This is a genomic window from Nocardia sp. NPDC006982 (assembly GCF_042869435.1).
Taxonomy (GTDB): domain Bacteria; phylum Actinomycetota; class Actinomycetes; order Mycobacteriales; family Mycobacteriaceae; genus Nocardia.
The window spans coordinates 1,433,255-1,490,062 of sequence record NZ_JBIAFV010000001.1; the positions used below are offsets into that span (position 1 = coordinate 1,433,255).

Annotated in this window: 53 protein-coding genes, 1 tRNA gene and 3 pseudogenes (2 of these 57 only partly in view); 27 read left to right on the forward strand and 30 right to left on the reverse strand. The window is 65.0% G+C overall.

Annotation, left to right across the window (positions count from 1 at the left end; genetic code table 11):
* Nucleotides 1-12: the 5' end (the start) of a VOC family protein gene (locus tag ACFYOW_RS06440; RefSeq protein ID WP_387285061.1), read on the reverse strand. The gene continues 450 nt to the left of window position 1, outside the view; the window shows 12 of its 462 coding nt (coding positions 1-12); it begins with the start codon at nt 10-12; its stop codon lies off the left edge, out of view.
* A 154-nt stretch (nt 13-166) separates the two neighbouring features.
* Between ACFYOW_RS06440 and ACFYOW_RS06445 the strand changes: the two genes are divergently transcribed.
* Entirely contained in the window at nt 167-682 is a 516-nt protein-coding gene (locus tag ACFYOW_RS06445) for a CGNR zinc finger domain-containing protein (RefSeq protein ID WP_387285063.1), read from the forward strand.
* 2 nt (nt 683-684) lie between these two features.
* On the opposite strand, the gene ACFYOW_RS06450 is transcribed toward ACFYOW_RS06445, so the two are convergent.
* From ACFYOW_RS06450 to ACFYOW_RS06460, 3 genes are all read right to left on the reverse strand, one after another.
* On the reverse strand, nt 685-1,881 hold the full coding sequence (locus ACFYOW_RS06450) for a phosphotransferase (RefSeq protein WP_387285065.1): 1,197 nt from the start codon (nt 1,879-1,881) through the stop codon (nt 685-687).
* Nucleotides 1,878-2,072, reverse strand: a complete 195-nt coding sequence (locus ACFYOW_RS06455) for a DUF3046 domain-containing protein (RefSeq protein WP_063038523.1) — start codon at nt 2,070-2,072, stop codon at nt 1,878-1,880. The genes ACFYOW_RS06450 and ACFYOW_RS06455 overlap by 4 nt, the downstream gene beginning before the upstream one ends.
* A gap of 64 nt (nt 2,073-2,136) precedes the next feature.
* Nucleotides 2,137-3,297 carry a glycosyltransferase gene (locus ACFYOW_RS06460; protein WP_387285067.1) on the reverse strand — a complete coding sequence of 387 codons (1,161 nt, stop codon included), beginning with the start codon at nt 3,295-3,297 and terminating at the stop codon, nt 2,137-2,139.
* 176 nt (nt 3,298-3,473) lie between these two features.
* Here ACFYOW_RS06460 and ACFYOW_RS06465 point away from each other — a divergent pair, with 176 nt between their 5' ends.
* Both ACFYOW_RS06465 and ACFYOW_RS06470 read left to right on the forward strand, forming a co-directional pair.
* Nucleotides 3,474-4,013: an HD domain-containing protein gene (locus tag ACFYOW_RS06465; protein ID WP_387285069.1), complete on the forward strand. Its 540-nt coding sequence runs from the start codon at nt 3,474-3,476 to the stop codon at nt 4,011-4,013.
* Nucleotides 4,014-4,068: 55 nt separating this feature from the next.
* A tRNA-Leu gene (locus tag ACFYOW_RS06470) sits at nt 4,069-4,153 on the forward strand.
* Nucleotides 4,154-4,389: 236 nt separating this feature from the next.
* Here the strand turns inward: ACFYOW_RS06470 and ACFYOW_RS06475 are convergent.
* Nucleotides 4,390-4,766 (reverse strand): annotated as a pseudogene (locus ACFYOW_RS06475) (acyl-CoA dehydrogenase family protein); the annotation flags it as partial.
* A 35-nt stretch (nt 4,767-4,801) separates the two neighbouring features.
* On the opposite strand from ACFYOW_RS06475, the pseudogene ACFYOW_RS06480 reads away from it, so the two are divergent.
* A pseudogene (locus ACFYOW_RS06480) lies at nt 4,802-5,526 on the forward strand (acyl-CoA dehydrogenase family protein).
* A 135-nt stretch (nt 5,527-5,661) separates the two neighbouring features.
* Here ACFYOW_RS06480 and ACFYOW_RS06485 read toward each other — a convergent pair.
* Nucleotides 5,662-6,147: a peptidylprolyl isomerase gene (locus ACFYOW_RS06485; protein ID WP_387285071.1), complete on the reverse strand. Its 486-nt coding sequence runs from the start codon at nt 6,145-6,147 to the stop codon at nt 5,662-5,664.
* 1,029 nt (nt 6,148-7,176) lie between these two features.
* Nucleotides 7,177-8,040: an SDR family oxidoreductase gene (locus ACFYOW_RS06490; protein ID WP_387285073.1), complete on the reverse strand. Its 864-nt coding sequence runs from the start codon at nt 8,038-8,040 to the stop codon at nt 7,177-7,179.
* Nucleotides 8,041-8,127: 87 nt separating this feature from the next.
* On the opposite strand from ACFYOW_RS06490, the gene ACFYOW_RS06495 reads away from it, so the two are divergent.
* Together ACFYOW_RS06495 and ACFYOW_RS06500 are read left to right on the forward strand one after the other, a co-directional pair.
* A complete protein-coding gene (locus tag ACFYOW_RS06495; protein WP_387285075.1) occupies nt 8,128-8,868 on the forward strand; it encodes a TetR/AcrR family transcriptional regulator in 741 nt (246 codons plus the stop codon).
* Between the two features lie 310 nt (nt 8,869-9,178).
* Nucleotides 9,179-9,358, forward strand: a complete 180-nt coding sequence (locus ACFYOW_RS06500) for a hypothetical protein (protein ID WP_387285077.1) — start codon at nt 9,179-9,181, stop codon at nt 9,356-9,358.
* A gap of 117 nt (nt 9,359-9,475) precedes the next feature.
* On the opposite strand, the gene ACFYOW_RS06505 is transcribed toward ACFYOW_RS06500, so the two are convergent.
* Nucleotides 9,476-10,348, reverse strand: coding sequence for an alpha/beta fold hydrolase (locus ACFYOW_RS06505; protein WP_387285079.1), 873 nt, complete (start codon nt 10,346-10,348; stop codon nt 9,476-9,478).
* 97 nt (nt 10,349-10,445) lie between these two features.
* Between ACFYOW_RS06505 and ACFYOW_RS06510 the strand changes: the two genes are divergently transcribed.
* Nucleotides 10,446-10,862, forward strand: a complete 417-nt coding sequence (locus ACFYOW_RS06510; protein WP_387285081.1) for a winged helix-turn-helix transcriptional regulator — start codon at nt 10,446-10,448, stop codon at nt 10,860-10,862.
* A 386-nt stretch (nt 10,863-11,248) separates the two neighbouring features.
* On the forward strand, nt 11,249-11,530 hold the full coding sequence (locus ACFYOW_RS06515; RefSeq protein ID WP_387285083.1) for a DUF4870 domain-containing protein: 282 nt from the start codon (nt 11,249-11,251) through the stop codon (nt 11,528-11,530).
* Nucleotides 11,531-11,896: 366 nt separating this feature from the next.
* Here ACFYOW_RS06515 and ACFYOW_RS06520 read toward each other — a convergent pair whose 3' ends face one another.
* Nucleotides 11,897-12,502: a TetR/AcrR family transcriptional regulator gene (locus ACFYOW_RS06520; RefSeq protein ID WP_387285085.1), complete on the reverse strand. Its 606-nt coding sequence runs from the start codon at nt 12,500-12,502 to the stop codon at nt 11,897-11,899.
* Between the two features lie 92 nt (nt 12,503-12,594).
* Here ACFYOW_RS06520 and ACFYOW_RS06525 point away from each other — a divergent pair, with 92 nt between their 5' ends.
* Entirely contained in the window at nt 12,595-13,443 is an 849-nt protein-coding gene (locus ACFYOW_RS06525; protein ID WP_387285087.1) for an alpha/beta fold hydrolase, read from the forward strand.
* A 32-nt stretch (nt 13,444-13,475) separates the two neighbouring features.
* Nucleotides 13,476-14,354, forward strand: a complete 879-nt coding sequence (locus tag ACFYOW_RS06530) for an alpha/beta fold hydrolase (protein WP_387285089.1) — start codon at nt 13,476-13,478, stop codon at nt 14,352-14,354.
* A 4-nt stretch (nt 14,355-14,358) separates the two neighbouring features.
* Here the strand turns inward: ACFYOW_RS06530 and ACFYOW_RS06535 are convergent, their stop codons facing one another.
* Together ACFYOW_RS06535 and ACFYOW_RS06540 are read right to left on the reverse strand one after the other, a co-directional pair.
* On the reverse strand, nt 14,359-15,408 hold the full coding sequence (locus ACFYOW_RS06535; protein ID WP_387285091.1) for an LLM class flavin-dependent oxidoreductase: 1,050 nt from the start codon (nt 15,406-15,408) through the stop codon (nt 14,359-14,361).
* A complete protein-coding gene (locus ACFYOW_RS06540) occupies nt 15,408-15,914 on the reverse strand; it encodes an SRPBCC family protein (RefSeq protein ID WP_387285093.1) in 507 nt (168 codons plus the stop codon). The genes ACFYOW_RS06535 and ACFYOW_RS06540 overlap by 1 nt, the downstream gene beginning before the upstream one ends.
* Before the next feature lie 179 nt (nt 15,915-16,093).
* Here ACFYOW_RS06540 and ACFYOW_RS06545 point away from each other — a divergent pair, with 179 nt between their 5' ends.
* Nucleotides 16,094-17,179, forward strand: a complete 1,086-nt coding sequence (locus ACFYOW_RS06545; RefSeq protein WP_387285095.1) for an aldo/keto reductase — start codon at nt 16,094-16,096, stop codon at nt 17,177-17,179.
* A gap of 66 nt (nt 17,180-17,245) precedes the next feature.
* Here ACFYOW_RS06545 and ACFYOW_RS06550 read toward each other — a convergent pair whose 3' ends face one another.
* The 3 genes from ACFYOW_RS06550 to ACFYOW_RS06560 all read right to left on the reverse strand — a co-directional run bounded on the left by ACFYOW_RS06550 (nt 17,246) and on the right by ACFYOW_RS06560 (nt 20,054).
* A complete protein-coding gene (locus ACFYOW_RS06550; RefSeq protein ID WP_387285097.1) occupies nt 17,246-17,905 on the reverse strand; it encodes a winged helix-turn-helix transcriptional regulator in 660 nt (219 codons plus the stop codon).
* A 42-nt stretch (nt 17,906-17,947) separates the two neighbouring features.
* Nucleotides 17,948-18,895, reverse strand: a complete 948-nt coding sequence (locus ACFYOW_RS06555) for an alpha/beta fold hydrolase (RefSeq protein WP_387285099.1) — start codon at nt 18,893-18,895, stop codon at nt 17,948-17,950.
* Between the two features lie 67 nt (nt 18,896-18,962).
* A complete protein-coding gene (locus ACFYOW_RS06560; protein ID WP_387285101.1) occupies nt 18,963-20,054 on the reverse strand; it encodes an alkene reductase in 1,092 nt (363 codons plus the stop codon).
* 182 nt (nt 20,055-20,236) lie between these two features.
* On the opposite strand from ACFYOW_RS06560, the gene ACFYOW_RS06565 reads away from it, so the two are divergent.
* Nucleotides 20,237-20,944 carry an SDR family oxidoreductase gene (locus tag ACFYOW_RS06565; RefSeq protein WP_387285103.1) on the forward strand — a complete coding sequence of 236 codons (708 nt, stop codon included), beginning with the start codon at nt 20,237-20,239 and terminating at the stop codon, nt 20,942-20,944.
* Between the two features lie 281 nt (nt 20,945-21,225).
* Here ACFYOW_RS06565 and ACFYOW_RS06570 read toward each other — a convergent pair whose 3' ends face one another.
* Entirely contained in the window at nt 21,226-22,407 is a 1,182-nt protein-coding gene (locus ACFYOW_RS06570) for a PucR family transcriptional regulator (RefSeq protein WP_387285105.1), read from the reverse strand.
* Between the two features lie 110 nt (nt 22,408-22,517).
* On the opposite strand from ACFYOW_RS06570, the gene ACFYOW_RS06575 reads away from it, so the two are divergent.
* Complete coding sequence (locus ACFYOW_RS06575; protein WP_387285107.1) at nt 22,518-24,245, forward strand: aldehyde dehydrogenase family protein; 1,728 nt, start codon at nt 22,518-22,520, stop codon at nt 24,243-24,245.
* 16 nt (nt 24,246-24,261) lie between these two features.
* Nucleotides 24,262-25,836, forward strand: coding sequence for a GMC family oxidoreductase (locus ACFYOW_RS06580; protein WP_387285109.1), 1,575 nt, complete (start codon nt 24,262-24,264; stop codon nt 25,834-25,836).
* Nucleotides 25,837-25,932: 96 nt separating this feature from the next.
* Here the strand turns inward: ACFYOW_RS06580 and ACFYOW_RS06585 are convergent, their stop codons facing one another.
* Nucleotides 25,933-27,180, reverse strand: coding sequence for a PucR family transcriptional regulator (locus ACFYOW_RS06585; RefSeq protein ID WP_387285111.1), 1,248 nt, complete (start codon nt 27,178-27,180; stop codon nt 25,933-25,935).
* Nucleotides 27,181-27,320: 140 nt separating this feature from the next.
* On the opposite strand from ACFYOW_RS06585, the gene ACFYOW_RS06590 reads away from it, so the two are divergent.
* The 5 genes and pseudogenes from ACFYOW_RS06590 to ACFYOW_RS06610 all read left to right on the forward strand — a co-directional run bounded on the left by ACFYOW_RS06590 (nt 27,321) and on the right by ACFYOW_RS06610 (nt 32,600).
* A complete protein-coding gene (locus tag ACFYOW_RS06590; protein ID WP_387285113.1) occupies nt 27,321-28,850 on the forward strand; it encodes a flavin-containing monooxygenase in 1,530 nt (509 codons plus the stop codon).
* Between the two features lie 2 nt (nt 28,851-28,852).
* Nucleotides 28,853-29,794 carry an alpha/beta hydrolase gene (locus ACFYOW_RS06595; RefSeq protein ID WP_387285115.1) on the forward strand — a complete coding sequence of 314 codons (942 nt, stop codon included), beginning with the start codon at nt 28,853-28,855 and terminating at the stop codon, nt 29,792-29,794.
* Between the two features lie 291 nt (nt 29,795-30,085).
* Nucleotides 30,086-30,922 carry an SDR family NAD(P)-dependent oxidoreductase gene (locus tag ACFYOW_RS06600; protein ID WP_387285116.1) on the forward strand — a complete coding sequence of 279 codons (837 nt, stop codon included), beginning with the start codon at nt 30,086-30,088 and terminating at the stop codon, nt 30,920-30,922.
* 80 nt (nt 30,923-31,002) lie between these two features.
* Nucleotides 31,003-31,652: pseudogene (locus ACFYOW_RS06605) on the forward strand (wax ester/triacylglycerol synthase domain-containing protein); the annotation flags it as partial.
* A 135-nt stretch (nt 31,653-31,787) separates the two neighbouring features.
* On the forward strand, nt 31,788-32,600 hold the full coding sequence (locus ACFYOW_RS06610; RefSeq protein WP_387286048.1) for a WS/DGAT domain-containing protein: 813 nt from the start codon (nt 31,788-31,790) through the stop codon (nt 32,598-32,600).
* Here ACFYOW_RS06610 and ACFYOW_RS06615 read toward each other — a convergent pair.
* The 11 genes from ACFYOW_RS06615 to ACFYOW_RS06665 form a co-directional block, all read right to left on the reverse strand.
* Nucleotides 32,532-32,987: a winged helix-turn-helix transcriptional regulator gene (locus ACFYOW_RS06615; RefSeq protein ID WP_387285118.1), complete on the reverse strand. Its 456-nt coding sequence runs from the start codon at nt 32,985-32,987 to the stop codon at nt 32,532-32,534. The genes ACFYOW_RS06610 and ACFYOW_RS06615 overlap by 69 nt on opposite strands.
* A gap of 17 nt (nt 32,988-33,004) precedes the next feature.
* A complete protein-coding gene (locus ACFYOW_RS06620) occupies nt 33,005-34,051 on the reverse strand; it encodes an adenylate/guanylate cyclase domain-containing protein (protein WP_387285120.1) in 1,047 nt (348 codons plus the stop codon).
* Between the two features lie 122 nt (nt 34,052-34,173).
* Entirely contained in the window at nt 34,174-37,626 is a 3,453-nt protein-coding gene (locus ACFYOW_RS06625; protein ID WP_387285122.1) for a protein kinase, read from the reverse strand.
* A 210-nt stretch (nt 37,627-37,836) separates the two neighbouring features.
* On the reverse strand, nt 37,837-38,838 hold the full coding sequence (locus ACFYOW_RS06630; RefSeq protein WP_387285124.1) for an NADP-dependent oxidoreductase: 1,002 nt from the start codon (nt 38,836-38,838) through the stop codon (nt 37,837-37,839).
* Between the two features lie 414 nt (nt 38,839-39,252).
* On the reverse strand, nt 39,253-39,681 hold the full coding sequence (locus ACFYOW_RS06635; RefSeq protein WP_387285126.1) for a tautomerase family protein: 429 nt from the start codon (nt 39,679-39,681) through the stop codon (nt 39,253-39,255).
* 51 nt (nt 39,682-39,732) lie between these two features.
* Nucleotides 39,733-41,244, reverse strand: coding sequence for a long-chain fatty acid--CoA ligase (locus tag ACFYOW_RS06640; RefSeq protein WP_387285128.1), 1,512 nt, complete (start codon nt 41,242-41,244; stop codon nt 39,733-39,735).
* A 286-nt stretch (nt 41,245-41,530) separates the two neighbouring features.
* Entirely contained in the window at nt 41,531-42,208 is a 678-nt protein-coding gene (locus tag ACFYOW_RS06645) for a DUF169 domain-containing protein (RefSeq protein WP_387285130.1), read from the reverse strand.
* 25 nt (nt 42,209-42,233) lie between these two features.
* A complete protein-coding gene (locus ACFYOW_RS06650; RefSeq protein WP_387285132.1) occupies nt 42,234-43,814 on the reverse strand; it encodes a hypothetical protein in 1,581 nt (526 codons plus the stop codon).
* A 1-nt stretch (nt 43,815) separates the two neighbouring features.
* Nucleotides 43,816-44,382, reverse strand: coding sequence for a hypothetical protein (locus tag ACFYOW_RS06655; protein ID WP_387285134.1), 567 nt, complete (start codon nt 44,380-44,382; stop codon nt 43,816-43,818).
* A 3-nt stretch (nt 44,383-44,385) separates the two neighbouring features.
* A complete protein-coding gene (locus ACFYOW_RS06660) occupies nt 44,386-45,324 on the reverse strand; it encodes an alpha/beta hydrolase (RefSeq protein ID WP_387285136.1) in 939 nt (312 codons plus the stop codon).
* A 5-nt stretch (nt 45,325-45,329) separates the two neighbouring features.
* Nucleotides 45,330-46,304 (reverse strand): enoyl-CoA hydratase/isomerase family protein, encoded by a 975-nt coding sequence (locus tag ACFYOW_RS06665; protein ID WP_387285137.1) that lies wholly within the window; start codon nt 46,302-46,304, stop codon nt 45,330-45,332.
* Nucleotides 46,305-46,538: 234 nt separating this feature from the next.
* Between ACFYOW_RS06665 and ACFYOW_RS06670 the strand changes: the two genes are divergently transcribed.
* The 4 genes from ACFYOW_RS06670 to ACFYOW_RS06685 all read left to right on the forward strand — a co-directional run bounded on the left by ACFYOW_RS06670 (nt 46,539) and on the right by ACFYOW_RS06685 (nt 49,886).
* Nucleotides 46,539-47,237, forward strand: coding sequence for a TetR/AcrR family transcriptional regulator (locus tag ACFYOW_RS06670; RefSeq protein ID WP_387285139.1), 699 nt, complete (start codon nt 46,539-46,541; stop codon nt 47,235-47,237).
* Between the two features lie 97 nt (nt 47,238-47,334).
* Complete coding sequence (locus tag ACFYOW_RS06675) at nt 47,335-48,237, forward strand: SDR family oxidoreductase (protein ID WP_387285141.1); 903 nt, start codon at nt 47,335-47,337, stop codon at nt 48,235-48,237.
* 75 nt (nt 48,238-48,312) lie between these two features.
* On the forward strand, nt 48,313-49,248 hold the full coding sequence (locus ACFYOW_RS06680) for an NADP-dependent oxidoreductase (RefSeq protein ID WP_387285143.1): 936 nt from the start codon (nt 48,313-48,315) through the stop codon (nt 49,246-49,248).
* Nucleotides 49,249-49,262: 14 nt separating this feature from the next.
* Nucleotides 49,263-49,886, forward strand: a complete 624-nt coding sequence (locus ACFYOW_RS06685) for a hypothetical protein (RefSeq protein WP_387285145.1) — start codon at nt 49,263-49,265, stop codon at nt 49,884-49,886.
* On the opposite strand, the gene ACFYOW_RS06690 is transcribed toward ACFYOW_RS06685, so the two are convergent.
* A complete protein-coding gene (locus ACFYOW_RS06690; protein ID WP_387285146.1) occupies nt 49,873-50,562 on the reverse strand; it encodes a TetR/AcrR family transcriptional regulator in 690 nt (229 codons plus the stop codon). The two genes, ACFYOW_RS06685 and ACFYOW_RS06690, sit on opposite strands and share 14 nt — an antisense overlap.
* 161 nt (nt 50,563-50,723) lie before the next feature.
* Here ACFYOW_RS06690 and ACFYOW_RS06695 point away from each other — a divergent pair, with 161 nt between their 5' ends.
* The 3 genes from ACFYOW_RS06695 to ACFYOW_RS06705 are packed head-to-tail and all read left to right on the forward strand — an operon-like array spanning nt 50,724 to nt 54,180.
* Nucleotides 50,724-51,689: an enoyl-CoA hydratase/isomerase family protein gene (locus tag ACFYOW_RS06695; RefSeq protein WP_387285148.1), complete on the forward strand. Its 966-nt coding sequence runs from the start codon at nt 50,724-50,726 to the stop codon at nt 51,687-51,689.
* A complete protein-coding gene (locus ACFYOW_RS06700; protein ID WP_387285150.1) occupies nt 51,686-52,645 on the forward strand; it encodes an alpha/beta hydrolase in 960 nt (319 codons plus the stop codon). Before ACFYOW_RS06695 ends, ACFYOW_RS06700 begins: the two co-directional genes overlap by 4 nt.
* Nucleotides 52,646-52,656: 11 nt before the next feature.
* Nucleotides 52,657-54,180 carry a class I adenylate-forming enzyme family protein gene (locus ACFYOW_RS06705; RefSeq protein WP_387285152.1) on the forward strand — a complete coding sequence of 508 codons (1,524 nt, stop codon included), beginning with the start codon at nt 52,657-52,659 and terminating at the stop codon, nt 54,178-54,180.
* Nucleotides 54,181-54,238: 58 nt separating this feature from the next.
* Here the strand turns inward: ACFYOW_RS06705 and ACFYOW_RS06710 are convergent, their stop codons facing one another.
* Nucleotides 54,239-54,823 carry a TetR/AcrR family transcriptional regulator gene (locus ACFYOW_RS06710; RefSeq protein WP_387285154.1) on the reverse strand — a complete coding sequence of 195 codons (585 nt, stop codon included), beginning with the start codon at nt 54,821-54,823 and terminating at the stop codon, nt 54,239-54,241.
* Between the two features lie 285 nt (nt 54,824-55,108).
* On the opposite strand from ACFYOW_RS06710, the gene ACFYOW_RS06715 reads away from it, so the two are divergent.
* Nucleotides 55,109-56,353 carry an NADH:flavin oxidoreductase/NADH oxidase family protein gene (locus ACFYOW_RS06715; RefSeq protein ID WP_387285156.1) on the forward strand — a complete coding sequence of 415 codons (1,245 nt, stop codon included), beginning with the start codon at nt 55,109-55,111 and terminating at the stop codon, nt 56,351-56,353.
* Nucleotides 56,354-56,748: 395 nt separating this feature from the next.
* Here the strand turns inward: ACFYOW_RS06715 and ACFYOW_RS06720 are convergent, their stop codons facing one another.
* Nucleotides 56,749-56,808: the 3' end of a TetR/AcrR family transcriptional regulator gene (locus ACFYOW_RS06720; RefSeq protein ID WP_387285158.1), read on the reverse strand. It continues 558 nt past the right edge of the window; the window shows 60 of its 618 coding nt (coding positions 559-618); the start codon falls outside the window, past its right edge; the stop codon is at nt 56,749-56,751.

A 56,808-nucleotide genomic window follows, 5' to 3' on the forward strand; every position in this document is an offset into this window, starting at 1 on the left:
GGCTGTGGTCATCGTGATCCTCCTCGGAATTTATAACTGCTCTAACTAGCTTTACTAGTTAGAACATAACTGGCAGCAGGAAGAACGTCAACCTCTAAAATAGGTTTAACCGGTTAGAACGGCGGTGGTTGCCTTGGCAACGAAAGGAAGATCGCTACCCTCAGGTATGCCTGATCCACGCCCCCACCTCGGTGAACCGCTGGCACTCGACCTGCTGAACACCCGGTGGATCCAGGACGGACCGCAGGATCTGCTCACCGATGTCGCGGGTCTGGGCATATGGCTGACCTCGGCCGGACTCGACGATCGCGCGAATGCCGACGAGCGGACCCTGCAGGCGGTACTCGCCGCACGCACCGCCATCTACGACACCGTGAAACACACCTCACACACCGCACTCAACGAGGTCCTCGACCACGGCCGGATCCGACGCATGCTGACCGACACCGGCCCCGCCGAAATCGTCGACGTACCCGAAACCACCTGGCTACCCGGCTGGCTCGCCGCCGACAACCTGCTACGGCTGCTCGCCGAAGCGCCGGACCGGATCCGCCAGTGCGCCCATCCGGACTGCGTCTTGTTCTTCTACGACACCTCGAAGAACGGCACCCGCCGTTGGCATTCGATGGCGAGCTGCGGCAACCGCACCAAGGCCGCACGCCACTACGCCAAGAAGGCCTGAGCTCAGAAGAGTTCGTCGAGCAGTCGGTAGTAGTCCAGTCGCTGCCGGTCCGGCTCGGCGAGCCCGTAGGCGGCGTAGAACGCGCTCAGTTCGTCGGCACCGAAGTCCTCGCGCAGGTCACGCTCGACCAAGGCCAAATCGCGGTACCGATCCGCGACGCCCAAACCGCCGACGTCGATCAGCAGACCGCCGCCCAGCACATTGGACGGGGTGAAATCACCGTGCGCGACAACGAGATCCTCGTCCGGCGGACGTTCGGCGAGCAGCCGTCGGTAGATCTGTTCCGGCGTCAGCCCTCGATTGTCGTCGTCGAAGTCGTCGACATCGACCAAACCCTCGAGCACACGGCGCCGCGCCTGGGCCAGCATGACATCCAACCTGCCGTCGAACGGGCACTCGGCAACGGGAATATCGTGCAGCTGCCGCAGCAGCGCGCCCATGACCGCGCCCACCGAAGCCGGCGGTTCAGCGGCCAGACTCGGCAGACCCGCGTCGGCGAGAACCAGCACATCCTCTTCGAAAACAGCAATGTCGGGTAGCTGAATCCCTTTGCCCCGCAACCAATTCAGCCGCTCATACTCGGCCTCGGCCTTCGGTCCCCGCTTCACCCAGTACGCACCGTCGACGTGCGCGACACCGCCGCTCATTCCCTCGTGTTCCTCCGACCACGCGGGGTCCGCGCCCAGCACCGCGGCGACCTTCGGCGGCAAGGTCGCAGGCAGATCATCGAGCAGGTCGAGGGTGGTGCGAGTGGCCTCTATCAGCTCGGCATCCCCCTCGACGACGCGCAGTTTCAACGCCTCGGTAAGCCTCGCCCTGGCCTCGGGCAGTCTGCCCTGTTCGGCAAGGGCCTTGCCCAGGTGCTGCAGCGCGAAGGAGAGCACCTCGGGGTCGTCGGCTCGGTCCACGGCACGGCGATACAGCGTTTCAGCGGTGACGGTGTCACCCCAATAGCTGTACACATCACCGAGGTTGATCCAGACCGACATCCGGTGATAGTCACTATCGGCGAGTTCGAGGGCGCGATCGAGGTGATCGAGGGCCTCGGCGTAGCGGCCGAGCAGCATCAGTTCGATGCCGATCTTGCGGAATTCGGCGAAGTCGACCGGCCGCGCGGTCGCGACGCGAGCGGCCAGTTGCGCATGATCGATGGGGATCATGCGCAGCCGCTCGTCGAAGCGGAATCCGTGATCGCTCACCAGCGTGTTCTCGGTACGTCGAAGTCGGCGCAGAGCGCGCGCCACACGTCACGCGGGTCGATGCCCGCCTCGATGGCGGCGGCGCCCGTCCGCCCGCCCAACGCCGGGATGGTGTGGTCCCTGAGCAGCGCATCGCCGCGGGACACACCGAACTCGGTGTGCAACAGCTCCTGGAACTCGGTCAACCGCACCGTATTCAAGATACTCGCGCCGCTGGGGGCCTTCACTCGGGCCGTTCGATTGGCGAACAGGCCGCTAGCGCGTCCGCACGCTGAGGACGTCGTGACAGATGCGGATCGGGTCCGCAACTTCGGCGATACCGGCGGCCGCTCGTTGCGCCGCGGCCGTGTAGTCGGGCGTGTCGAGCAGATCGAGGACTGCGGTACGCACCGCATCGGCGGTCAGGGGGCGGACCAGGATCGAACTGCCTTGGCGGGCAGCGCGATTGGCGAGTTCCCACTGGTCGCCACCGCCGGGCACCGTCACGATCGGCACACCCGCGAGCAGGGATTTCGCGAGCAGACCGTGGCCGCCGCCGCCCACCACGACCGACGCGTGGGTGAGCAGTTCGTCCTGACGGCCGAGTCCGGCGGTGGCCCATGGCGGCAGGTCGGTGGGCGGGGTGTCGAGCATGGAAATGGCCACCCGGACGCCCGCTCCGTCCAATGCGGCGAGCACGGTTTCGACCATGCCCGCGACACCTGTATGCGCGGTCGACGGTGCGACCACGACCAGTGGTTCATCGCCGAGCGGTGGCTCGAGGAGTTCCGGAGTCGGCTCCCAGAGCAGCGGGCCGACGACATGGGTGTGCTCGGGCCAGTCGGGACGCGGCATCTCGAGGGCGGGCAGGGTGGCGATCAGGCGGGCCGCCGGGCCCGGATCGGCGCCGGGCAATCCGACGCTTTCGCGGGCCTGCTCGCGCTGACGCAGACCGTTGCGAACGGCGCGCGCGGTCATGGTGCGCAACACGCCGTCACGCAGTCGGCCGCGCACCCCCTCTCCCGGCGCGAGGCCGCTTCCGATGGGCGGCAACGCTTTCGACGGTAGGTACAGCGGATGCGGCGACAACTCGACCCACGGCACCCCGAGTCGCTCGGCGGCCATCCCGCCGCCCGCGGTCAGCACATCCGACACCACGAGCTCCGGCAGCATCGCGCTCAGATCGGGCAGGATTTCGGTCGAAATATGCGCCGCACGCTCATGTATGCGCTGACCGGCATCATTGTCGTCGTCGACGGTTCGCGGCGCGAGCCCCTTGAGTCTGCGCACTGCGATGCCCGCCTGCTTGGCGGCATCGAACCAACGCGGTCCGGTGAACAGCACCGGATCGTCACCGGCGGCCAGGAAGCGTTCGCACAGCGCCAGCGCCGGAAACGCATGGCCGGGATCCGGCCCGGCAACAACGGCAACACGCATGCGGCCAGCCTGCCACATCGCTCGCGGAACTCGGTGCGGCGCGGACCTGGTTCGGGCGAGTACCCGATGCGGCCCCGCGTTCATCGAAATGCCATTCGGAAGAAACCCGTCGAGCGCCGATCGCCGACATACTGGTCTAGACCATTACGCCTAGTGATCGACAGATTGGGGTCGAGGTGCCCGTCACAACCATCGTCGAATTGCTGAACCTGCTGGCCGGATGCGCCGACGTGTGGGATATGCCCGACCGCAGCGGCGACCCCGTCGACATCCTGGACCACGATCTGCAATGCGCAGAGCTGCTGCGCCGATCCCATCCGGACGACGAGGAACTCCAACTCGCCGGACTCCTGCACGATATCGGCCACAAACTCGTCCCCGGCGACGATGCGGGCCACGGCAAACACGGCGCGGACGCGATCCGCGCACTACTCGGCGACCGGGTCGCCCGACTGGTCGAACTCCACGTCGTCGCCAAGCGCTACTTGGCCGCCACCGACACCGCCCACACACTGTCCCCCACCAGCCGACGCACCCTGGTCGCCCAAGGCGGACCGATGACCGAGACCGAAATCGCCGAATTCCGAACCGATCCCGACTTCACCGCCGCCATCGCCCTCCGCCGCGCCGACGACGCGGGCAAGGTGGTCGGCCTTCGAGTCGCCTCCGTCGAGTCCTGGCGTCCAGTGATCGAACGCGTCGCCCGCACCCGCTGACCCAACCGATTTCAACACTTCCCCACCCATCCGTTACCCTTGCTCAGCAACACCGGTCCGGGTGGCGGAATGGCAGACGCGCTAGCTTGAGGTGCTAGTGCCCTTTATCGGGCGTGGGGGTTCAAGTCCCCCTCCGGACACAGACAGTTCGTCACGTCACCCGTTCTACCTGCGGTTATGCAGGATGGGCGAGTGACGGCGTCGAGCCGAATCAATGCAGAACCACAGGTGGTAGCCCTGTGGGGGTTCAATTCGGGTTCAGCTGAGAGAATCCTGAGAAACCGGCACATCAGTCCGGCGAATCATGGACAGTCATATCACGGAAGTCTTTCCAACTCTGCGGATATCGGTCGAGGTCCTTCACGCGATCTGGGATACGGCCCGGATCGGTTTTCGCCACGATGATCAGCAGATCGCAGGGAGTTCCGTTGGAGATGAACGTCTTCGAGCTGTTGATCACGTAGTGGTCGACGTCGCGGATCGCTGTGGCGCGCACGCCCTGCAGGTCCGATCCGGTACCCGGTTCGTTCATGGCGATGGCCATCACCAGTTCGCCGGTGATGGCCTTCGGCAGCCAGCGCTGCTTCTGCTCCTCGGTGGCGTAGGCGGCCAGGTAGTACGCGCAGATGGTGGAGTGGATGCCGAAACCGGTCGCGAACGACGTGTCGCGGGCCAGTGGGGCTTCCTCAGCGACGATGCCTCATGGCCGAAATCACCTCCGCTGCCGCCGTATTCCTCGCCGATCCCGAGGCCCTGAAAGCGTCGCCATCCGCACCGCCGATGGATTCGTGGTCAACGGCCGCAAGCGTTGGATCACCAATTCGATTGTGGCCGACTGGGTCTGCCTGCTCTGCCGCGACGGCGGCACCGACGACGCCACCATGCTGCTGGTCGAGATGCGCGGACCCGGCGTCACCGTCGGCGACCCCGGCCTGAAGATTGGCCACCGCGGGCAGATCACCGCCGACATCGTGTTCGAGAACGTCGCGGTGCCCGCCGGCCACGCACTCGGTGAGCCCGGCCGCGGCCTGGCCACCGCGCTCGCCTCGCTCGCGGCAGGCCGGGTCGGCATCGCCGCCGCCCGGTGTGGGTGTCGCACAGGCGGCCCTGGGCCTGGCCGTGCAACGCCTGCACTCCCGCGTCCTGTTCGGCAAGAACTCGGCGAAATGCAGTACTGGCAGTACAAACTCGCCGAACGCGCCACCGAACTCGAAACCGCCCGCGCCATGTACCAAAAGGCCGCCGTCCGCCTCGACCGCGGCGACCGCTCCGGCGAACTCGAAGCCTCCATGGCCAAGTCCTACGCCACCCGCCTGGCCAACAACCTAGCCCGCGACGCCCTGCAAACCACGGCGGCTACGGCTTCGCCCGCCAGATCTCCGCCACCGACGAAACCCACCGTCTCGAAGAAATCTACCGGGACGCCAAAACCCTCGAAATCTTCCAAGGCGCCAATGAAGTCCTGCAATGGGTCATCGCCCGCCACCTCATCGGCCGCGACATCACCGGGTGATCGCATACCGAACAATTCGGCTTTCCAACCGAATTCGTGCCGCTACCATCTCAAAGACCCGCTGGAGGCCCGATTCCTCTCGGGCATACCAACTTTCACCGATGCGGCGTAATGTGATCGGCGGCACGACGGACGTCAGTGCTCGTGGTCGTCCGGACCGTGCGGGTGACCGTGCGCGAGCTCTTCGTCGCTCGCATGACGGACGTCGACGATCTTGACGGTGAAGTGCAGCCGCTGCCCGGCCAGCGGATGGTTGGCGTCGATGGTCACCTCGTCACCGTCCACCCGGCGGACGGTGACAATCTGCGATTCGCCGTCCGGCGACTCGGTGTGGAACTCCATCCCGGCCTCGAGTTCGTCGGCTCCTTCGAACATGTCCCGATCCACCGTGTTCACCAGCTCGGCCAGGTACTCGCCATACCCGTCCTCAGGCTCGACCACGACAACCACCTCGTCGCCGGTGTCCTTGCCCACAAGCGCCCTTTCCAACCCCGGCACAATATTGTCCGCCCCGTGCAGGTAGACCAGAGGCGCGTCGCCGACGGACGTATCCAGCACCTCGCCGTCGTCGGCGGTCAAGGTGTATTCGATGGAGACGACCTTGTCAGCGGCGATCGACATGGCGGTAAACCTTTCGCAGAGGGATGCGGACCGCGCAAATGTATCCCGACAGAGATCGCATACCGGTTTCACCATGCTCTCGAGACGACCGACGTCCGCGCGGAAGTCCTCGGGCGCGACTGTGCTCGACGACTGGGGCTTCGGGTCCGCGCGGTTGCTGCTGTAGAACACCGACCGGGGCCAAAGCCAACCCGGACCCGCCCGGCCCTCCATCACCCGGGCTGCGCCTACCTCGCGCAATTCGGCGAGCACGGCCGGGCGGTCAACGAACCATGGTGCGAACTGAGCGCACCCCATCTGTCCGGCCCATCTCGGGTGTCGATCAGCCCCTGACTTCTTGTAGATCGCTGCCGAGCATCGGCTGTGCATCCACCCCTGCCGGCCTTCGAAGCGAAAGGCGCGGCCTGCCATGACGAGGGTAGGGCCTGGCAGACCCGATCCTGCGATTCATCACCGGCCGCGCCGCACACGGCTTGGCCGCACAGCTCGCCGAATGATGCGCCCGACCGAGATCGTCGCGACCGGCCGGCGGAGGAGCCAGCCACATCCGGTCGCGGTTTCCTGCTGCCTTTCGGCCGCCGGCGTTCGCTTCTCGGGCCACGACGGTACTCACTGGTCGAGTGCGTCCTCGACCGGCGTCTGCCGTCGTGCAACGGCCGGTCTCTGCCCCCTGCCAACTGCTATCCATCGACAAGGTCCGCTTTACGAGACATCAACGAAGGTTCACGCGATTCACCTGTCCGGCCCTGCCCTTGGCCCCGGATGGCACGAGAGCCCTTCGGCGTTTCCCTGAGCTGCGCACCCTGCGGTTACCAGCAACGCACATCAGAGCGGGGCCGGGCCACGAGCACGAGCCCGAAACTCACACAGCCGAAACCAAATTCGGCCCTCCTATCCGCGAGTTCACTCGCATCGTGTGACCTCGTGTCGCAACGGCATTAGCGGATATTCGTCCCGGAGTTCAGTGCTGACGGTGGAGCGGGCAGCGGCTCCGCTCGAAGGACGCAGGCCCTCAGTAGCGCAGAGCTATCAGCTCGCCGACAACGCCTCGCGCAGAACCGTGTCGAAACCGGTCGGCTCGCGGCCGATCAACTTCGCCAATGTCGGGTCGACCGTGGCGAATTCACCGGCCCGGCTAGCAGCGAAGATATCCACCATCATGTCCGCCTGCGCGGCCGGGACGCCATAGCCCGCCATCTGGTGCCGGAATTCCTCGTCGGATACGGTGACGCGCTTGATGGTTCGGCCCGTGAGCTCGGCCGCAAGGGCGGCAACCTCGTCGAAATCGATGGCCCGCGCTGCGGTCAATGGCGGTGTGGGACCGTCGAATCGGCCTTCCTCGGTAAGGATCGCCGCGGCCGCGTCGGCGAGGTCGACGTGCGCGGTCCAGCTAACCGCCCCATCCGCGGGCAACACGAGCTCTCCGGTCTCGGCGGCCCGCCCGAAGAACCGCACTGCACTGGCAGCGTAGAACCCGTTGCGGAGCGAGGTGAACGGAACACCGCAGGCCCGCAGCGCTTCCTCGTCGACGGCGTGGTCGCGACAGGGCTCGAACCGCGAGTCCGGGCTGGCACCCATATGGCTGGTGTAGAGGATGCGGCGTGCGCCCGCCGAGACGGCGCCGTCGATGGCAGCCCGGTGCTGTCGGATGGCCTCCGCACCGAGCTTGTCGACCGACACGAGGAGCACCTGGCTAGCACCTTCGAAAGCGTGGGACAGGCTGTCCGGGTCGGTGAAGCTGCCCTGTCGCACCCGTACTCCACGGTCGGCCAGGTCCCGCGCCTTTCGCGGGTCGCGAACGCTCACACCCACCTGGTCGGCGGGCACTCGCATCAGCAGGCTCCCGACAATCCGACGGCCCAGCAGCCCGGTGGCTCCGGTCACGATGATCATGCTGTTCTCCATCCCAATTCCATTGGAAACGTCAATGCGTTAACAGTGATACTTTCATTGGAAACAGTCAAGCGTTATCGTTGATTCATGACATCGCCCACGCCACACAGGAACGACACCGTCGAACCCGACGGCACGGCGTCGACTCGCGAACAGCACCGGCAACGCGTCATCGAAGCCGCCGCCGACCTACTCGAGCGCGCGGGTCGCGATGCGGTGACCACTCGCGCAGTCGCCGACGCAGCAGGGTTGCAACCACCGGCGATCTACCGGCTGTTCGGCGACAAGGACGGGCTGCTGGAAGCGGTGGCGGAGTACGGTTTCGCGAAATTCGTCGCCGGCAAACACGTCGACCCAGACCCGGCCGACCTCATCGAAGACCTCCGGGCCGGGTGGGACCTCGCGGTCGAGTTCGGCCTGTCCAACCCCGCGCTCTACACCCTCATGTACAGCGAACCCGCCGGCACCAAGTCAGCCGCATTCCAGGCCGGACTGGAAATCCTGCGCGGACGGGTCCGTCGCCTCGCCGCAAGCGGCTGGTTACGTGTCGACGAACAACTCGCGGCCGGGATCATTCACGCCACCGGCCGGGGCGCGGTCCTGACCTGGCTGTCCCTGCCGGAAGCCAACCGCGACCCGGCCCTGCTCACCGCCCTCCGAGAGGCCATGGTCACCGCCGTCACCAACGAACACCCGGCCATCCAAGACACCGGCCCGGCCGGCGCGGCCCGCGCCCTCCGCGCCACCCTCCCCGACGAAACGACACTCACCACCGCCGAACAACACCTCCTCCGAGAGTGGCTCGACCGTCTCGCAGGTGACCACTGACCCCTCGACGCACCAGCAGGCCGCCCCGGAAGGCTGGTGACAACCAGCGCCTGCATGTGACAAATAGAACCTGTCGGCACAAACCGTAGTCCGTGTCCGCGACCCAGTCCGATGGTGCGAACCTCAGCGTTACCAGCCTCGACGGTGCGAACCTCACCAACATCTACTACGACAACACCACACGATGGCCGGACGGGTTCACTCCACCGAAAAGCCGCCAAACCCCCTAGCCAAACCACCTGGCTCGGTGGGGTCGGCCTGGGTTGGCGAGGATGACGAGAAGGCTCACTACACTCGCACTATGGGGTGCTTGGCAACATGGGCGGAAGAGCTGGCGCGTACACAACTCGCGTCATCGCTACCGCGCCGATGGGCGCACGTTCAAGGTGTGGCCAGGCAGGCCCGGCTGGCCGCCGAGGTGGTCGCCGACGCCGACGAGTTGGTTGCCGCCTGCTTCTCCGACGATCGGTGCGGCAGGCCACGGAACTGAGGCGCGGCAGCCTCACTCATTGGAGGAGAGCGGCACGAGGTCACGAAGCGACGCCGATGCTGCCATCCAGAACGTCTTTCTATGCCGATTACCGTGTCCGCTGATGCGGTTGCGTGGTCAGGCGGGTCGTTCGGCGGCGAGGAAAGGCATCATGAGGTCGAGCAGGTCGTGCGGCCTGTCCAGCGGGATGATGTGACCGCAATCCGGAATGACCTGTCCCGCGAGGTCATCGGTGATGGGTCGAAGCTGCCGCTCCAGCGCGTCGCCGACGGGGTGGGCGCCGATTGCCAGGGTGGGTGTGGTGAGCCGGTTGGCCGCCACGGCGAGATCGAGCTGGTGGGCGCTGGTCGGCAGTGCGCGGTAATAGGAGAAGGCGCACCGTAGGGCGTCATCTCCGGTGTAGGCATCGACAAACGCGTCGTGGATATCTGCCCGCACACCCCGGCCGCGGGTTCCAGTGGTGAGAAACCATTCGATATACCGCGCCTCGTGGCCGAGCAGGACCGTTTCGGCGAGACCGGGGACGGCGTGGAATCCGAACCACCACGGCGGACCTGCGGCGAGGAAGTCCTCGGCGCCGGGGAGCCTGCCCAGCAGTGCCTCCATGACCACCAGCCGTCGTATCCGGTCGGGGTGGCGCAGGGCAAGCAGAACCGCGACCGGGGTGCCGGCATCGATCGCGACCACGGCCGCGGTGGGTTCGCCGAGGGCATCGAGGATCCCGGCGATATCGGCGGCCAGCGCGCCAGCGTCGTAGCCGTCCGACGCACGGGTGGTGGCGCCGAACCCGCGTAGGTCCGGGGCGATGATCCGGTAGTGCTCGGACAGCGGGCCGATGATCTCGCTCCACAGTCGCCAGGTGTGCGGAAAACCGTGCAGCAGAACGATCGCGGGGCCGGAGCCGGCAACGGCGACGTTGGCACGGATTCCGTTGGTCTCGATCTGGCGCAGCTCGATAGGGGCGGTGTGGAGCGGTGGCGTGTGGGCCATGGGACCTCCGTATGGTTACCATTAGTTACCAGGAAACGGTAGGTAACGTCAGTTGCGCTGCCAAGAAGGCACTTTGACTACAGGTGGTGAGGTCCAGGTGACTACTCGATCAGCGCACGCGAAGACGCCGGTTCGCGGTGATCTGTTCGATTGCCAATGCCCGACACGTCAGTTGCTGGACCGCATCGGCACAAAGTGGACGTCGATGGCGGTCAAGGTCCTCGCGCAGGCCGCTCCTGGCGAGGTGCGGTTTGCCGAACTGCGGCGGCGGATGCCCGGTGTATCCCAGAAGATGCTGTCGGTGACCCTGCACAATCTGGTCCGGGACGGTCTGGTCATCCGTCGAGTGGAGCCGACAGTGCCACCGCGCGTGCACTACCGGCTCACCGAACTGGGCTCATCCCTGGAGATCCCCCTGGCGGCGTTGCGCACCTGGGCCGAGGATCACATGGCCGAGATCGACTACGCCAACACCGTCAACGACGCACAAGCCGACCCAACCGCTACCAAGTAGCTTCCCAACACCCGCTCATAGCCGCATACCGCGCTGATCGAACCGGCCGGAGCGGGGCAGGCGACCTGCAGGTGGCTGTATCGATTCGAGGCCGACCGAACACACCGCTGCATGACGATGACCCGTGCAGCGCCCCTCGCGCGGAGACCGACTCGGCTACTCTGCGGCTTTTTCGGTGCTCGATTGTGTAATGAGCCATCACCCAGGCGTTTCGAGGCCGTCGGCGGTCGTCTCGTCGAGACAACCACGTCCAGGATCCCGGTCGCCGGCTGGCCCGGACCTGTGGGTTCGTGCTGAAACCTGGGATCGGTAGGTGACGCGCGCGGCGTCTACTTACCTCATGACATCTTCTCAACCTCCCACGAACCAACCGCAGCCCGCCGGGCTTGGACAAAAAGACCAGCGCGATCCTGTCGTACGCGCTGGGGTGGCTCACCGGAATCATCTTCCTATTCGTGGGAAAGAACGATCCCGATGTGAAATTCCATGCCTCGCAATCGATCGTCTTCTTCGGGGCGGTCTCGGTGGTCAATATTGTTCTGAGCATCGTCGGCTCGCTGCTTGGAGTCCTGGGGATCATCTTCAGCCTCGCCGGACTCGCAGTCGCGGTCTTCGCGGTCGTCGTCTGGATCATGGCCATGGTCCAGACAAACAACACCCCCCCGTAGGACAGAAGGACAGCCGTCAAGCGGTGATCGGCCACGGATACGCATTCTGCATGGACAGGAATCAGATTTCGAGATCCTGCTCGAGGTAGCCATACGACGTTCCCAGAAATCGCGCATATGCGAGAGCCCAAGGTGTCGGTCGAGGTCCTCCTTCGATCGCCACACCTCGTAGAAGAAGCCTCCGGACAGCGCACCCTCGTCAGCGTGGTCGAAGATCCTTCCAACATGGCGCCGCTCGGCCGCTATCAGAGGGTTCAGGCGTCCGATCGAGTTCGAGGCCGAACGGAAAGTGATCCACTACCGCTGCCTGCGCTCGGGACGTGGTGGTCCCACGCTACGGGTGGTCGTAGGCGACTAACACCGAGGTCAGGCAACGTCGCGCGTCGCTTGGTTTATCAGCGCCTCGGCTGTTGTCCGAGCATGCGCCCAGGGCGCCGGATCATTGAGCGAAGTGGACAATGCCGCTGCGCCCTCGTAGAGGAGGGCGAGCTGGCTGCCCAGCAGCTGCGGGTCGGCGGCGTCGGCTTGTCGGGCCAGTTCGGTGAGTCCGTCGATGTAGTTCCGCTTGTGTGCGTGGACGATGTCTTGTACGCCGGGCATGGCCTCGGCCGCTTCGACAGCCGCGTTGTGGAACGGGCAGCCGCGCATCGGCGCATCGGCGGCATCCGGACTGTCGAACAAAGCGAGCAGCCGCGCTCGCGGGTTCGAATCGGAGTCCGACGGTGGCGGGTCCGTGAGGTTGCCCGCGGCTTGTCGTAGCATGCGCAAATACTCCTCCACCAACGCGGTCTTGCTCGGAAAGTGTTGGTAGAGAGTCCTTTTCGACACCGAGGCTTTGGCCGAAATCAGTTCGACACCGGTGGCGTTGATGCCCTCGTTGTAGAACAGCTCCGCAGCCGCGTTCAGGATGCGTTGACGCGCGCCACGCCCTCCCCGACGCGTCGTTTCCTGGGTACCGGTGAGCGAAGTCATGAGCCAAGTATACCGATCTGTTTACAAGCTGAGCATGGTCGAGTACCGTCAACGCCGAAAGTACACCAATCGGTTTACAACAGGAGGAAGTCATGACGCGTGCGAGCGGCACCTTGTACAAAGATGCGCCGACGAAATCCGTGCAGGTCGGCACAACACGGTTCGCCTACCGCGAGCTGGGTCTCGAAACCGGCGTACCGGTGATCTTCTTGAATCATCTGGCCGCCAACCTGGACAACTGGGATCCCCGAGTGGTCGACGGCATTGCGGCGAAGCACCGCGTGATCACCTTCGACAACCGCGGCGTCGGCGCGTCCGAAGGCACGACGCCGGATTCGATCGAAGCGATGGCAGGAGATGCCGTGGCCTTCATACGCGCATTGGGCTTCGATCAGGTGGACCTTTTGGGGCTGTCGATGGGAGGCTTCGTCGCGCAGGTGATCGCTCGCGAGGAGCCGGGACTGGTTCGGAAGGTGATCCTCGCGGGAACCGGTCCGGCGGGAGGTGAAGGCATCGTCAACGTGACCTCGTTGACCTACCGTGACACCTTCAAGGCGGTCGCCACTTTCAAAGATCCCAAGGAGTATCTGTTCTTCACCAGAACCGCGCACGGCAAGTCGGAGGCTCGGGCGTTCGTGAAGCGTTTGCAGGAACGCACCGTCGACCGCGACAAGTCAATCGCACTGCGCGCCTTTCGCACTCAGCTCAAAGCCATCCATGCCTGGGGCGCACAGGAGCCCTCCGACCTGAGTCGCATCCAACACCCTGTTCTGGTGGCCAATGGTGACGATGATCGAATGGTGCCCACCAGCAACTCTTTCGACTTGGCACAGCGTCTGCCGAATGCGACGCTGCGGATCTACGCGGACGCGGGGCACGGCGGCATCTTCCAATATCACGACAGGTTCGTCGGGGAGGCACTCGAATTCCTGGCATCCTGAGAACCGGCCGCGCCGACCAGGAGATCGACTGTATGTTCAGCGAATTCACCACCCACGACATCGATGTCGGGGGCGTCCGTATCCATGCTCGCGTGGGCGGCGAGGGGCCACCGGTGCTGCTGCTACACGGCTATCCCCAGACCCATGTGATCTGGCGTGAGGTGGCAGCGGCGTTGGCCGAGTCGCATACCGTTGTCGTATCCGATCTACGCGGGTACGGCGACTCGGCTAAGCCTGCCTCTGAAACCGATCATTCGTCCTACAGCAAACGTGCGATGGCCGCGGACCAGGTCGGATTGATGGCAGCCTTGGGGCACAACCGTTTCGCGATCGTGGGTCACGACCGCGGCGCCCGAGTCGCCCATCGACTCTGCCTCGACCATCCCGAGCGGGTCGAACGAGCCGCGGTCCTCGACATCGTCCCGACCCGCCATGTTTTCGCGAACGTGGACCGCGCCTTGGCAACCGTCTACGACCACTGGTTCTTCCTCGCCGAGGAACCCGATCTGCCCGAGGTTCTCATCGGCGGTGCGCCCGAGTACTTTCTGCGCCGGAAACTCGAGCAATGGTCCGGTCCTGGTGCGGTATTCGAGGAGGAGGCGGTGGCGGAGTACGTGCGCTGCTTCAGTGACCCCGAGGCGATCCGGGCGAGCTGTGAGGATTACCGCGCCGCGGCCTCCATCGATCTCGAACACGACGAGGCCGACGCCGCGGCAGGCCGCCGGATCACCTGTGCGCTGCTGGTTCTGTGGGGTGCGCGCGGCTTCGTCGGAACCCGCTACGACGTGGTCGAGGTATGGCGGCAGTATGCCGATGATGTTCGTGGACACGGTTTGGACTGCGGGCATTTCGTCCCGGAGGAAGCCTCCGAGCAGACCATCATCGCGTTGCGCGAGTTCCTGTCGAACTAACCTGCTAGGAAATATCCCGCACGATCTCGATCGCTCTGGCCAAGGTGGACAGTCTGGCGTCCAACGTGTCCCCGGCCGGATAGAGCCGGACGGTATCGACACCGGCATCGCGCCAATCGTGCAACCGACTGCGCACCATGGATTCGGTGCCGATGAGCGTGGTGGCGAGCACCATCTCATCGGTTACGCGTTCAGCCGCGCCGTCACGGTCTCCGGACTGCCAACGTTCGCGCACCTCGGCGGCGATCTCGGCCCAGCCCTGCCGACCGTAGGCCTGATTGTAGAAGTTGGTCGACGCCGATCCCATGCCCCCGAGGCTGAACGCCAACTCCTTCTTTCGCCCGGCCACCATCTGGCGCAGCGCATCCTCGTCGGGTGCGAACGCCACCTCCGCACCTTGGCAGATATCCAGATCGGCCCGGGACCGCCTACCGCGAGCCAACCCCTCGTCCAGGTAGCGGAAGTAGGCGTCGGCCGCGCCCTCCGGCACGAAACTGGTGCCAAGCCAGCCATCGGCGATCTCGCCGGTCAGCCGGAGCATGGCAGGCGACAGTGTGGCGAGATAGATGGGGATCGGATGGTCGGCCCGCATCGAGAGGCGCATCGGCACCGCCTCACCGCCGGGCAAGGGGATCCGGAACTCGGTGCCGGAGTACGAGATCTTGCCGCCCTCGAGTACCCGGCGCACAATCTCCACTGTCTCCCGCATCCGGGCGAGGGGCCGGGCGAACGGCACTCCGTGCAAGCCCTCGATTACCTGCGGACCGGACACACCCAGACCGAGCAAGAACCGACCGCCGGAGAGGTTGGACAAGGCGATAGCCGTCTGCGCCACCGCAACCGGCGTGCGGGTACCGATCTGCATGATCCCGGATCCGAGCAGCATCCGCTCCGTGCGCGCCGCGTAGTACCCCAGGGCCGATGGCCCATCCGACCCCCACGCCTCCGCGACCCAGCAGATGTCGAGTCCGAGTTTTTCCGCCTCCACCATGAAGTCGACCTGTTCCGACCACCGGCCCCCGCCGGATGCCTCGATTGTCGTCGCAGTACGCATCACGCTTCCGCCAGCTTCTTGATGTGCTCCAGCGTGCTGGTGATATTGCGTTCGAACTCCCGCATCCGCACGAACACGATCTTCTGTTCCTTCTCCGGCATCTGATCGATCGCCAGCGATAGACCCGAACGCGCCGGGCCCATCTGCATCCACTGCGACAGCTCCGTTCCCCCGTCCCCGGGTTCGAGTCGGAACCGCCAGACGGCAGTAGGGTTTTCCGGATCCTCGACCGCCCACGCGAATACCCGCGGCGGGTCGCATTCGATGATGTGCGAGGTGGTCGCCCACTCCCCCAGTGCATCGTGCTTGCTGCGGCCGATGAATCGCGCACCGACGACCGGGCCGGTCGGTTCGTCGATCCACTCGACCGACTGGAGCTCATCGCTCATGTCGGGCATCGACTCCACCGCGGACACCACCGCCCAAACACGCTCCGGCGGGGCGTCGATCCAGATGCGTACCTCCACCGTCGGTGTGTCGGCGTAGCGTGCGCCAGTCCACTCCATCGCGGGACCTCCTTCTCGGCAAAATGTGCCAACCGTGCGAGGCCGGTGGCTCGCGGTATCCGACACCGACTTTCACGACCCATCCTCCGCCGCTGCCGGCCGCCATCAATAGTATTATGATCATAATTTAGCGACGGCGGGCCGTACCGACGACAGCCGAGCCGGTTACAGATTCGTCCGTGCAGCAGGCCAGAGAGGTCATCCAGAGCATGCGCTACACCACTTTCGGTCGGCGGACCGGTTTGCGAGTCTCCGAATTCGCCTTGGGTACAGCGAATTTCGGCACCAACTGGGGTGCCGGTGCCGAGTTCGAAGATTCCAGGGCGATGTTCGATACATTCGCAGAAGCCGGGGGAACGTTCATCGACACCGCTGACATCTATCAGTTCGGGCAGTCGGAAACCTACCTAGCCGATCTGATATCCACTGATCGCGAGCACTTCGTGCTGGCGAGCAAGTTCACCCAGGGCGACACGGCGCAACCACACGTATCGAAGACCGGCAACAGCCGGAAGGTGATGGTGCAAGCACTCGAAAAATCGCTACGCCGCCTCGGCACGGATTACCTGGATCTCTACTGGGTGCACTGGCCGGACTTCGTGACACCCATCGAGGAAATCGTCGAAACGGTCGACGACCTGGTACGAGCGGGAAAAATTCTGCACGCGGGCTTCTCCAACTTCCCGGCATGGCGCACCGCTCATGCCGCGACACTGGCAGACGAGCGCGGAATCGGCGCACGGATCGTGGGAGTACAAACCGAGTACAGCCTGGTCGAGCGGACCGCCGACCGCGAGATCATGCCGATGGCAGAGGCATTCGGACTCGGTGTCGCACTCTACTCACCGCTCGGTGGCGGTCTACTCACCGGAAAATATCGGACCAGCGACGAGGGGCGGCTGACGACGCTGGGTGCGGTTATCCAGCGGGAGGACACAACTCGGAAATCCGCCGTCGTCGATGCCGTTCTCGCCGTAGCCGGTGAGATCGGCGTGAGCCCGGCCCAGGTGGCAATGTCATGGCAGCGAGAACACGCCCGACGCCGCGCGACCGCGGTGGTGCCGATCATCGGGCCGCGCACGAGTGCGCAGCTCGACGACTACCTGGCTTCACTCGATGTGACCCTCGAGGATGAGCAGTACACAAGGTTGACCACGGCGAGTGACCCTTCCCTGGGCGCGCCGCACGATGGCGCCGCTCGCTCGGCCGACGCGGTCCGCGGCCGTGTGGGAGGCGACTTTATTGTGAATACTCCAGTGGCATAACCGAACTCGGGCGCGCGTCGCTCGTTGTGGGTGCGGGAGGAGTCCCGCACCCACACGAGTGACGAACTAACCGGTGCTCGTCAGGCCGAAGGCGCGGAGGAAGGACTGCAATTCGCCGTCGTCGCCCTCCACCGTGAGCGCGCCGGATTCGACGGCGTCGGCTACATCGAGCTCATTGGTCACCAGAGCGGCGAGCGTCGAGATGTCGCTATTCAGTGAGATTTTGGGCAATGTCGGGGCCGGGCCCGGCCGCAAACGGACTCCGTCCGCCGACGGGCCGATCCATGCGGACTCGTCGCCGATGTTGATCTGCACGACTCCCCCGAACCGATCGACGGCATCGGGTTCGGCACGGGCCACCAGTCCCTGTACCAACCATTCCGCACGCGTCGTATCCGCGGCGTCGAATGGTGCACCATGTCTGAATCCCCAGACCGCGAGTTGCCCGAGCGCCGGGCGCAACTCTTCGCCGATGCCGGTGAGGGCGTATGCCGCGACCGGAGCCGGTGGTGGAAGTACCGTGCGCTCGATCAAGCCTGCTTCTTCGAGACCCTTGAGACGACTGGCGAGCAGATTGGTGCCGATGCCCGGGAGCCCCTCGGCCAGGTCTTTGTATCTCCGCGGACCCATACCGAGGTCGCGCAGGATGAGAAGAGTCCATCGGTCGCCGAGGATGTCGAGCGCACGGGCGAGACCGCAGTTCTGGCCGTACGTTCGAGAATTCATAAGTATATTATAGTAGATACTTCACTTTTATATTGTCTTCGGTCACGTGACATTCCGCGCACCAATCAATCCCGGGCGAAGCCGCCTGTCGATCCCGACTGACTGGCGGGAGCGACAGGCATACGCGAGAACAAAGCTCAGTCGGCGAGGAAGGACTTCACCTCGGCCGTGAATTCCGCGAGATGCTGGAACAGGAACGCGTGGCCGGCGTCGCTGTACAGCACCAACTTGGCCGACGGGAGGTGCTCCACAGCGGAGTACGACGCGAAGGCGTGAATCATGACGTCGTGCGAACCGTTGGCATAGAGCACAGGCTGCCGAATCGTTTCGAGCCCCGCGACAACCTGCTCCCACGGCGTCGCCAGCGCCGCGGTGACTGCCTGGAGCTGCCCCCATAGCGGCGGCTTCGCTGACCACCGGAGCGTCCGTCGGCATCGCGGCCGAGACCTTGTCGAAGTGTTCGAGCCCCAGCTTTCGAGCCTCTTCGGTTTCGGGATAGAACAGATACAGCATGTCCTCGAGATCGGCGTCCGGCTTGGCCATGATTCCCAGGACCCGTTCGGTGATGGTCGGCATATTCGGGGCGAGGCCCGATCCGCTGCCCGCGACGATCAACTTGCGAACGAGATCGGGCCGCATGAGCGTGACCGCCTGCGCGACGACACCACCGAAGGACCAGCCGAGCAGGTCGACCTCGGTCAACCCCAGCGCTTCGATGAAGTCGATCGCGCCCGCGGCGAACCCCTCGACGGAGGTGAGGGCTTCGCCGCCGGTGTATCCGATACCGATGTTGTCGAACAGGATGACGTCCCGCTCGGCGGCGAGGAGGTCGAGGAACTCCGGATCCCACCAGTCGACGGTGGCACGGAAGCGGTGCAACAGCACCAGCGGAACTCCGCCGCGCGGGCCGATCCGGCGGTAGGTGAAACGCGCCGACGCTCCATCGACATGCAGATCCTCGGCGGCATTGACAGGTGTATAGGTACTCATATCGTTCTCCTCAGGTGGTGCGGATTAATCGATTGCCCACTAGCTATGCGATGAAAATCCTTGTGGCTCAGGCAATCTCAGCGAGAGCGGGATAGTCGGTGTACCCGCGCGGCCCGCCACCGTACAGCGTGGTGAAGTCCACCTCGTTCAGCTCCGCGCCGGTGCGCCAGCGCTCTACGAGATCGGGATTGGCGAGGAAGGCACGCCCGACGACGACGGCGTCGGCCAGGTCCTTGTCCAGCAGGTCCTCGACTGTTTCGAGCGACGTTGGTACCGGTGTAGCACCGAGGTTCAAGAGCACCGAACCGCCGAACCGAGCGCGGAGGTCACCGACGAGCGGTTCGAGGGACTCGAACGGGCTGGCCAGAATGCTGAGATACGCCAGACCCAATGGCGCGATCGCATCCACGACCGCCCGATACGTCTCGTCGAGGTCGGCACCGGGCACCTCGCCGATGCCGTTCAACTGATGACCGGGCGAGAGCCGCAGGCCGACCCGATCCGCACCGATCGCCTCGGCGACCGCCGTGACCACGTCGATGACGAACCGAGCCCGATTCTCCGGCGTGCCGCCGAATTCGTCGTCGCGGAGGTTGACCGTCGGATCGAGGAACTGGTGCAGCAGATAGCCGTTCGCACCGTGGATCTCGACCCCGTCGAGACCGGCGCGGATCGCGTTGCGGGCAGCCTCGACGAATTCGGAGATGATACTGGGGATTTCACCAGCCGCGATGGCTCGAGGCACATCGTGATCGACCATGCCGGTCAGCGTGAACATCTGACCGGGGGCCTGGACGGCGCTCGGCGCGATCGTATCCACACCACCCTTGTTGCTGGCATGGGCGACCCGCCCGACGTGCATCAACTGAGCCACGATCGTGCCACCGGCGCCGTGCACACCCTCGGCGACGAGTCGCCACCCGGCAACTTGTTCGTCGGTGTAGAGCCCGGGCACAGTCGGGTAGCCCTGGCCGACCGCACTGGGCGCAGTCCCCTCCGTGACGATCAGCCCCGCCCCGGCGCGCTGGGTGTAGTACTCGGCATTCATCGCCGTGGGCACGTTGCCTTCTCCCGCGCGGCTACGAGTCAGCGGCGCCATGACGAAAGACTGCGGTAGATCCCAAGGTCCGATTCGTACCGGCTTGAAAGCAACAGACATGCGTGATCCTCCTGGTGGGGATAGGTATCGAAAGGTGGATGGGGCGGAGCCAATCGGCGTCACTTTAAAAAAAGATAGTATTTACTACTCGATTCTGCAACCAAGCCTGTAGTGAAGCTCCCGCCGGCCCGTGTAGCCTCATCTATGTATACCGATCGGTTTACATTCTCTAGGAGGACGTCATGACTTCACTCGTCGATCAGACGGTGCTCGTCACCGGAGCCAATCGCGGCATGGGCCGCGAATACGTCGAGCAACTACTCGGCCGCGGGGTGAAGAAGATCTATGCCGCCGCCCGCGACCCACAGCAGATCCACGCAACAGACGCGCGCATCGTTCCGCTGCACCTCGATGTCACCAGCGCCGTCTCGGTCGCCGAAGCGGCCGAGACCGCAACCGATGTCAGCGTTCTGATCAACAATGCGGGCATCGCCCGCGGAGCCTCGGTACTCGGCCGATCCACGGACGGGCTTCGCGCGGAGCTGGAGACGAACCTGTTCGGCCCGCTCGCACTGGCTTCCGCATTCGCCGACCGGATCGTTGAGCGCTCCGGCGCCATCGTCAACGTCTCGTCGGTTCTCGCATGGCTTCCCATAGGCGGGAGCTATGGCGTATCGAAGGCGGCGATGTGGAGCGCGACGGACTCCATGCGCACCGAACTCGCCCCACGCGGCGTCCAGGTGGTGGGCGTCTACATGGGCCTCGTCGACACCGATATGGGGAAGAACTCGGATTCGCCGAAGTCCGATCCCGCGGATGTGGTTCGACAGGTGCTCGACGGCATCGAGTCCGGCGCCGCAGAAGTACTCGCGGACGAGCTCAGTCGACAGGCGCGCGCATGGCTGAGCGAGCCCGTGCAGAAACGCCTCGCACGACTGATGAGCAGCTGAGGAATGCCGACATGACGTTTACCATCCTTGGTATACCGGTGGGTCGCGCTGTATCGCCGCGGACCGCGCCTGATCGGAGCCCTCACACTGAACCGACCGAGATCATGAAATACCGCGGGCTCATCCTGAAACAGTCGAGCTGGGATGACGCTCTCGCGTTCGCCACCGCTCGTCGGAACACCGCGCGCCGAAGACCCTTCACCGACTCGCAGCGATAACCGCTGCTCACCCCTACCGCGACCGGCTTGCGAATACGTTGCCTTACAACGCTGTTGAGCAAACTACAGCGGGCGCAGCAGTCGGGTCGCCTGCAGCGCGATGTAGAGCTCGGCCGCCTGGGCCGGGTGATCGCAGTCGCGGCCGGTGAGGTCGCGAATCTTGCGCAGCCGGTAGAGCACGGTGTTGCGGTGATAGTGCATCTGCTGCGCGGCGGCCACAGTCGAGCCCTTGCACTCGAACCACACTTCGAGGGTGTGCAGCAAGGCCGTTCGCTCCGCCTCGGGCAGTTGCATGAGCGGGCCGAGGATTTGTGCGGCGGCACTGCGCGCCGCATCGGGTAGCCGCACCACCAGTAGTGCGACCGGCTCCGATTCGTAGCGGGTCACCGCAACCGCGCCGCGCGGTGTGCACTTGAGTGCCAGCCGGGCTTCGTCGCGCGCGGCGGCAATGCCTTGCGGACCGCTGAAGATTCGACTGACGCCCGCACGAGCTTCGACCGCCGCACCGAGTAAGTCGATGGCACTGTCGATTTCGGCGGGCGTGGGTGCGCAGATCAGACCGGTCCGGGTATCGGCGTAGAAATCCCAGATCGAAACGATGCCACGGTCCTTCAGCTTGGCGATCGCGGCTGCCATCGTGTTCTGATCCGAATCGGCCTCGGCGGCAAGCACTACGAACACCCCGGTCTCGGGTAGGCCAAGAGTACGCGCCGCGTCCAGAACCACAGCGGGATTCTCCGCGTGGTCGTCGAACAACGTCCGGATCACCCGGGCCCGCGACTCGATATCGGCCAAGGCAACCAGAGTTTCGGTCTCGCGGTATGCCTCGGCCGCGGCATCGGAGTACCGGTCGACGATGGCCCACAATTCGCCAGGAATCTTCAGCAGCTCGCCGTGGGCGACACCACCGGCACGGACCATCAACTCTTCCCAGATCAACCGACCACCGAGCCGGTACGCGTGCAGCATCGCCGCTATCGGCAAACCCTGTTCGGCCTTCAATCTGCCCGCCGCACGCGCGGATTCCAGCCGGACCGGATCGCGGCCCGCAAGGTAGCCGAGCATTGCGCTCAAGTTGTCCAGGCAGGCTCCGCGCAATTGCTCACGGGTCAGCAGTTGGGAGTCCAGGTATGCACGCTCGGATGCGACGATCCGGTCGGCGAGTTCGTCGGCCATCGAGTCCACCGAGTCCAGCAATTGCCTCGCGAGTTCGGTGGCCGCGAGCGAGTGCAACGGTCTGGCCACCACGGCAGCGTACCACCAGCGGTGTGGGCCACACCACACCGTGATTGTGCCGTCGCACAAAGTCGATCACCTACTCCCGCGACCGCCGCCCATGGCGTGCGACGACACTGATGCGGACAATTCCGACTATGACCATCAACGACTCGCCGACCGACCTGCAGGGCGCCGTCGACGCCGCACTGTCCGATCTTGCCGAGGGCGAAAAGGCCTGGGCCGCAATCTCCTTGGCCACGCGAGCCGAGCTGCTCGGGCGCGTCCGTGAGCGCACCGCGCAATATGCCCGAGAGTGGGTCGATGCGGCGGTCAGCTATAAGCGGCTGGATCCAGACACGGCGCTGGTCGGCGAGGAATGGATATCCGGCCCCTATGCGATGGCAGCCGGAGCTGGAGCACTAGAGCAGAGCCTGCGCGCACTCGCCGCCGGGCGCAGCCCACTCGAGAAGGCGCATTTCGGCACCGCCGGTGGACGCACCACGGTCCGCGTGCTGCCCACGTCGGTCTTCGACACTTTGCTGCTGAGCGGATTCAGCGCCGAGGTGTGGCTGCAGCCGGGAATCGGCCGGGCCGAAGCCATCCGAGCCGCGGGGCTGGCACAGCTCGACCCGATTCACACCAACGGCATCGGCGTGGTGCTCGGCGCGGGCAACATCACCTCGATCGCCCCGTTGGACGTGCTGTACGAGCTGTTCGCGCACAACCGCGTCGTCGCTTTGAAGCTGAATCCGATCACGGACCCGATGCTGGAGCCGCTGACCGATGTGCTGGAGCCGTTCATTGCGATCGGGGCCGTCCGGATCCTCACCGGCGCAGCCGATGTCGGCGAATATCTGGTGCAGCATCCAGACGTCGCACACGTACATATGACCGGCAGCGCCGCGACCCACGACGCGATCGTCTGGGGACACGGCGAGGACGCCGCGACACGCAAGGCCGCCGGTCGGCCTCGACTCGACAAGCCGATCACCAGCGAACTCGGCGGTGTCTCCCCGACCATCGTGCTGCCGGGCCGGTGGAGCAAGGCCGATCTGCGGTTCCAGGCCGACCACATTGTCACCCAGCGCCTGCACAACGGCGGATACAACTGTGTCGCGGCACAGGCCGTCGTGATTTCCGCCGACTGGGATCAGAAGGACGACTTCCTTCGCGAGCTGCGCGCGGCCTACGACGCCGCACCGAGTCGGGCCGCGTACTACCCGGGCAGCGACGATCGGGTCGCGGCAGCCGCATCGGCCTATCCGAGCGCCGAGCACTTCGGTGGCCGAGTCCTGATGCCGGGCCTGCGCGGCGACCGAAGCGAGACACTGCTGCAGACCGAATACTTCGCGCCGGTTCTCGGAGTTGTCGAATTGTCCGGCCTCGGACCCGATTTCGCGCGTGCGGCGGCGGCAGTGGCGAACGACGAGTTCGTCGGCACGCTCGGGGTGAATGTCATCGCGCACCCGGCGACCATCCGCGCGATGGGCGCGACATTCGACGACCTGATCGAGCAGCTGCACTACGGCACGATCGCGATCAATGCGTGGACCGGCGCCGGGTTCCTCACCGCCGCGGCCACCTGGGGTGCATATCCGGGCCACACGATCGACGACGTGCAGAGCGGAATCGGTGTGGTGCACAACGCATTCCTGATCGACCGGCCCGAACGCACGGTCGTGCGCGGACCGTTCCGCCCAGCGCCACGCTCGGTGCTGCATGGGGAATGGTCGCTCACCCCGAAGCCGCCGTGGTTTGTCAACAATACGACCGCGGCGACGACCGGACGGCGACTCGCCGCCTTCGCCGGAGCACCCGGATGGGGAAAACTGCCCGCAATCTTCGCATCCGCGTTGCGCGGCTGACCGAGCAGGAGCACACGTGGATACCCACGCCGATTACGTCGTCATCGGTACCGGATCGGCGGGCGCGGTCGTCGCCAACCGACTCAGTGCCGACCCCGCGACCAGCGTCATCGTGCTGGAGGCCGGGCCGCAGGACAAAGACAAATTCATCCATATCCCCGCCGCATTCTCGAAGCTGTTCCGCAGCGCCGTGGATTGGGATTACCGCACCGAACCGCAGCCCAATCTGGGCGGACGTGAAATCTATTGGCCCAGAGGCAAAACGCTGGGCGGCTCCTCGTCGCTCAACGCGATGATGTGGGTGCGCGGATTCGCCGCGGACTACGACGATTGGGCCGAGCGAGCTGGAAGCGACTGGTCCTTCGCTGAGGTCGTGCGGTACTTCCGCAAGATCGAAGCACTCGAGGGGGCACGCGAACCCGACGAGGGTGTCGACGGCCCGCTGCATGTGTCGCGGCAGCGCAGCCCGCGCGCGTTCACTGCGGCCTGGCTGGCGGCCGCGGCGGAGTCCGGGCACACCGTGGAGCGCCCGAATCTGCCCGAGCCGAAGGGTTTCTCCGAGACCGTCGTGACGCAGAAGGGCGGCGCACGCTGGAGCACGGCCGACGCCTACCTTCGGCCCGCGCTCGGCAGGAAGAACCTGACGTTGCGTACCGAGGCGGTCGCGACACGCATCATCTTCGATGGAACTCGCGCTGTGGCAGTCGAATTCGAGTCCAGCGGCAAGCGCGAGGTCGTGTATGCCCGCCGGGAAGTGGTGCTGTGCGGCGGCGCGATCAACAGTCCACAACTACTGATGCTCTCCGGTATCGGCGATCGCGAACATCTCGCCGAGCACGGCATCGCCACCGTGTACCACGCACCGGAGGTCGGGCAGAACCTGATGGACCATCTGGTCGCGATGCTCGGCTTCGACGTCGACAACGACAGCTTGTTCGCCGCGGAAAAGCCGCTGGAGCTCATCAATTACCTTGCCAGACACCGCGGGATGCTGACCTCCAATGTGGGTGAGGCCTACGGATTCGTGCGTAGCCGTCCGGATCTGGATCTGCCCGACCTCGAGCTGATCTTCGGACCCGCACCGTTCTTCGACGAGGGCATCGGAGAACCGTACGGCCACGCGGTGGTAATGGGATCGATCCTGCTCAAACCGCAGAGCAGAGGCCGCATCTCGTTGCGCTCGGCCGACCCACTGGCGAAGCCGGTCATCGATCCCCGCTACCTGTCCGACAGCGGCGGCGTCGATCGCGCGGCCATCCTGGCAGGCCTTCGCATGTGCGCGGAGATCGCCGAAGCACCCGCGTTGAAAAAACTGCTCGGCAAGGTCGCTCGTCCCGTGGGCGCACCGGATACCGGTGCTGACACGCTCGAAAAGGCGCTCACCTCCTGTTCACACACCCTGTATCACCCGGTGGGCACCTGCCGGATGGGCAGCGACGAAACCAGCGTCGTGACACCGGCTTTGCTGGTTCGAGGTGTCGAAGGGCTGCGGATCGCGGACGCATCGGTGATGCCCAGCATCATTCGCGGACACACTCACGCCCCGAGCGTGCTGATCGGTGAGAAGGCAGCCGACCTGATCCGCGGCTGAAAGGAGGGCCCCTGGGCGGCCTCGTGACGGGCGTCGGTTGTCAGCCGACGCCCTTCGAGTGCGGGCACGTTGCCGCCGGGGCCCATCCCCGCGACCTCACGTCCGAGAATCGTCGGCGTTGGTCGGCTGATGACCGAGCCAATGTGCGATCTCCAGGGCTACCCCGATCTCGAGACCGTTGCTGTCGAGGGAGACCGGCAGGATCTCCTGCGCACGTTGAATGCGGTTGAGAACGGTATTGCGATGCGCAAAGAGTGTTCGTGCGGCCCGCGACGCGCTGAATTGCTCACGGATGTAGATCCGCAATGTCTCCCGGAGTTCGGCATCCGCTGTCGTCACCTTCCCCAACGTCCGGGCGACGAACTCGTTGGCCCGCTGCTCGTTGTAGGTTGCGAGCGTCACGAGTTGGACGTCGGCGAAGCTGGCGAAACGCAAGTCCGGCAATCGTTGCATCAGTCGTTGCGTCTCGACCGCATCCAGGTGGCTGCGTCGAAAACCCTCCACCCCGGTGTCGGCCGGTCCCATGGCGATGCGCACGCCCTCGATATGCGACGTCGCCGCCGCGAGGGTTTGTGCATCGACGGCCGTCGCATTGGCCAACCAGGTCCACATCGAGGTGGAGCTGGCGATGACATCCAACGTCTGCTGTGCCTGGGTGGCCGCCCCCAGCGCCTCCGCCGCGCGCTGCAAGCCGCGCCGATCAGGCGCCCCGGGGTCCGTCCACAACACAGCCGCGGTGTGGCGGCGGTCGAATCGGTAGCCGAGGCGGTCGCTGGCGCGATCGTTGGCCATCGGAGCCCCTTCGAGAACGAGGCTCACCAATTCGAAACGCTGCGCGTGACTGTCCCGGGTGAGTTCGGCGCGTTCGGATTCGAGTTGAGCGGCCAGCGCGGCGAGCGTGACATCGACGAAGTCGGCCAGCGAACGGGCGGCCACGTCGAGAGCTTCCTGAAGTACGACGGGATCGGATGAGACGGCGAATGCCAGCCGCATCCAATGCCTCCAGAGCGCATTGTGTCCCGCGTGATATGCCGTGACCAGAATCTGTTCGACCCCTCGACGGAATGTGTCGCGGGCTATGCCGACCACTTCCGCACTCAGGTTTGCCGTGACCGGTTCCCTCGGAGCACTGCGCACGGAGGCGGCCCAGTGCAGCAGGTTGGCGCGGGAACTGGCCGTGACCTCGGCAACCAGCGACGGTTCGGTGCGAAAGGGTTCGATCGCCGCCGCGAAGACGGCATCGTGCACGTCGGTCATGACATCGGCGGGTTCAGCGAGCAGCATTCCGCAGACGTTTTGGACAACGCCGTCAGCACCCGGCAACGGGGTTGCAACTCGATTCACCGGTCGAATGTAACCCCGACACGATAGGCAGAACGCCCATTTGGCCGTCACTTCTTGGGCAAATCACTCTTGAGAGGTAGGTCACTCCATCCCGACACTTGTAACGCACGACACAGCGACAACGGCGAGAGGACCAGGCCATGGCGACGAAACGCAAGGTCGACCACAAAGCTCGGGATGAGATGTTCGGGTACGTCGACGTCCTGATCGTGGGTGCGGGGATCTCGGGAATCGGCGCGGGCAGCCATCTGAAGAGCAAGCTGCCGGACAAGACGTTCCTTATCGTGGATGCCCGCGAGAACATCGGCGGCACCTGGGACCTGTTCCGCTACCCCGGGATTCGCGCCGACACGGACGCGCAGACATTTTCCTACGAGTTCAAGCCGTGGAAGCTCGACAACGCGATCGCTGACGGCGCGGAGATCCTGAGCTACCTCCATGAGACGGTCGACGACTACAACTTGTCGTCCCATCTGCGACTCGGCTGGAAAGTCGCCTCGGCCAACTGGTCCTCCCAGCGGGGACTGTGGGCAGTCCAGCTGTCCAACGTCGGCACCGGCCACAGCGCGACCGTGGAATGCCGGTGGCTGTTCGGGGCCACCGGATACTACGACTACGACCAGGGATACCGGCCGCACTTCGATGACGAAGAGCGCTTCACCGGCGAGATCGTCCATCCCCAACATTGGCCGCAGGATCTGGACTACCGCGGTCGAAAGGTGGTGGTCATCGGCAGCGGCGCCACCGCGATCACGCTGGTCCCGGCGATGGCGGAGACCGCCGCGCACGTCACGCTGTTGCAGCGATCACCCACCTACATCCTCCCGATCCCGAGCCGTGACCCGGTCACCGACGGACTGCGCAGGCTCCTGCCCGAGCGCACGGCATACCGGATGAGCAGGACCATCAACAGAACTCGGCTCGCTGTCATCTATGCAGTGAGCCGTCGCTATCCGCGCTTTACCCGTCGACTCGTCCGCTGGGTCAACAAAAACGCGTTGCCGAAGGGCTATCCGGTCGATCAGCACTTCAAGCCCAGCTACGACCCGTGGCACGAGCGCATGTGCTTCGCCCGCGACGGCGACTTGTTCACCGCGATCAGCACCGGCAAGGCTTCCGTGGTCACCGACCGGATCGCCCGGTTCACCGAGCGCGGAATCGAACTCGCCACCGGGAACAGCCTCGACGCTGACATCGTCGTGACCGCGACCGGCCTACGGATGATGCCGCTGCGGGCGATGACTTTCAGCCTCGACGGCGTGCCGATCGACGTCGCCGACACGGTGGTCTACAAGGGCATGATGCTCTCGGGAGTACCGAACTTCGCCTTCGCCTTCGGTTACACCAATGCGGCGTGGACCTTGAAAGTCGACCTCGTCTGCGAGCATCTGTGCCGTCTCATCGCGCACCTGGACAGCACCGGCGAGCACATCGCGGTGCCGGTCGCCAACGACCCCACCCTTCAACTCACCCCGATGGTGGACTTCCACGCCGGTTATGTCCAACGAGCGGCTGAATCTCTTCCCCGGCAAGGTTCGCACGGCCCTTGGTCGATGGAGATGAGCTACGGAGCGGACCGAGACCGGCTCGTCCGGGGACCCGTGGCGGATCCCGCGTTGCGGTTCTCCCGCGTCGCTGCCGAATCCGATATCGCGTTGCGGGTCGGCTGAGGATGAGAAGGCAAGAGATCACCTTCCCCAGCGCTGGAACGACCTGTGCCGCATGGCATCTGCGGGCAGCTGACGACACCTTGCACGGCAAGAACGGACGGCCGTGCGTCGTGATGGCGCACGGCTTCAGCGGCACCCGCGACACCGGTTTGCTCGGATTCGCGGAGGGCTTCGCCGCCGCTGGCCTCGATGTGGTGCTCTTCGACTATCGCGGCTTCGGTGCCTCGGCTGGAAATCCGCGCCAGCTCGTGTCCTATCGCCGCCAACGCGCCGACTACCGTGCAGCGGTCCGCGCCGCGCGCAGTATCGAGGGTGTGGATCCCGGTCGGATCATCCTGTGGGGAACGTCGTACTCGGGTGGACATGTCTTGAAGATCGCCGCCGACGACCCTGACGTCGCAGCGATCGTGGCGATGACACCAGCTGTCGACGGTCCTGCCACAGTGGCGCACCTCGCCCGAAACGGAGGGCTGGCACCGATATTTCGGCTCGCCGCCGCGGGAGTTCGCGATGGGTTGGCCGCCGCCACCCGACGGCCGCCCTGGCTGTTGCCTGCCATCGGTCCATCTGGCTCGGGTGCGGTGTTGGCCAAAGACGGCGCACAAGAGGCGATGGCCGGTGTTGCCGGGCCGGGTTGGCGCAACGAGGTCTGTGCGCGGGTGGCACTCGAGCTCGCACTGAATCGGCCAGGCGGGTCCGCGCGTCGACTCCAGGCCCCGCTGCTCGTACAGGTGGGCGATGCGGACACGGTGGTCCCGGTCCGGGCGGCGCTGAAGGTAGCGGCCCGCGCAGGCGGCGGCGCCGAGGTTCGCCGCTACCCGGTGGACCACTTCGACGTGTACGACGGGCCCTGGCAGGTGCGCTTACTCGCCGATCAGGTCGCCTTCCTCACGCGCGAGCTGCGGCGCTTTCACGATCCGGTGATGGCCGTCGATCCTTCCTGACCACGTCGCCGATCCCCGCCACCTGCGCTGCGGGCGATCGACTGTGTGGGTGGATGCCGACACCACATTTCGTGCTGTCGGCACGAATACGGCTGAATTCTTCGGGCGGTCGAGACGTTTACCGTCCGGCACCCGAGCCCTAGAGTTGCGGTCCGCACAGGTGGGGTCTTGTCCGATGAGGGACTGAATCACAACGCGCGGCAACGCTGTTCTGTCGCGTCCCGCCTGTGGTCGGTTTCCCCGCCGGCTTCGACGATGAAGTCGTCACCAGTCGATGACAGGAATAGCCCTATGCTCCTGAACAGAACCCGTGACCTCACAGATCAGGTGGTCGTCATTACCGGCTCGACGGGAGGCTTCGGAACCGCCCTCGCGCACGAATTGGTCACTCGCGGAGCAAGAATCGCACTCATCGCGCGCCGACCAGAAGCGGCGCAGGCTCAGGCCGCTGGTCTTTCCGGCCTGGATTCGGCGCGCGGCTGGTGCGCCGATGTCACTGATCTCGGTCGGCTCGACGACGTAATGGGCGGCATCGCAGATCATTTCGGCCGCATCGATGTCGTCGTCGCCAATGCCGGGCTCGATCTGGCCGGTTCGGTGGCATCGCAGAGCGAAGCGGATTTCGCACACATCATCGATGTAAACCTGGTCGGGACGTGGCGCACGTTCAAAGCCGCGCTCCCCTATCTGAACGCCGACAGCTACCTGCTGGCCGTCGCGTCTATGGCGGCCTTCGTCCACTTCCCACTGCAGGCCGCCTACTGCGCCAGCAAGGCCGGGCTGCTCGCGATGGTCAACAGCCTGCGGCTCGAAGTCCGCCATGAGGGCGTCAAAGTCGGCTCCATCCACCCGACCTTCTTCGACACCCCACTGATGGACAAGATGCTCGCCGACCCGGTCGGGCAGGCGATCTGGGGCGGCAATGGCCCGGGCATGTGGCAGTTCGTTCCCATCGAGCGAGTGGTGGCCGACACCATCGCGGGTATCGAAAGACGTGCCGAACTGGTGGCCTCCCCCGGTCGGATGCACGCCGTTGCACTGACATCGGCGCTGTGGCGCAAACCGATCGAATGGATCGGCTTCCGCGAACGGGAGATCGCCCGGGCCGTACAGCTGGCGGCGAAATGAGCAACCCCAACCGGAAGCAGCCCCGGTTCCTGCCCTTGGCGGACGCGTTCTGGCTGTGGATCGAATCACCGGAAACGGCAATGCAAGTCGCCGCGCTATCCATCTTTCACACCGAAGAGGAAGCCGACAAATTCGTCCGACGGATCGTCGACGATTTCCGCAGCAAGCCCGCGACGGCCAGCCCCTTCAACGCCGTGATCCGCTCCGGACCGCTGCGACTGCTCAAGCGCCGTGAAATCGTCGATGATGTCGATATCGACTACCACTTCCGGCATTCCGCGCTCCCGGCGCCGGGCGGGCGGCGCGAACTCGCGATTCTCATCTCACGGCTGCACACCATCCCACTGGACCGCCGACGCCCGATGTGGGAGGCACATGTCATCGAAGGACTGGAGGGCAACCGCATCGCGGTGCACTTCAAGACCCACCACTCGCTGATGGACGGTGTCGCCGGGGTGGGCCTGATGGCCGCCACCTATTCACCCGATAAGGATGCGCCGTTGGCGCCGCCGGTATGGGCCAACACACCCCCGAATGGGTGCCGCAAACGCCGATACTGCACAACGACGGCGGTTTGGTCCGGCGCTTCTGGCGTTCCCGCAAGGCGGCGCGGAAGTTCTTCCGGGCGGGCCTATCCCCTGACAATCCGCTGGTCGGCCCGTTCCAGGCACCACGCAGCCCGCTCAATGTACGGACCAGCCCGCAGCGCCGCCTCCTCACCGCGACCGTCGCCCTCGACCGGGTCAAGGCGCTCGCCGCCGCGACCGAGACGAGCGTCAACGACATCGTCCTCGAAATGTGCGCCTCGGCGCTGCGGCGCTACCTGATCGATATCGGTGGACTTCCCGACCAACCGCTCATTGCCATGGTGCCGGTCAATGTCCGACAGACCGGCACCGACGGCAAAGCCGTCAGCGTCATCCTCGCCAACCTTGCAACGCACCAGGCGAGTCCGCGTGCCCGGCTCGCCACCATCGCGGCCTCCACCCGCGCGGGCAAGGAACACATCAAGTCGGTACCGCAGGAAGCGATGTCTGCCTACTCGACCTTGGCGATGACCACACACGTCGCCAAACAGCTCGTTCCCGGTGCGGCCTCGGCGCTGCGGCCGATGTTCAATCTCGTGATATCGAACGTCCCGGGACCCAAACAACCCATGTACGCCGGCGGAGCACGCGTGGAGAACTTCTTCCCGATGTCTTTGCTGTTCAAAAACGAGGCGCTCAACATCACTCCCATGCCGAGCAACTCGACTTCGGGTTCACCGCCTGCCGCAACGCGTTACCGCACATCCAGGATGTCGCCCACTACACGGTGGAGGCATTGGAAGAACTGGAATCGGCTGTCGACGGCAGGTAGAACAGTGCGTGCCCGCCGCTTCGGTCAGCGGGCACGCACTGGATCCGCGTGCGCCACGCGACGCCTGTCGACATGGTCGCGGATTCTCCCGACTACCTCCACCGCGGTCGGCACGAGGATCGGAAACAAGATGAAAAGAAACAATGGCAGCATTATCTGCAAAAATTCGAGCATAGCTGTCATAGAATGTGCGCGCAATATGAAATTCGAACAGCACATGACAAGTGGATCGGCCACCGGCCGTTACGCATCAGCCTTCGCGACAAGCGGGCTCGACGTGGAATTCGATATCGTCGAGCGTGATGTCTGCACCACATGATCCGCAAATAGTGCGCGCGATCAGCTCGTGCCGACACGACGAATGATGTAGCGTCACCGAATCAGCGCTGCCCTCGTCCAGCCAGCGGGCTTCCCACTCACGCATCGCTATGAGAACCGAGAAGAAGTCGCGTCCTTTATCGGTGAGGATGTACTCTCTGCGCGGTGGGTGTTCCTGGTATAGCTGTTTGGTCATCACGCCCCGCTCCACCAGTCGGGTAAGTCGATTCGACAGTACGTTTCGTGCGATGCCGAGAGATTTCTGGAATTCGTCGAAGCGACGGGTGCCCATGATCGCGTCGCGCATGATCAACGGTGTCCATGAATCACCGAACAGCTCCACTGTGCGAGCAACCGAGCACGCCGGGTCCGAGAATGTCGACTTCATGAATACAAAATATCCGCTCAGTCTCGCGATGGCTCCGCGATGAGATACTGATCATTCCGGAAGTTCGTCCGGTGCAATCGCCAGGAATCCAAACGGTCGTACCCACGCACGGTGACCGGAGGTCGTTGTTCGAGTCGGTAGCCATCGTGCTCGCGCAGTGCCTGTGCCATGTTCTCGTCGACCAGGGCCTCGCCAGGCGTGCCGACCGAGGTCAGCCTGCTCGCGATGTTCACCGTTGCCCCGAAAATATCACCGAGTCGATCCACGACCGGCCCCGAGGCGACCCCGATGCGCAGTGGCGGCTCGGAATCCGGCCATGCCGCAAGCAGATCGAGTGCGATATCTGCGGCGCCAGTCGGTCGGTCGGCCGTGAACAGCGCCGCATCACCGATCATTTTCACGATACGACCGCTATTCTCGCCGACGGCATTCGTGGTCGCGGACTCGAACGCATCGAGCAATCGCCGTATCTCGTATTCGCCCGCGCCGCGAGTCAGGGCCGTGTACCCCGAAATATCCGCGAATCCGACCGCCGTGCCGATCGGACGCGAGCTGTCCTCCTGCGCGACCGCGATCCGTCGAGCGATGTACGCGGCGACCTGCCTGCGCCACATGTAGGCGTGGGTTTGTTCGAGCAAAGGCAATATCTGCTCGGAGAATGTCAGCAACGCTGAAGCCGAGGTGGATGTTGTCACCTCGTCGAGGAAGTTGTCGACGGCCAACTGAGCCTCCCAGGTGGCCAACGGGGAGACCGACTGCGTAATCGCGCGAGTGATCGCGACGATCGCCGCATCGTCGACACCGGCGATATCACGCCATTTCCCGGCCCGACGCAACGCCTCGACGTCATCGTCGGTGAATGCCCGTTCCTCGTCCGGCGGCGTCGCGAATCCCATTGCTCGCCATATACGCTCGGCACGTTCACGGTCGATACCGGAAAGGCTCAGCACCTCGTCGGCGGTGTACTTGCGCGGACCGCCCAGGATCATCGCATCGACCGTATCGCCGATCTTCTGCAAATTGTCGCGGATGTCTCCGGGCAACGGCGGCCTATTGGTGGTCATCGGTTTCGCAACTTCCAATGGTGGGCTCTCCAGTGTGACTCATGGGCGACACCATTATGTTCCGGTAGCCGAACAATGATCACTATCGTCGAACCATCCTCCGACGCCGAGAACCAGCAGTGCTAGTCGTCGGATCGACGGCTGCGGTTGGGTAGCGCCGGTTCGAACTGGGCCAGCACCTGCAGCAGGAACGAGCGCGGTAGCCCAGCCGCTGACGGTGCTTCGGCGAGTGTTTCCAGGACCGGTTGCAGTTGGCGGCCGCTGTCGGCGACGAGCCGTGCCAGTCCCAGGCCCGCGCAATGCGACAGTGCCGGAGCCAGTAGTTCGGCCGCCCGCACTTTTTGCCCGGTTGCCGACAGGCAGCATCCGCGCAGCAGTTCAGCCAGGAGCAGTGCCCTCGGTCGTGTTTGGCGACTGATCTCGCGCACGAGGTGTTCGGCCCGGTCGAGGGCCTGCTGGGCAGCCGCCGGTGACGGTTCAGCGAGAAGCAGCCGGATCGCGGAATCGTGTTCGAGCTCGGATGCGATAGCCAGGGTCGCGGTGGGTTGCGCGGTATAGGGCGCGAGATTGTCGAGGGCCTGCCGTTCGCTAACGGTGATGGGCAGACCGAGGCGGACACGCTCGTTCACGATTCGTGCCGCCAGTCGTGGCAGTGACAGATCCGCGGCGATCTTCGCGCCCGCCGCCAGACGTTGCTGGGCGCGGTCGAGATCGCCGCGCACGGCCGCCAGGCGCGCACCGGTCCCGTACGTGGCCATCAAGAACTCCACGGCACCGCCCTCGGGACCGAGACCGATCTCGAGGAGTTCCTCCGCCTCGATGAATTGCCCTTTCTCATACAACAATTCGCCGAGCAAGGCACTCGCCAGCCGGGTGGCGTGCGACTGCTTACCGGTCCGCAACGCTAGGCGCAGAGCCATCCGATAACAAGACTCCGCAGCGGCGATATCGAGTTGTTCGGCGGCGGCCATACCGGCGATGCAATCGCAGTACATCACCCCGAAAGGACCCGAAGCGCGGTCTCTATACGGCTCCATCCACCGATGCCAGTGCTGGACCTGTTCGAAATCGAACCGATAGAGCGCGGACGCGGCCGCGGAGGCCGCCGCCGTGATGGAAAGGAAAGGCCGAGCCGAAGTCTGCACACGCGCCAACACCGGCGCTGGAACCTCGGCGGACCGATCTGCCACCAGATCATTGCAGACCCTGGCCAGAGACGCCTCGAGCCGGATCTCACCGGCCTGTTCATCATCGACCGTGCCCGCAGCCAGCGCGGTGTCGGCTCGATCGAGTGCGACGATGGCGGCCGAGCGTCGCTGCAGGGCGACATTCGCCCAGCCTATCTGTACCTGCAGAACCGGATTCAGCGCTGTCAGTGAACCGGGCAGCTTCGCGACCAAGCCGAGGAAGGTCGCCATCCGCGAACCCTCGAGCAGTTTCTCGCCGCGCTCTTGCACCAGCCGCATGGCCAGGTCCGAGGCGTCGGCGGCGAGGGCATGGTCGACCGCCTCGTTCGGCATATCGTGGTCGGCGAACCACGACGAGGCTCTCAGGTGCAATTGCTCGAGCAGGCCGGGGTGTTGTTGGACGAGTCGACGACGCAGGAAGTCGGCGAACAGTCCGTGATAGCGGAACCACTCCAGATCGTCATCGATATTGCGCAGGAACAAATCACGCTGGCGAACGTCCTCGAGCAATTCCTGGCCGGGTTTGCGGTCGGTCAGCGCTTCGGCGAGCTCACCGCAGATGCGTTCGGTGACCGCTGTGCGCATCAGGAACTCGAGTATGTCCGGTTCTAGCGAGCCGACGACATTTTCCAGCAGATACTCGCCGATCGCGTAGTGGCGTCCGGATATCTGGCTGATGTAGGTGCCCGGGTCTGCCTTACCGCGCAGCGATAACGACGCCAGTTGCAGCGCCGCGACCCAGCCTTCGGTCGAGCGGCGCAAGTTCTCCATATCGGTGGCCGCCAGCGACAATCCGTTCATCCCGCTGAGGAACGCCGTCGTCTCGGCGCCGTCGAATCGCAGTGCGGCCTCGTCGATTTCGAGAAGTTCATCGCTGACGCGCAGCCGACTCAGTGGCAACCCCTTGCGGGTGCGACTGGTTACGATCAGCCGCAGATGATGACAGCCGCGGTCGAGCAGGAATTCGATGGCCGCGATCGAGGATCGGCTGGTCACGCGATGCCAGTCATCGATCACCAACGCGACCGTTTCACCGCTGTCGTGGATCTGATCGATCAGAGTCGTCATCACATGGCGTCCGGCATCGGTGGAACGCTGCTCGAGCAGCTCCGTCAGTCCCGTCGCCAGCTCGGGACGAGTGCCCCGGATCGCGTGCACGATGTGCGCCAGCAACCACACCACATTGTTGTCGTCGGGATCCACGCTCAACCAGGCGACGGGGACACCTTCGGCCTCGAGCACGTCACCCCACTGCGCGGCCAGGGTGCTCTTCCCGAAACCTGCCGGACCGTGGATCAAGACCAGCCGTCGTGCCCGCGCCTCGCGCAAGACAGCCAGCAACCGCGGCCGCTCGACCGGCCGACGCAGCGTGCTCGGCGGCCGATACCGGGTCGCCGGAGTAGGCAATGGAACGTCGGGCACCGACGTTTCGGCCACCGGTACCGACCGAACCGCCGCGGATCGCTCGATCCCGCTCTCTGTCCCGGTGCCGGGCGGCAGCGCCATCGTGTCGACGTGGACACCGCTGGAGAACTGCACGTTCCGCAACAACTCGCCGAATTCGCGTGCGCCGCCAGGCCGCTCGGCCGGATCGGCGTCCAGTGCCGACTCGATCGCCGTGCACAGCATCGCGGGCACGCCGGCTCCGCGCAGATCCGGAATGGGCTCCGAGCTTATTCGCAGAAACTGGGTGACCAGCGATTCACCGGTCCGGCGTTCGAACGCCGCGTGGCCGGTCAGCAGGCAGAACAGGCTGGCGCCGAGACCGTACACATCCGAGGCCGCCGACGGATCCTCACCTTTGAGGATCTCGGGTGCGGTGAACGCGGGTGTCCCTGCCACCACACCAGCCGATGTCTCGAAGCCGCCACCGATCCGGGCGATACCGAAATCCGCGAGCTGAGGCTCACCGTAATCGCTGAGCAGGACATTGGCGGGGTTCACATCACGGTGCAGGACCCCGAACGCATGGGCCGCGGCCAGTGCACCGGCCAGTTTCACCCCGATCGACAGCACTTCCTGCCACGGCACCGGTCCTTGCTCGCGGACCCGACTCATCAGCGATCCCTGCGCATGCAGTGGCATCACTATGAAGGGCTGCCCGGTTGGGGTGACATCTGCTCGCAGTACCTGCACGATGTGCGGGTGTCCGGAAAACCGGCCTAGCGCCTGCTGCTCGCGCAGGAAGCGGGCACGCTCGTCGCCGGAAACCTCCGACGTCAACACCTTCACCGCTACCTGACGGTCGAGCGAACCCTCGACGCATCGGTACACGACACCGAAACCGCCCCGACCGATCTCCTGCGCATCGTCGAACCCGGCCGCAGCCAATTCCGCCGCGATACCGAACTGCAGGTCGCGTTGCGTCCCCTCCGGGTCCTGCGACACCGGCCGCTCATCCACACCAACGGACGTGCGAAACCCCCACCGCGGCACACCACTGTGCAGCCGGCCCGCCCCACAAGACCCCGCCGCAGCCACTCATTCGCGCCACCTCTCGACCTGCGAAAGTGCCCCGACAATTCGAGGATAGTCTTCCGACGAGCGAGAACCGGCGATTCCGAACAGGCGACGGAGCGGGGCCCTATTCGTGCGGACTCAGATCGCGAGGACGAGTTTTCCGGTGTTCGCACCCACGAACAGCATGTTCAGTGTTTCACCGAACCGGGCGACTCCACCCTCGACAACGTGCTCTCGCGCCTTGATCTTGCCGTCGGCCAACCACTGCGAGATCTTCGCGACGGCCTCGCCGTAGCGGTCGCGGTAGTCGAACACTACGAATCCGGTCATCGAGGCCCGGAAGATCAGCAGAGACATATAGCGCGAGGGGCCGGGAGCCGGTTTGTCGTCGTTGTACGACGAAATCGCCCCGCAGATGACCACCCTCGCACCCCGCGCCAGATTCGCCAGCGCAGCATCGAGGATGTCGCCACCGACATTGTCGAAGAACACGTCGATTCCCTCCGGCGCCAGCTCCCGCAGTCGGTGCAGCACATCCTCGCCGCGATAATCGATCGCTGCGTCGAAGCCGAGTTCCTCGATCAGCACGCGGCACTTCTGCGCACCGCCCGCAATCCCGATGACCCGCGCTCCGAAAGCTTTCGCGATCTGACCGGCGACCCCACCCACGGCTCCGGCCGCGGCCGAGATCACGACGGTCTCACCGGCCCGCAGTTTGCCGACCTCGAGCAGACCGAAATAGGCAGTCATACCGGGCATTCCGAGAGCGCCGAGCCAGGTCGCCGCTGGTGCGATGCCGAGATCGATCCGCTGTACGCCGTTGCCGTCGCTGATCGCGTATTCGGTCACGCCGAAGGTGCCGCTGACGGTGTCACCGACCGCGAAGTCGGGATGCGCCGACTCGACGACGGTGGCGATATCCAGCGAGCGCATGACCTCATCGATGCCGACCGGCGGTAGGTACGACCGGACATCGTTCAGCCACCCGCGCATGGCCGGGTCGATAGATATCAGATCGACCTTCACCAGGATCTGCCCGGCGGCGATGGCGGGAAGTTCCTCGGTCGTGACACGCCAGGTGTCCGCATCGGGCAACCCGGATGGCCGCTTCGCGAGTAGTACCTGCTGGGTCTTCGTCATTGATTCTCCTTACGCGGTGCTGTAGCCAGCGGTCCCGTTCTTCTTCGTAGGCCTCGAGTACCTGTTCGGTGACGTGGTCGATGTAGGCGAAATTCGCCGCCGCCAGCCGTTGCGCGACGGCGGTCAGCAGGTACGGGTCGCTGACCTTGGTGTTGAGGATTGCCAAGGCTCGCTGCAGGACCGTGTGCTGACCGAGCCGATAGGCGCGGACCAGAGCTCGAACCGGAACGCCGCGTTGGGCGAGGCGTCGGGCGATTCGCCGCGCAACTCCGCGATCTCGCTCGAAAGTCGTTGGTAGAGCTCGCGAATCAAGGCGGCGCGGTCATGGCTCAGTGCCGCGCCGACCTCTGCCACACAGGCGGCGACCTGTGTGGCGAGGTCCGTCGATCCCGGGTACCCCCTATGCGCGATCAGCTATTGGGTCGACAGCACATCGCCGAGTTCCTGCCTATGCTGTTCGATCCACTCCGCTTCCTCGCCGGGAGCGGGCATGATCAGCCCGGCCTCCATGATGGAAGTGGGATCCATCTCGTTGAGTCCGAGCAGCAGACTTCGGGCGTCCTGGCCGGTGATGGCGGTCCACGCCGCCGACAACCGGGTGAGCAGTTCGGCCCGCGATGTGCGATCCCGACCGGCCCGGATATTTCCGCTGATCACCGAAACCGTGTTGGGCTTACCGGCGGTGAAAAACGCCGACGGCTCGTATTCGACGAATACAACGTTGACGAATCCCCGAGGCGCGCCGGTGACCGAGGTATGAATGGCGGTGATTGCTTCGGCCAGCTCGGCGCGATGGTCCTCAGCCAGCGACCTCGCGGGAACCAGAACTTGATATAGCGGCATGGGCTTTCCTTTCGAATTGATCAGCGGCCGACCATAATTCCGCAAAGAGCGTCAGTGAATGGTCGATCCGCTGTGGTCGACATGCAGATTGATTTCGCGCTTGAGGATCTTTCCGGTCGGCCCCTTCGGCAAGGCGTCGACGATGTGGAGGTGCCGGGGGTATTTGTAGGCGGCGACGCGTTCCTTGACGAACTCACGCAGTTCGTCGGCGCCGACCGATGCGCCGGGCTTGAGGGCGACAGCTGCAGCGACCTCCTCACCGAGCTCGGCGTGCGCGACACCGACGACCGCCGCCTCGGCGACATCGGGGTGCTCGTAGAGCGCCTCCTCGACCTCGCGCGGGTAGACGTTGTAGCCGCCGCGAATGATCATGTCCTTCTTGCGGTCGACGATGAAGTAGTTGCCGTTCGCATCGATCCGGCCCAGATCGCCGGTGTGAAACCAGCCATCGGTGATCGCTTCGGCGGTCTCCTCATGCTTGTTCCAATAGCCCTTCATGATGTTGTCACCGCGAATCACGATCTCACCGACCGTGCCGTCGGCCACCTCGCCGCCCTCGTCGTCGACCACTCGCAGTTCGACGCCGCGGACCGGGGTACCGATGGAACCGGGTACACGGGGCCGATCGGGGTGATTGAAGCACGCGACGGGCGAGGTCTCCGATAGCCCGTACCCTTCGAGCACCACGCATCCGAACTGCTTCTCGAAGGCGTGCAGCACCTCCACCGGCAGCGCGGAGCCACCACTGACGCAGAGCCGCAGTGCGCCGAGGTCGATGTCGGCGGCACCCGGATGGTTCAGCAGCGCCGAGTACATCGTCGGCACCCCCTCGAAGACCGTCACCTGATCTCGAACCAGTAGCTCCAATGCCTTGGCCGGGTCGAACCGCGGCAGCAGCGTCAGCGTCGCGCCGACGCGCACGGCGGCGTTCAGTGCGCATGTCTGCCCGAATACATGGAACAGCGGTAGCCCGCCGAAGATCACGTCGTCTGCGGTCAGCTCGAGCAGGGTCTGTGTGCAGACGTCGACGTTGCTGCCCAGGTTGGCGTGGGTCAGCTCGGCGCCCTTCGGCAAGCCGGTGGTGCCGGAGGTGTACAGGATTACCGCGGTGTCATCGGGGCGGCGCTCGATCACCTCCTCGCGCGGCTCGATCGCCATCACTTGGTCGAGGAACTCGGCCGGAACAACCGGTATCGCGGTACTGCCCGCCTGCGTGGCACCCGCGGCGGCTTCGGCGGCGAAGTCCTGCCAGACGAATATCAGCTTGGCGCCGGAATCGCGCAGGTAGTAGGCAACTTCACGTTCCTTGAGCAAGGGGTTCATCGGTACCACAACCGCGCCCATCCGCAGGATGGCGTAGTAGAGAGCGGCGAAATGCGGGACGTTCGGGAGCATGATCGCGACCCGATCACCCGGCGCCACCTCGTATGCGGCCAGTAGCCCGCCGATGTGCTGACTGAGCGCCTCCAAGTGCCCGTAGGAAACGGCCGTCTCGTCGAGCCGAATCGCCACATGGTGGGGATGGTTATGGGCAGAGATCACGAGGTTTCCGGCGAGATTCATTTTCCGTTGCTTTCGTCGGGCGCCGAAGGTCCGGCTTCGGTACATATCGGCACGTCGCCCTCAGGCAAGCGCCCTGATAGAACTGCGTTCATAACTTCGTTATTAGAGGGTAGGCGATCCGCCACTTGGAGTCGAGTGTCTCGGTGCCGTCCGAGCACGAGCGCAATTCGATGATCAACCCGACCTGCTGACATCTCGGCGGTCACGTCCCAACGAACAATCGTTCGCACCGCAGGCGCGGCAGCAACCCATCGTCTTCGAAAATCACTGCCGGGATGACCGGCGCTCACGCCGGGCTGAAGTTGCTCGCCATATCGGCGGCCGCGAACTCGCTGACGGCACGGTCCGCGGCGGTCGAGGCCTCCAGCCGTTCGATGATCGATGCCAGCTCGACCGCCGGAAGCGGGCAGGTCAGCTCATCCTCGGGGAGGTTGGTTCGGGTCCGGCTCACCGCGCAGCCGGGGCTCACCGCGACCTGCCCGGCCTGGGCGAGTGGGACGATCACACACTGCGGCTTGCGGGCCAAGGTGAGATCGGGGACGGCACCGAGCAGGGTCATCAACGCCGTCGGCGACAGTTTGACCAGGACCACGTCCGGGTTTTCCGCCTCGGCCAGCGGTTGATAGGTGATCGAGGACGGACGGAACGGCAACGCCGCGGCGGCCATCAGGTCGGCCTCGCCGACCCAGCCGCTGCCCACCAGGGCCGCGGTGTCCGCGCCGGCGGCGGCCTGTTCGAGCGGGATCAGCCCATGGGTGTAGCTGCCGACGCTGCAATGGGCGTGATCGGCGGCGACAGTATCGAGACGTTGCCGCTGCGCCGGTGTCCAGAAACAGCATCCGGCCGGTTGCGCCGGGACCGGACCGGGCGCATCCGTGGTCGCATCGAAACTTACCGCGACAGGTGTTTCGGTGACGCCGAGAAGCTCGGACAAACGGCGGGCCAAAACGGCGTAGGTGCTCATGATCAGGGCCTTTCGGGAAGGGTTGTCATGCATAGGTGAGGCGGACCCGGTGGGTATCGATGTCGAGGTCGATGGCCACCGCACCGGGTTGTGAACGGCGCCAGGTGTCGAAGGGGCGGCCGTCGACCTCCAGCGAGACCGCCGCGTCGTGCGGCAGGTTGTCGACGGTGAACGAAGTCGGCGCTCCCCGTCGCGACGGGGTCGCGGCGAAGGTGTCGATTTCGAGCACTCGGCGCCGAATGTCGTTGTGGGTGCGTCGGATACCGATCAGCGGGTAGTCGAGGCCGCAGACGGTCGGCTCGTCGTACATGGTGGTGTTCGGGGAGTTGAAAACCCGGGACCAGGCGCCGGGTTCCGCGCATTCGATCATCATCATGGTGGCGTTGATCTGGCCGCGCGGCCACTGTTCGCCCAGCCCGCACCAGAACGCGAAGCGGCTGTCGTCTTGGCCGAAATACCTTGGCTCGAACTGACTTTCGGACACCGCGCGCAGGCGTTCCCAGGTGATGGTGTCACCGATTTCGCGCGCCATCCACAGGGCGATGGACAGCATCTGCGGGTCATCAGCCAACTGGACGACCGGCACTTTGGGGTTGTTCCAGCCCAGCTGGCGCATCGCCGATTCGTACAGTTCGATCCCGAGTTCGGGATCCTGCGGATAGATGTAGTGCACAAGGGTCAGCGCGCTGTAGCCGTTCACCGAGCCGGGGAAGGTCATCGTCGCGTTTTCGATCGGGTCGTAGAAGAGCGCCACCCAATCGATGCGACCTTGCCGGTCCCGTCCCATGTAGTGCTTCTTGGCGAATTCGATCCAATCCAGGAACGGTTCGTTGAGCGAGGTGTGCAGCACCGAGTCGTACATTTTGAGGCCCAGACCGGCCGCGGTCACACAAAACGGCCAGATCTTGGTGTTCTCGCAGTGCGGGCCTTGGGGTCGCGCCGCCATCTGGTCGGAGATGAACTTCGCCATCCGCTGGTGTGTCCAGGTGAATCTGCGGTTCTGGTATCCGGAAACCTCGAATGGAGTGGTTTGCCTCGACTGTCCCGAGACGTAGTGGCGCATGCCGAGCAGCAAATTGAGCCACCCACGATAAAACAGGTTTCCGTCGCAGCCGACCGGGTCGGGCTGCAGTCCCCATGGTTCGACGCCGTTGCCGGTCCAGCCGGGTAGGGCGTACCGACCACGCAGATGCTCGGGTACCACCATCAACCATTCAGGGGGATATTTGTCGACGTTGGGGTCGGGCCCGATAAGGGTGTTCCAGTCGATACCGCCCCAGAAGGTGACATAGCGGCGCGCCAGCTCGTCGAGGATGCGGGTATAGCCTTCCCGCCACGCCGGAGTCGCTTCCACCATCATCGGCAGCACGTAGCCCATCTCGGCGAGGTCGAAGCGCGGGAACGCGCACATCGGCGGCTCGCTGTAGCGATCCCACCACGGATGCGGCTCGCCCTGATCGGACCAGTCGTCGTCGGTCGTGGCCTTGTCCCACATGAACCTCAGCCAGCCCAGCGATCGGTCGTTGAGTCCGGCCGCGGCGGTTGTCGTCGTCATCGCATGGGTTGCGGGTGTCGTGGTCGTCGGCGTTGCTGCCAGCTGTGTCATCTCATGGCTCCGGCATAGGTTCGTCTGTGGTGCCGCGGACCATCCACAACGTGGACCTGGCTTTCCAGGCGGCCTTCCACTCGGGATCCAGGCGCACCACCGCAGGCTCGATGAGAATGGTCTCGTCCCCGCTCGCAGCGGGGTCGTGGGCGATGTAGGCATCGGGGATCCGGTGGCGGGGTCCACTCGTGGGCCCGATCTTGATGAACTTCCGAGTAAGGCCGAAGAACCACAGCAGTACGAAGGCACTGCCATGAATCTCGACTGTGCCCTGGTGATTTGCTTCGACCAGCTTGTCGACCGCCCTCGGGGAACTGAGAATGCGCAGCGCTTGCCGACTCGAGCCGATGTGCACCGCACAGTCGGCTGCGGCGGCATGGCCGGAATGTGATGTCGCCCGGCGCAATTGCGTATCGAAGATCCAGTGCCGGGCGACCCGGTCACCAGCGGACATCTCGAAGGTCAGCGAGCGGGTTATCTGCGACCGCACGGACGGCATGAACCGGGATCCCTGGGCGATGCACTGCCCGAGGAACCAGAGCAGCAGGCGCATGGCCGCGTTCGACATCGGTTACCGCACCGTCCCGATGACCGGCGCGGGTTGCAGGTGGCGAACCAAGAACGCGGTTTGCTCGGTCACTAACTGCTCGAATGCCTCCCCGAGGTAGAAATCGAAATGTCCTGCGTCGTACAGCCGAACATCGCCGCGCGGTGCCTGGCGGGCGTAGCGCTCGGTCTGCTTGGGCGGGGCGACCGAATCGGTTGCGCTGATGCAGATCAGGATCGGCGCAACGATGCGCTTGGCCGACCGACCGGGCCGATACCGGATCAGGCTCGTGACACTGCGGGCCGCGGCACGGTTGATCCACTGGAAGCCAGGAGGCAGCAGCGCGTGCATCCCGGGCAGCGCATCGGGTGCGTTCATGAGGGCCATCTCCCCCGGTGCCGCGGCGACCGGAACGCAGATCGGCTCCTCATCCCGCGCCGCCGCCACCAGATCGCGGGCCACAACGCGCAACAGCGCCAGCGTCTCCCCCAGCCCCAGACCGGCCGCCGATGCGAGTCCGTCGGTGAATGGGCACTGGGCGACCGCGGCACGAAGTTCCGGATGCCGGGCGGCGACCGAAATGGCATGTCCGCCACCGAGGGAACTCCCCCATACCGCGACCCGAGCCCGATCGACTTCCGGCAAGCTGACCGCGTACTCGAGCGCGGCGTCCCAGTCGGCGAGCTGCTTGCTCATCGACAACACCTGGCGTGGTGCGCCGCCGCTGTCACCGAGATGACGGTAGGTGAATACCAACACCGCCAGCCCGGCCGCGGCGAATCGCTCGGCGTAAGGCGCCAGCCCCATCTCCCGAGTGGCACCCAAACCGTGCCCCATCACAACCACGGGCACCGGCTTATCGACGGCAACATCCGGCAGGTACAGCCAAGCCGAGCAGAAGGAGTCGCCGGAGGGAAAATCCACGGTGCGGCGGCCGAATGCGTAAGGTGCTTTGCGAGACATTTCTTTCACTTCCTGGTTGTGGTATCGAGCGCGGCACTGCCGTGCCGTAGCGCCGCGTCATAGCCGCCGGGCCGATACAGCGGCAGCTCACCGCTCTCGGCGGTCTCACGCAGGTAGCGCAGCATGATCTCCTGTGCCTGTCGCTGCGGCAGCGATGCCAGGAATTCGGTGCGCTCGAGGTGCAGGCCCTCGGCCATCGACAGCGATCCCCCCACATTCACCGACCGCTTGATGGCGGCGATCGCCTCGGTCGGCCGTGCCGCGAGATGCATGCCGCGTTCGATCGCGCGATCCATGAGCCGATCGGCGGGGACGATCTCATCGATCGCCCCGATCGCCAGCGCTTCCTCGGCCGGGAACGGCTTGCCTTCCAAGATCGCGACCAGCGCGCGGTGTGCTCCGATGAGCCGAGGCAGGCGCTGGGTGCCACCGGCACCGGGCGCGAACCCGAGTAGCACCTCAGGATGCCCGATGAAATAGTCGCCTTCGGCCATCAATCGCAGGTCACAGGCCCACGAGATCTCCGCGCCCACACCGAGCACCGACCCGTTGAGTGCCGCGACGAAGATCGTGGAACTGGTGCTCATCCGCAGCAATGTCTCGTGCATGAGGTCGAGCTGGACGGCCCCGGTCAGCGGAGTCTTCCGGGCAATCCATCGGGTGAGTTTGTTCCGGCCGAATTGGTGGGCGATCCGCGCCACCACATTCGTGATACCTCGGCCGACCGGAGGGATGACCGAACCGTCTTCCTGCAGCCATCGCAGATCGGCATGGCTGATGAATCGGCTCGGGTGCGACCCGGCGAACACCACCACGCGAACCTCGGGATCGCGGTCGGCGCGCTCGACGAGATCGAACAGTTCGGGAGCATCCTCGCGGCCGAACAGGCCCAGCTCATTGCGGGCGAAAAGCGCGACGATCACTCCGCCGTCGAGTTTCTCGATCTGGATGCGTTGCGTCCCGGGACGTGGCTGCGACATGGCGCCGACTCCTATCCGATCTGGGAAACCACACCTGAGACAGGTGCGAGAACGAAGTTTGGAACTTCGTTATGAACTTCGTTATGGGGACAATAGTGCACTAGGTCACATTGGACAAGACTCATGATCGCCGACTCATTCTTCGTCGTTCCTCGCCGAGTCGAACTGGGCGAATGCCCGGTAGCCTCGTTTCACCAACCCAAAGCTGTCCGAACCTGGAGGTGAGCGGCTCCGATGCCGAAGCCAAGCAAAGAAGCCGCCACTCGATTGACTGCCGATCAGATCGCCGAACGGCTGGTCGAGGCGGCCACGCGACTGCTCGCCGAGAAGGGGCCTTCGCAGATCAAGGCTCGCTCGGTGGCCGAGGCCGCGCAAGTATCGACGATGGCGGTGTACTACCACCTCGGCGGAGTGCCCGAGCTACTCCAAGGCGTCGTCGATAAGGGATTCCGGGATCTGGGCCGGGCGCTCGTCGCAACGCCTCCGAGCGATGATCCGGTCACGGACCTGTTCGCTATGGCGTTGACCTACCGCAGTTTCGCACAGGACAATCCCCACCTGTACGACTTGATGTTCGGACTCTCGACCCGCGGAAGCTATCGACCACCCAAAGCCTCGAACTCCCAGAGCAGACGATCCGACGAATTCCAGGCCGCCTACGCACATCTGGTCCAGGCATGCGCCCGGCTCGCGCACAGCGGCCGCCTGCGCGGCAACGCGGATCCCGACGTCGTAGCCACCCAACTCTGGAGCTGCGTGCACGGATTCATCACGCTGGAATTGGGCGATTACTTCGTCCAATTCTCGGACCCCGTGCGCCAGGTCTTGCAACCGATGACAGTGAATCTGCTGGTCGGTTTCGGCGACACCGCCGAGTCGGCGAATGCCTCCGAAACCGCGGCGGCCCGCTCGATGAGCAGCGACCCCGCGTAGGCGCGCACGACCACAACCCGGCACAACATCGAAAGACGGCGCTCGATCACCGCTGCTCACTCTTGCCTTCCGCCTATAACGAAGTTATCCTCGGTTGATGCAACGAAGCTTGGCAGGTCGACGACTGGTAGTTACCGGAGCCGCACGCGGCATCGGGGAAAAGGTGGCACGCCTTGCCGCCGCCCGCGGCGCACGCGTGGCCTTGATCGGACTCGAGCCCGACAAATTGCGCGCGCTGGCCGCCGACCTAGGGCCCACCGCCTGCTGGCGGGAGGCCGACGTGCGCGACGGCACCGCACTGCGGTCGGCGATCGATGACTGCGCCGAAATCATGGGCGGCATCGACTTCCTTGTCGCCAACGCGGGGGTGGCGGCCTACGGGACCGTGCGGCAGATGGATGAGGCATCGTTCGATCGCGTACTGGACATCAACCTGAACGGCGTCTTTCGAACCCTCAAGCACACAACGCCGCACCTAGAGCGCACCCGAGGTCACGTACTGGTCATCGCGTCCGCGCTGTCGTTCATGCCCCTCGCCGGATTGGCCTCCTACGGTGCGAGCAAGGCCGGAGTCGAAATGCTCACCCTGGCCTACCGCCAAGAGGTGGCGCACCTCGGTGTCACGGTCGGCGTGGTCCACCCCTCATGGATCGACACGGACCTTGTCCGAGGCGCCGACGCGGACCTGCCCTCGTTCCAGGGCATACGCAAAAAGCTGCCCTATCCGGGCAACGTCACCACGAGCGTCGACGAGGCGGCCGGCGCGATCGTCGACGGACTCGCGCGCCGTCGTGCCCGCGTGTACGTACCGCGCGCGGTCGGCGTGGCCAACTGGGCGAAGGGTGCCGTGAACTCACCGCTGACCTGGCGTTGGGCCAGGCGCTTCGCCGCCCAACTGGTTCCGAACCTGGAGCGTGAGGTCGAGGCACTGGGACGACACGACCAGCTCACGCCGGGAATCGACAACAAGCCCACTACCGAAGTCCGACAAACCAAATGACGGCACACCCGGCCGATGCGTCGGTTCGGCGACGACACCATCCGGCACGACTCGCGTGACCATCAGGAGACAGACATGAACGACACGATGCAGGCCATCAGCCAGCACGAGCTCGGCGGACCCGACGTGCTCCAGCGCGTCACCCTGCCGATCCCGGCGCCTGGCATCGGCGAGGTCGTCGTCCGAGTACACGCCGCCGGCGTCAACCCGGTCGACGCGTTGGCTCGCCAGAGCGGCCTGTTCGTCAGCGAGCTGCCGTTCGTGCTCGGTTGGGATATCTCGGGCCACGTGGTGGCAGTGGGCCCGGGTGTGACCGTGCATCAGCCCGGCGACGAGGTGTTCGGCATGCTGCCATTCCCGCACGGCCACGGCGCCTACGCCGAGTACGCCGTCGCTCCGGCCCGCGTGCTCGTCCCGAAACCGCAGCGTCTCGATCATATCCAAGCCGCCGCCCTCCCCTTGGCTGGTCTCACCGCTTGGCAGGCCCTCGTTGATACGGCTCGCATCGACCAAGACAGTCGCGTATTGATCAACGGTGCGGCTGGCGGTGTCGGACATCTCGCGGTGCAGATCGCGAAAACCCGTGGCGCACATGTCATCGCATTGGCTTCGGCACAGGACGCCGACTTCGTCGCCGTAGTGGGCGCCGACGAGGTGATCGACTACACCACGACCGATTTCACCCAAGCCGTCAAGGAAGTCGACGCCGTCCTCGAGGTCATCGGCGGCGACTACCCCGCCAAGGCCTTGGAAGTTCTCAAACCCGGCGGCATCCTGGTTTCGACTTTGCCTCCCACCGTCGCTGCGCTGGAAAAGGATGCGGCCGCGCGCGGCATCCGGGTGGCCGGGCTATTCGTCGAGGCCGACCGGCTCGGCATGACCGCCCTGGCCGAGTTCGCCGCCACCGGCGAACTCATCCCCGCTGTCGCCGCGACCTTTCCCCTCGAGCAGGCCGCTGCCGCCCACGCCACCAAGAGCGGACCCGGCAAGACCGTACTCACCCTGGCCTGACGCTTGCACTGGAAATGACCGACCCGAACTGTCCTACAACCCCGCCATCGGCAATCGCGACTCCGATCAGTGATCGCTGGGCCGAGCTGCATGCCGCCGCGGTCAACGTTCTGACCGACGCGGTGCGGCATGAGCCACGCGGCGAACCCATCGACTTCGGCGAATTCCTGGCCAGTGTTCTGGAAACCGTGGCCGCCAACGTCGGCAGCGTCGCCCGGCTCGTCGCGGAACGATCGGACAGCGACGAGGCGGCTTGGATCCATAGCCTCGCCGGTGGGGAATCGGCCACCCCAGAATGGCTCGCGCCGGGTCGAACGGAGCCCGTCGTCGTACCACTCGATATCTGGGACATTTTCGGCAACAACGGAATTGGAGAATCCGACGGTCCGCTCTCGAAGACACTGCAGCGATATCAGCGTTACACTGCGGCGTTCGAAGCGGCGGTAGTCGTCGAGAGCGCGCGGCTCGGCCTGACCGTACCGGTGACAGTGCAGACCATCACCGATCCCGAGATGGCATCGCGAGCCCCTGACGGCGCGGATGCCATCGCCGACCGGCTACGGGATTACGCGATCGAGGCCGCGGCGAGGGTCCTACTCACCGAGGGCAGTTCCACCGACGGAGTTACCGAGGATTGATCGAGTCGTAGAGGCGCAAGGCCGCCTCATGCGAGACCTGAGCCCGACCCCGCTCGTCTCCTAGGCCGACCGAAAAGTTGACACCCATCGGCAGCATCACCTGCACAACCGCGTCGCTGAAGTCGGCGAAGTGCTCGGCCAATTCGAGGGTGATATAGCCGTGCACATAACTCCACAACTGAGCGGCGACCACCCCGGGTTCCTGCTGCTCGACCCGGCCCGAGTCCACAAGCCGTTGGCACGCTTCGACCATGTGCGCGTAGGCGTTTCGGAAGGCAGGAGACCGCCCGCTGAAACGAATATCGGAATCCCCCATCGGCCGGTATGTCGCGCGCGTGGACAGACCGAACATCAGGTCATAGAGGTGCGGGTTCTCGCGGGCGACCTGTCGACATGTCAACGCCAACGTGAAGAGATCTGCGATCGGATCCGCCGTCACCGACATTTGGGAAAACGCCCTGTCGAGTTCCTCGAATCCCCGATCGACGACGGCTCGGACGAGCTCCGGGATCCCGCCGAAGTGACTGTAGACCACCATCGTCGAGAGCCCGGTCGCCGACGCCACCGTGCGCGCTTTGATGGCCGAGGGCCCCTGCTCGGCCAGCAGACCGATCGTCGCTTTGACGAGGCGGTCCGGCACGCTTTCGATCGTCGAATCCTCTGACACATTCCTCATATTTCCACCTGACTCCACACCACCCGGGCCCCGAGCCCGCTCGGATGGCTCTTGCCACACATCCTGTAACTTCGTTATAGTAGTCGTGTAACTTCGTTATTGGCAGCGTGGCCAGGCATCCGCTCGCCGATCCCGATCAACTCACCACGGAGGCAGAGTCGATGAGACATCACAGCAAGGGGCACCTCGATATCGAGGATCGCGGCTCCGTTTTGATCGCGCGCGTCGACGGCGGGCCGCACGGGTTGTTCGGCCTCGAGATCTCCAACCAACTAGAAGCGTTGGTGGACCGAGCCGACCGCGACCCGAGCGTGCACGCGGTCGTCTTCACCGGGGCACATCCCGAACGGTTCGTCAGCCATGCCGATGTCCGCTGGCTGCAGGAGGGCGGCGCCGCGGTGCCCCCGGTCAACCGACTCGGCGCCTCCGTCCTCGCACGTACCGCCAAGAATGTCGACCGGGCCCGCCTGGGTCCCCTGGTGAACCGCACCCCGATGGGGCCCGCGGTCGAGCTCGAGCGCCTGCACACGACATTCCTGAAGATGAACCGCAGCGGCGTCATATTCGTCGCCGCCCTCAACGGTTCGGCTCTCGGCCTCGGGGCGGAGTTCGCCTGGGCGAACGATCTTCGGGTGATGGCCGACGGTGATTTCTTCATCGGCCAACCGGAGGTCCTCCTCGGCATCATGCCGGGCGGTGGTGGCAGCCAGCGGCTGACTCGCCTGATCGGCACCCACAAGTCCTTGGTCGCGATCCTCGAAGGTAAGCCGTTCACGCCCGCGCAGGCCCTGGCCAACGGGGCCGTCGACGACGTGGTCCCCCAGGACCAAGTCGTCACGCGCGCGGTCGAACTCGCAGAACATTTCGGCTCTCGGACCAAGGGATCGGTCGAGGCCATCAAGCGGGCGGTGTATTTCGGCGGGTCGATGTCGTTGACGGACGGCCTGCACGTCGAGCGCACCGAATTCCTCGCCACCGCGCTGTCGAACGAAGGGCAGCAACTGATGCTCGACTACATGGAGAGCACCGAATCCAACGGTGAGCTCCCCCTCTACAACCCGGACATCTACAAGCGAGCGCTCGAACTGGGCACGGTGCCCGGGCGTCGCTCGACGAACGGACGATGACACCAGCCATGGCCGCCAAGAAGCCCTTCACCCGTCAAGACGTCTATTTCTCCTCCGGCACCAGCACCTGCTCGGCATGGCTCTACCTCCCCACCGGTGTCACCTCGCCACCGGTGGTCGTCCTCGGGCACGGTCTCGGCGCGACCCGCGAAATGCGGCTGGACGCCTTCGCCGAACGTTTCGCCAAGGCCGGAATCGCCTGCTTGGCCTTCACCTATCGGCACTTCGGCGACAGTGGCGGCCAACCTCGCCAGCTGTTGTCGATCAAGAAGCAGTTGGAAGACTGGGATGCCGCCATCGACTATGTGCGGGCCCGTCGTGACGTCGACGGCGCACGAATTGCGGTGTGGGGCAGCTCCTTCGGTGGTGGCCACGCCATCACCGTCGCTTCGCGCCACCCCGAACTGCGCGCGGCCGTGGCCCAGTGCCCGTTCACCGACGGTTTGGCCTCCGCGCTCGCCCTGGGCCCGATCGCGTCACTCAAGCTCGCTCCGGTACTGGCCCGGGACCTGACCGCTATGGCCCTCGGCCGCCCGCCAGTGACAATCCCCCTCGCCGCGTCCCCCGGTTCGCTCGCTCTGATGAACGCCCCCGACGCACTTCCCGGCTACGAGGCACTGATTCCCCCAGGGACGACATTCGTGAACGAGGCGGCGGCGCGGGTCATTCCGACCATCGCAGCATACCGGCCCGGGCGGGCGGCGAAAGACATCACCATCCCAATCCTGTTCTGCGTCAGCAACACCGACACCGTCACCCCGCCCGCGCAGACCCTCCGATACGCGCGCACCGCGCCCCGGGGGGAGATCAAGACCTACGACGCCGGACACTTCGACTTCTACCTCGGCGATGCTTTCGAGGCGTTGGTCACGGATCAGATCGAGTTCCTTACCCGCCACCTCGCCCCGGCACCCGTCATTTCGATTCCGGTACCGGATCGCGCCACATCGAGGTAGGGACGCTCGCGATGAATTTTGCTTCTCTGCCCGACCGCCGCGCCGAACTGGATCCGCGTGGGCCCGCGCTCTCCGACGGCTCGCAGTCGCTCACCAATGCCGAGCTGCTGGACCGCGTCCGAGCCGCATCTGAGCACCTTCGATCGCTCGGGATCGGCCCCGGCGATGTCGTGGCTCTCCAGTTGAAGAACCGAATCGAGTTCGTACTGCTGTTGTTCGGTGCCTGGCGGCTGGGCGCCACCATCACACCCGTCAATCCGAGCCTGACCGACAACGAGGTGGTTCGGCAGCTCGACGACTCGGGCGCCCGCCTGCTCGTGGTCGAGGACGACATCACACCGGCGGGCGGCATCACCACGCTCACCGTGGGCGATCTGTACACCGGCGCCGTCAGCTCGGGTCTCGCATCAGAGCCTTCGTCCGCGTTGGACCTGCTGTATCAAACCGCGGTGGAGTGGATTCAACAGCCGCAGGTCGACTCGTCCGCGCTGGCTCTGCTCATCTACACGAGCGGCACGACGGGCGTTCCGAAGGGCGTAATGCTCGACCACGCCAATATCGACGCCATGGCGGCTATGGGCGTCGAGTCACTGAGCGTCGGACCGACCGACCGGTGCCTGCTGATCCTGCCGCTGTTCCACGTCAACGGGATCGTGGTCAGCATCCTCACGCCGCTGCTCGCCGGTGCGAGTGTCGTCATCGCGGGCCGGTTCGATCCCCGAACCTTCTTCGACCTCGTCGAATCCGAGCGTCCGACCTTCTTCAGCGGCGTGCCGACGATCTACAGCATTCTCGCCGCGCTTCCGGACAGTGTCCGGCCGGACACATCGTCGTTGCGTTTCGGAATCTGCGGCGCGGCACCGGCTTCTGCCGAGTTGCTGACCCGGTTCGAGGCTCGGTACGGGTTCCCCCTCATCGAAGGCTACGGCCTGTCCGAAGGCACATGCGGCACCACCATCAACCCGCTCGCGGGCCCTCGCCGAGCCGGGACCGTGGGAATTCCCTTCCCAGGGCAGGAGATTCGCATCGTCGACGACTCCGGCACCGAGGTGGCGCCGGGCATGGACGGTGAGCTGGTGGTCCGAGGTCCCAACGTCATGCGGGGTTACCTCGGCCGTCCGGACGAAACAGCCCGTGTCATTGTCGACGGCTGGTTGCATACCGGTGACGTCGGCCATGTCGACGCGGACGGTTATCTGACACTGGTCGGGCGATCGAAAGACATGATCATCCGCGGTGGCGAGAACATCTACCCCAAGGAGATCGAGGACGTCCTGGTCGGCGACTCGTCGGTCCTCGAGGCCGCCGTGATCGGCGTACCCGACGAAAAATGGGGAGAGATCGTCGTCGCCTACGTGCAGCCACGACCGGACTCGACGATCGATCCCGCCGCGCTGAAAGCACTGTGCGCCGAGCAGCTCACGCCCTACAAGCGTCCTACCACGTTCGTCGTGGTGGACGCCATCCCGAAGAACGCGGTCGGCAAGATCGACAAGGTCTCGCTACGGACAACCCACGCCGCAGCCGGGGCGTAGCCTTTCGTTCTCACAGGCTACTTCGACGATGACCCGCTGCGGGAGCTCCTGCGGCGGGTCACTCTTTATGCGCCGCGCCCAACAGCGCCAGGGCATTCCGGATGCCCTGGTCCAGCAGGTCGTCGGCGAGCCGACGATCGTCGACGGCGCGGGAAAGCTGCAGTGTCCCGGCCATCATGGCGAAAACACCGAGCACCTGCACGCGTGCCGATCGCGGATCATCCGGCGACAGCAGAGCCGCGATGTCATCGATGACTACCAACACGCCGTCGGTGTACACCCGCCTCGTCGCATCCGAGCAACGCCCGATCTCATCGAGCAGCGCAGCCGAGGGACAGCCGTCCGCGCGACTGTCGCGGTGGTCCGGCGAAAGATACCAACGGACGAACTGCTCCAGTCCGGCTCGGTCTCGCACCTGTGCACCGATGCTCGCCCTCTGCTCGCGCAGCTGATCGGCTACCGCGTTCGCGACCAGATCCTCTTTGGACGCGAAATGCGCATAAAAGGCGCCGTTGGTGAGCCCCGCATCTTTCATCAGAGTGGCGACCCCCGAGCCATCGATGCCGCTGCGCTTGAACCGACGACCGGCCGCCTCGATGATCCGACGCCTCGTCGCTTCCTTGTGCTCACTCCCGTAGCGCATCCCACACACTCCTTCGACGCCAGGACAACCATTTTGCCCCTGGCCGCTCCCACTGGATTATATTATGATCGTAATTCAATGCGCACAGGTGTCGATCGGCGCGAGCAAGCCAGCAGGGCTTATCCGCAAGGCAGATGAGGTGGGCGACCACCTGACACCGCGCAACCCTTTGTCCAGCCGAACCGCAGGTTCGACCCGAACCCTACAAAAGCCATCAGCTAGGCCGCGCCTCTATCCGCGCAAAAGAACCCGGCTCGAGGCCGACCAGCCGAAAGGAATACCTCTATGAGCTCCCTACACGACCCGCTGACACTGCCCTGTGGCCAGGTGCTGCCCAATCGGATCATGAAGGCCGCGTTGAGCGAAGCGCTGGGCAATAACAAGAACTCGCCCGACGGCCGCCTGGAACAGCTCTACGCGACCTGGAGCCAAGGTGGGTACGGCTTGCTCATCACCGGCAATGTCATGGTCGATCGCACGCAACTCGGGGAGCCCGGCAACGTCGTCATCGAGGATGAGCGCGATCTCGACGCACTGACCCGCTGGGCCAAGTCGACGAAGGATGCGGGTGTCCCGATCTGGGTGCAGCTCAACCACCCGGGACGGCAGTCGAACCCGCTCGCTCTCGGGCACACCCCCGTCGCCCCCAGCCCGATCCCGCTCAACATGCCCGGCGCAACTACACCCCGTGAGCTGACGCCCGCCGAGATCGAGGACATCATCGAGCGTTTCGCGGCTGCGGCAGTTGTGTGCGAGACCGCGGGTTTCGACGGCGTGCAGGTGCACGGCGCGCACGGATACCTTGTGGCACAGTTTCTTTCGCCGTTGTCGAACCAACGCGACGATGACTGGGGCGGTGACCCCGAACGACGCATGCGCTTCGCACTCGAGGTCGTGCGCCGCATCCGCGCGCGGGTGTCCCCGGGTTTCGCGGTGGGCATCAAGCTCAACTCTGCCGACTTCCAGCGCGGCGGGTTCACCGAGGAAGAGTCCCGCGACGTCATCGCGGCATTGGCGCGCGAGGGCCTCGATCTGATCGAGGTCAGCGGTGGCAGCTACGAGGAGCCGGCCATGATGGGCACGGCCGCGGCCAGTACCCGGGCTCGGGAGGCCTACTTCCTGGAGTACGCCCGGACGGTTCGCGCCCTCGTCGGCGACATCCCGCTGGCGGTCACCGGCGGTTTCCGGTCCCGCGCCGCGATGGACGATGCGGTCCACTCCGGAGAGTGCGATGTGGTCGGCATCGGCCGACCGACCGCGACGACGACCGACGCCGCCGACGTGATCCTCGCGGGGCGAGCACCAGCCCTCACCGCGCATCGGGTGCAAGCCGGTATGCGCGGCGTCCTCGGCAAGGTCACCGATCTCAAGGGACTCGACGGATTCCTCGACCTCGGCTGGCACACCGACCAGTTGCATCGTGTGGGCGCCGGTCTGGCGCCGGATCTGAATCGGGGACGCATCGCCACCGCTCTCGCGCTGCTTCGCCGGAACGGCCGGGCGTCTTTCGGAAGCAAGCGCGGCCTCTAGCCAGCGCTCGTACTCGCCGACAGCGATGCCGAAGCAGACGAAGTACTGGCCGATGGCATCTCCAGGCAGGGCTTGCCGTGGACATCACGACGCAATACCCGCAGCCGGCGGCCTGACACCAGCACCGAACAAGTCGAAACCCTAGCTGCGACAAAGGAGTTGCTGTGCTCGGCAGACAGAGCAGGTCGTCACTCGCCGGGAAAGTCGCCGTCATCACCGGCGGCGCGAAAGGCGTGGGCGCCGCGGTCGCGCAGCGCCTGATCGATAAGGGCGCAGCCGATCGAGTTCGCCGCTCTGCTGGGTCGGGAACTGGACGGGTACCTGCCGCCGCCCGCATTCGTCTAGCCTCGCCGCAGGTGCGTGCTGGGAGCTTTACCCGCCATTAAAGGAACGAATTAGCCCCTTTGTCGAGAGTCCGATCCGAGAGCACTCGTTGCGTAGCCCCGGAGGAAAAC

Coding starts and splice junctions, on each gene's coding strand:
- ACFYOW_RS06550 (WP_387285097.1), bottom strand. CDS start 17,905: ATGAATTCTCGAACGTACGGCCAGAACTGCGGTCTCGCCCGTGCGCTC.
- ACFYOW_RS06635 (WP_387285126.1), bottom strand. CDS start 39,681: ATGCCGCTATATCAAGTTCTGGTTCCCGCGAGGTCGCTGGCTGAGGAC.
- ACFYOW_RS06575 (WP_387285107.1), top strand. CDS start 22,518: ATGCGGACAATTCCGACTATGACCATCAACGACTCGCCGACCGACCTG.
- ACFYOW_RS06705 (WP_387285152.1), top strand. CDS start 52,657: ATGAATTTTGCTTCTCTGCCCGACCGCCGCGCCGAACTGGATCCGCGT.
- ACFYOW_RS06485 (WP_387285071.1), bottom strand. CDS start 6,147: ATGTCGATCGCCGCTGACAAGGTCGTCTCCATCGAATACACCTTGACC.
- ACFYOW_RS06555 (WP_387285099.1), bottom strand. CDS start 18,895: ATGAGTACCTATACACCTGTCAATGCCGCCGAGGATCTGCATGTCGAT.
- ACFYOW_RS06600 (WP_387285116.1), top strand. CDS start 30,086: ATGCTCCTGAACAGAACCCGTGACCTCACAGATCAGGTGGTCGTCATT.
- ACFYOW_RS06495 (WP_387285075.1), top strand. CDS start 8,128: ATGACATCGCCCACGCCACACAGGAACGACACCGTCGAACCCGACGGC.
- ACFYOW_RS06640 (WP_387285128.1), bottom strand. CDS start 41,244: ATGAATCTCGCCGGAAACCTCGTGATCTCTGCCCATAACCATCCCCAC.
- ACFYOW_RS06565 (WP_387285103.1), top strand. CDS start 20,237: ATGACTTCACTCGTCGATCAGACGGTGCTCGTCACCGGAGCCAATCGC.
- ACFYOW_RS06530 (WP_387285089.1), top strand. CDS start 13,476: ATGTTCAGCGAATTCACCACCCACGACATCGATGTCGGGGGCGTCCGT.
- ACFYOW_RS06595 (WP_387285115.1), top strand. CDS start 28,853: ATGAGAAGGCAAGAGATCACCTTCCCCAGCGCTGGAACGACCTGTGCC.
- ACFYOW_RS06700 (WP_387285150.1), top strand. CDS start 51,686: ATGACACCAGCCATGGCCGCCAAGAAGCCCTTCACCCGTCAAGACGTC.
- ACFYOW_RS06690 (WP_387285146.1), bottom strand. CDS start 50,562: ATGAGGAATGTGTCAGAGGATTCGACGATCGAAAGCGTGCCGGACCGC.
- ACFYOW_RS06520 (WP_387285085.1), bottom strand. CDS start 12,502: ATGACTTCGCTCACCGGTACCCAGGAAACGACGCGTCGGGGAGGGCGT.
- ACFYOW_RS06710 (WP_387285154.1), bottom strand. CDS start 54,823: ATGCGCTACGGGAGTGAGCACAAGGAAGCGACGAGGCGTCGGATCATC.
- ACFYOW_RS06505 (WP_387285079.1), bottom strand. CDS start 10,348: ATGGCCCACACGCCACCGCTCCACACCGCCCCTATCGAGCTGCGCCAG.
- ACFYOW_RS06620 (WP_387285120.1), bottom strand. CDS start 34,051: ATGACCACCAATAGGCCGCCGTTGCCCGGAGACATCCGCGACAATTTG.
- ACFYOW_RS06560 (WP_387285101.1), bottom strand. CDS start 20,054: ATGTCTGTTGCTTTCAAGCCGGTACGAATCGGACCTTGGGATCTACCG.
- ACFYOW_RS06655 (WP_387285134.1), bottom strand. CDS start 44,382: ATGTCGAACGCGGCCATGCGCCTGCTGCTCTGGTTCCTCGGGCAGTGC.
- ACFYOW_RS06675 (WP_387285141.1), top strand. CDS start 47,335: ATGCAACGAAGCTTGGCAGGTCGACGACTGGTAGTTACCGGAGCCGCA.
- ACFYOW_RS06490 (WP_387285073.1), bottom strand. CDS start 8,040: ATGATCATCGTGACCGGAGCCACCGGGCTGCTGGGCCGTCGGATTGTC.
- ACFYOW_RS06540 (WP_387285093.1), bottom strand. CDS start 15,914: ATGGAGTGGACTGGCGCACGCTACGCCGACACACCGACGGTGGAGGTA.
- ACFYOW_RS06650 (WP_387285132.1), bottom strand. CDS start 43,814: ATGACACAGCTGGCAGCAACGCCGACGACCACGACACCCGCAACCCAT.
- ACFYOW_RS06715 (WP_387285156.1), top strand. CDS start 55,109: ATGAGCTCCCTACACGACCCGCTGACACTGCCCTGTGGCCAGGTGCTG.
- ACFYOW_RS06615 (WP_387285118.1), bottom strand. CDS start 32,987: ATGAAGTCGACATTCTCGGACCCGGCGTGCTCGGTTGCTCGCACAGTG.
- ACFYOW_RS06665 (WP_387285137.1), bottom strand. CDS start 46,304: ATGTCGCAGCCACGTCCCGGGACGCAACGCATCCAGATCGAGAAACTC.
- ACFYOW_RS06460 (WP_387285067.1), bottom strand. CDS start 3,297: ATGCGTGTTGCCGTTGTTGCCGGGCCGGATCCCGGCCATGCGTTTCCG.
- ACFYOW_RS06445 (WP_387285063.1), top strand. CDS start 167: ATGCCTGATCCACGCCCCCACCTCGGTGAACCGCTGGCACTCGACCTG.
- ACFYOW_RS06670 (WP_387285139.1), top strand. CDS start 46,539: ATGCCGAAGCCAAGCAAAGAAGCCGCCACTCGATTGACTGCCGATCAG.
- ACFYOW_RS06645 (WP_387285130.1), bottom strand. CDS start 42,208: ATGAGCACCTACGCCGTTTTGGCCCGCCGTTTGTCCGAGCTTCTCGGC.
- ACFYOW_RS06525 (WP_387285087.1), top strand. CDS start 12,595: ATGACGCGTGCGAGCGGCACCTTGTACAAAGATGCGCCGACGAAATCC.
- ACFYOW_RS06695 (WP_387285148.1), top strand. CDS start 50,724: ATGAGACATCACAGCAAGGGGCACCTCGATATCGAGGATCGCGGCTCC.
- ACFYOW_RS06630 (WP_387285124.1), bottom strand. CDS start 38,838: ATGACGAAGACCCAGCAGGTACTACTCGCGAAGCGGCCATCCGGGTTG.
- ACFYOW_RS06535 (WP_387285091.1), bottom strand. CDS start 15,408: ATGCGTACTGCGACGACAATCGAGGCATCCGGCGGGGGCCGGTGGTCG.
- ACFYOW_RS06610 (WP_387286048.1), top strand. CDS start 31,788: ATGGTGCCGGTCAATGTCCGACAGACCGGCACCGACGGCAAAGCCGTC.
- ACFYOW_RS06685 (WP_387285145.1), top strand. CDS start 49,263: ATGACCGACCCGAACTGTCCTACAACCCCGCCATCGGCAATCGCGACT.
- ACFYOW_RS06680 (WP_387285143.1), top strand. CDS start 48,313: ATGAACGACACGATGCAGGCCATCAGCCAGCACGAGCTCGGCGGACCC.
- ACFYOW_RS06660 (WP_387285136.1), bottom strand. CDS start 45,324: ATGTCTCGCAAAGCACCTTACGCATTCGGCCGCCGCACCGTGGATTTT.
- ACFYOW_RS06590 (WP_387285113.1), top strand. CDS start 27,321: ATGGCGACGAAACGCAAGGTCGACCACAAAGCTCGGGATGAGATGTTC.